General features: G+C 70.0%; 58 protein-coding genes and 4 pseudogenes (2 of these 62 running past the window's edge). 41 read left to right on the forward strand and 21 right to left on the reverse strand.

Features of this window, described 5'->3' with window-relative positions; all coding sequences use genetic code 11:
* On the forward strand, positions 1–134 hold the 3' end of the coding sequence (locus ACR9Y5_RS04205) for a S41 family peptidase (RefSeq protein ID WP_481296800.1). The gene continues 691 nt to the left of window position 1, outside the view; only the last 134 of its 825 coding nucleotides appear in the window; its start codon lies off the left edge, out of view; the stop codon is at positions 132–134.
* A 285-nt stretch (positions 135–419) separates the two neighbouring features.
* Positions 420–836 carry a hypothetical protein gene (locus ACR9Y5_RS04210; protein ID WP_481296801.1) on the forward strand — a complete coding sequence of 139 codons (417 nt, stop codon included), beginning with the start codon at positions 420–422 and terminating at the stop codon, positions 834–836.
* 8 nt (positions 837–844) lie between these two features.
* On the opposite strand, the gene ACR9Y5_RS04215 is transcribed toward ACR9Y5_RS04210, so the two are convergent.
* Entirely contained in the window at positions 845–1,066 is a 222-nt protein-coding gene (locus tag ACR9Y5_RS04215; RefSeq protein ID WP_481296802.1) for a CsbD family protein, read from the reverse strand.
* Between the two features lie 82 nt (positions 1,067–1,148).
* On the opposite strand from ACR9Y5_RS04215, the gene ACR9Y5_RS04220 reads away from it, so the two are divergent.
* A complete protein-coding gene (locus ACR9Y5_RS04220; protein WP_481296803.1) occupies positions 1,149–3,812 on the forward strand; it encodes a hypothetical protein in 2,664 nt (887 codons plus the stop codon).
* Between the two features lies 1 nt (position 3,813).
* Here ACR9Y5_RS04220 and ACR9Y5_RS04225 read toward each other — a convergent pair whose 3' ends face one another.
* A complete protein-coding gene (locus ACR9Y5_RS04225; RefSeq protein WP_481296804.1) occupies positions 3,814–5,493 on the reverse strand; it encodes a PucR family transcriptional regulator in 1,680 nt (559 codons plus the stop codon).
* A 169-nt stretch (positions 5,494–5,662) separates the two neighbouring features.
* Between ACR9Y5_RS04225 and ACR9Y5_RS04230 the strand changes: the two genes are divergently transcribed.
* From ACR9Y5_RS04230 to ACR9Y5_RS04245, 4 genes and pseudogenes are all read left to right on the forward strand, one after another.
* On the forward strand, positions 5,663–6,085 hold the full coding sequence (locus tag ACR9Y5_RS04230; protein WP_481296805.1) for an Hsp20/alpha crystallin family protein: 423 nt from the start codon (positions 5,663–5,665) through the stop codon (positions 6,083–6,085).
* 30 nt (positions 6,086–6,115) lie between these two features.
* Complete coding sequence (dnaK, locus tag ACR9Y5_RS04235) at positions 6,116–7,996, forward strand: molecular chaperone DnaK (protein ID WP_481296806.1); 1,881 nt, start codon at positions 6,116–6,118, stop codon at positions 7,994–7,996.
* A gap of 14 nt (positions 7,997–8,010) precedes the next feature.
* Positions 8,011–8,547: a nucleotide exchange factor GrpE gene (locus ACR9Y5_RS04240; RefSeq protein ID WP_481296807.1), complete on the forward strand. Its 537-nt coding sequence runs from the start codon at positions 8,011–8,013 to the stop codon at positions 8,545–8,547.
* 34 nt (positions 8,548–8,581) lie between these two features.
* A pseudogene (locus ACR9Y5_RS04245) lies at positions 8,582–8,686 on the forward strand (DnaJ domain-containing protein); the annotation flags it as partial.
* Between the two features lie 83 nt (positions 8,687–8,769).
* On the opposite strand, the gene ACR9Y5_RS04250 reads toward ACR9Y5_RS04245, so the two are convergent.
* The gene (locus ACR9Y5_RS04250) at positions 8,770–9,012 is read right to left on the reverse strand and encodes a hypothetical protein (protein WP_481299610.1); all 243 of its coding nucleotides are present in this window, start codon (positions 9,010–9,012) and stop codon (positions 8,770–8,772) included.
* Positions 9,013–9,025: 13 nt separating this feature from the next.
* Here ACR9Y5_RS04250 and ACR9Y5_RS04255 point away from each other — a divergent pair.
* The 6 genes and pseudogenes from ACR9Y5_RS04255 to ACR9Y5_RS04280 all read left to right on the forward strand — a co-directional run.
* Positions 9,026–9,307 (forward strand): annotated as a pseudogene (locus ACR9Y5_RS04255) (J domain-containing protein); the annotation flags it as partial.
* 178 nt (positions 9,308–9,485) lie between these two features.
* Positions 9,486–9,803, forward strand: coding sequence for a chaperone modulator CbpM (locus ACR9Y5_RS04260; RefSeq protein ID WP_481299514.1), 318 nt, complete (start codon positions 9,486–9,488; stop codon positions 9,801–9,803).
* Complete coding sequence (gene clpB, locus ACR9Y5_RS04265; RefSeq protein WP_481299515.1) at positions 9,794–12,445, forward strand: ATP-dependent chaperone ClpB; 2,652 nt, start codon at positions 9,794–9,796, stop codon at positions 12,443–12,445. Before ACR9Y5_RS04260 ends, clpB begins: the two co-directional genes overlap by 10 nt.
* Positions 12,442–12,942, forward strand: coding sequence for a thioredoxin (gene trxA, locus ACR9Y5_RS04270; RefSeq protein WP_481296808.1), 501 nt, complete (start codon positions 12,442–12,444; stop codon positions 12,940–12,942). The genes clpB and trxA overlap by 4 nt, the downstream gene beginning before the upstream one ends.
* Entirely contained in the window at positions 12,929–13,195 is a 267-nt protein-coding gene (locus tag ACR9Y5_RS04275; protein WP_481296809.1) for a UBP-type zinc finger domain-containing protein, read from the forward strand. Before trxA ends, ACR9Y5_RS04275 begins: the two co-directional genes overlap by 14 nt.
* On the forward strand, positions 13,192–14,856 hold the full coding sequence (locus ACR9Y5_RS04280) for an FAD-dependent oxidoreductase (protein ID WP_481296810.1): 1,665 nt from the start codon (positions 13,192–13,194) through the stop codon (positions 14,854–14,856). Before ACR9Y5_RS04275 ends, ACR9Y5_RS04280 begins: the two co-directional genes overlap by 4 nt.
* 70 nt (positions 14,857–14,926) lie before the next feature.
* Here the strand turns inward: ACR9Y5_RS04280 and ACR9Y5_RS04285 are convergent, their stop codons facing one another.
* The 3 genes from ACR9Y5_RS04285 to ACR9Y5_RS04295 form a co-directional block, all read right to left on the reverse strand.
* The gene (locus ACR9Y5_RS04285) at positions 14,927–15,940 is read right to left on the reverse strand and encodes a hypothetical protein (RefSeq protein WP_481296811.1); all 1,014 of its coding nucleotides are present in this window, start codon (positions 15,938–15,940) and stop codon (positions 14,927–14,929) included.
* A 180-nt stretch (positions 15,941–16,120) separates the two neighbouring features.
* Entirely contained in the window at positions 16,121–16,714 is a 594-nt protein-coding gene (locus ACR9Y5_RS04290) for a hypothetical protein (RefSeq protein WP_481296812.1), read from the reverse strand.
* A gap of 67 nt (positions 16,715–16,781) precedes the next feature.
* Positions 16,782–17,378 carry a dihydrofolate reductase family protein gene (locus ACR9Y5_RS04295; RefSeq protein ID WP_481296813.1) on the reverse strand — a complete coding sequence of 199 codons (597 nt, stop codon included), beginning with the start codon at positions 17,376–17,378 and terminating at the stop codon, positions 16,782–16,784.
* A 161-nt stretch (positions 17,379–17,539) separates the two neighbouring features.
* Between ACR9Y5_RS04295 and ACR9Y5_RS04300 the strand changes: the two genes are divergently transcribed.
* Both ACR9Y5_RS04300 and ACR9Y5_RS04305 read left to right on the forward strand, forming a co-directional pair.
* A complete protein-coding gene (locus ACR9Y5_RS04300) occupies positions 17,540–17,722 on the forward strand; it encodes a hypothetical protein (RefSeq protein WP_481296814.1) in 183 nt (60 codons plus the stop codon).
* A complete protein-coding gene (locus tag ACR9Y5_RS04305; protein ID WP_481296815.1) occupies positions 17,697–18,473 on the forward strand; it encodes a hypothetical protein in 777 nt (258 codons plus the stop codon). Before ACR9Y5_RS04300 ends, ACR9Y5_RS04305 begins: the two co-directional genes overlap by 26 nt.
* Before the next feature lie 85 nt (positions 18,474–18,558).
* Here the strand turns inward: ACR9Y5_RS04305 and ACR9Y5_RS04310 are convergent, their stop codons facing one another.
* Together ACR9Y5_RS04310 and ACR9Y5_RS04315 are read right to left on the reverse strand one after the other, a co-directional pair.
* Positions 18,559–19,635 carry a phosphotransferase gene (locus tag ACR9Y5_RS04310; protein ID WP_481296816.1) on the reverse strand — a complete coding sequence of 359 codons (1,077 nt, stop codon included), beginning with the start codon at positions 19,633–19,635 and terminating at the stop codon, positions 18,559–18,561.
* Positions 19,636–19,664: 29 nt separating this feature from the next.
* Positions 19,665–20,213, reverse strand: coding sequence for a hypothetical protein (locus ACR9Y5_RS04315; protein ID WP_481296817.1), 549 nt, complete (start codon positions 20,211–20,213; stop codon positions 19,665–19,667).
* 134 nt (positions 20,214–20,347) lie between these two features.
* Between ACR9Y5_RS04315 and ACR9Y5_RS04320 the strand changes: the two genes are divergently transcribed.
* Positions 20,348–20,533, forward strand: a complete 186-nt coding sequence (locus ACR9Y5_RS04320) for a hypothetical protein (RefSeq protein WP_481296818.1) — start codon at positions 20,348–20,350, stop codon at positions 20,531–20,533.
* Between the two features lie 12 nt (positions 20,534–20,545).
* Here ACR9Y5_RS04320 and ACR9Y5_RS04325 read toward each other — a convergent pair whose 3' ends face one another.
* Complete coding sequence (locus ACR9Y5_RS04325) at positions 20,546–21,109, reverse strand: dihydrofolate reductase family protein (protein ID WP_481296819.1); 564 nt, start codon at positions 21,107–21,109, stop codon at positions 20,546–20,548.
* A gap of 123 nt (positions 21,110–21,232) precedes the next feature.
* Here ACR9Y5_RS04325 and ACR9Y5_RS04330 point away from each other — a divergent pair, with 123 nt between their 5' ends.
* The gene (locus ACR9Y5_RS04330; protein ID WP_481296820.1) at positions 21,233–21,694 is read left to right on the forward strand and encodes an SRPBCC domain-containing protein; all 462 of its coding nucleotides are present in this window, start codon (positions 21,233–21,235) and stop codon (positions 21,692–21,694) included.
* A 4-nt stretch (positions 21,695–21,698) separates the two neighbouring features.
* On the opposite strand, the gene ACR9Y5_RS04335 is transcribed toward ACR9Y5_RS04330, so the two are convergent.
* On the reverse strand, positions 21,699–22,004 hold the full coding sequence (locus ACR9Y5_RS04335) for a hypothetical protein (RefSeq protein ID WP_481296821.1): 306 nt from the start codon (positions 22,002–22,004) through the stop codon (positions 21,699–21,701).
* 69 nt (positions 22,005–22,073) lie between these two features.
* Between ACR9Y5_RS04335 and ACR9Y5_RS04340 the strand changes: the two are divergent.
* From ACR9Y5_RS04340 to ACR9Y5_RS04350, 3 genes and pseudogenes are all read left to right on the forward strand, one after another.
* Positions 22,074–23,196 (forward strand): annotated as a pseudogene (locus ACR9Y5_RS04340) (SulP family inorganic anion transporter); the annotation flags it as partial.
* 159 nt (positions 23,197–23,355) lie between these two features.
* Positions 23,356–23,787: a sodium-independent anion transporter gene (locus ACR9Y5_RS04345; RefSeq protein ID WP_481299516.1), complete on the forward strand. Its 432-nt coding sequence runs from the start codon at positions 23,356–23,358 to the stop codon at positions 23,785–23,787.
* The gene (locus tag ACR9Y5_RS04350) at positions 23,787–24,581 is read left to right on the forward strand and encodes a patatin-like phospholipase family protein (RefSeq protein WP_481296822.1); all 795 of its coding nucleotides are present in this window, start codon (positions 23,787–23,789) and stop codon (positions 24,579–24,581) included. Before ACR9Y5_RS04345 ends, ACR9Y5_RS04350 begins: the two co-directional genes overlap by 1 nt.
* Before the next feature lie 378 nt (positions 24,582–24,959).
* On the opposite strand, the gene ACR9Y5_RS04355 is transcribed toward ACR9Y5_RS04350, so the two are convergent.
* Complete coding sequence (locus ACR9Y5_RS04355) at positions 24,960–25,403, reverse strand: ester cyclase (RefSeq protein WP_481296823.1); 444 nt, start codon at positions 25,401–25,403, stop codon at positions 24,960–24,962.
* A 59-nt stretch (positions 25,404–25,462) separates the two neighbouring features.
* On the opposite strand from ACR9Y5_RS04355, the gene ACR9Y5_RS04360 reads away from it, so the two are divergent.
* The 13 genes and pseudogenes from ACR9Y5_RS04360 (at position 25,463) to ACR9Y5_RS04420 (ending at position 38,294) form a co-directional block, all read left to right on the forward strand.
* Positions 25,463–26,089 carry a TetR/AcrR family transcriptional regulator gene (locus tag ACR9Y5_RS04360; protein WP_481296824.1) on the forward strand — a complete coding sequence of 209 codons (627 nt, stop codon included), beginning with the start codon at positions 25,463–25,465 and terminating at the stop codon, positions 26,087–26,089.
* Positions 26,090–26,169: 80 nt separating this feature from the next.
* Positions 26,170–26,736: a GNAT family N-acetyltransferase gene (locus ACR9Y5_RS04365; RefSeq protein ID WP_481296825.1), complete on the forward strand. Its 567-nt coding sequence runs from the start codon at positions 26,170–26,172 to the stop codon at positions 26,734–26,736.
* Positions 26,737–26,784: 48 nt separating this feature from the next.
* Positions 26,785–27,444, forward strand: coding sequence for a dihydrofolate reductase family protein (locus tag ACR9Y5_RS04370; protein ID WP_481296826.1), 660 nt, complete (start codon positions 26,785–26,787; stop codon positions 27,442–27,444).
* Positions 27,445–27,513: 69 nt separating this feature from the next.
* The gene (locus tag ACR9Y5_RS04375) at positions 27,514–29,703 is read left to right on the forward strand and encodes a cell wall-binding repeat-containing protein (RefSeq protein ID WP_481296827.1); all 2,190 of its coding nucleotides are present in this window, start codon (positions 27,514–27,516) and stop codon (positions 29,701–29,703) included.
* Positions 29,704–30,078: pseudogene (locus tag ACR9Y5_RS04380) on the forward strand (MarR family winged helix-turn-helix transcriptional regulator); the annotation flags it as partial. It lies immediately after the preceding gene.
* A gap of 33 nt (positions 30,079–30,111) precedes the next feature.
* Positions 30,112–30,921, forward strand: a complete 810-nt coding sequence (locus tag ACR9Y5_RS04385; protein WP_481296828.1) for a methyltransferase domain-containing protein — start codon at positions 30,112–30,114, stop codon at positions 30,919–30,921.
* 108 nt (positions 30,922–31,029) lie between these two features.
* Positions 31,030–31,416, forward strand: a complete 387-nt coding sequence (locus tag ACR9Y5_RS04390; RefSeq protein ID WP_481296829.1) for an SHOCT domain-containing protein — start codon at positions 31,030–31,032, stop codon at positions 31,414–31,416.
* Between the two features lie 134 nt (positions 31,417–31,550).
* Positions 31,551–32,750, forward strand: a complete 1,200-nt coding sequence (locus ACR9Y5_RS04395; protein WP_481296830.1) for a metallophosphoesterase family protein — start codon at positions 31,551–31,553, stop codon at positions 32,748–32,750.
* Positions 32,751–32,793: 43 nt separating this feature from the next.
* The gene (locus ACR9Y5_RS04400) at positions 32,794–33,309 is read left to right on the forward strand and encodes a GNAT family N-acetyltransferase (RefSeq protein WP_481296831.1); all 516 of its coding nucleotides are present in this window, start codon (positions 32,794–32,796) and stop codon (positions 33,307–33,309) included.
* 138 nt (positions 33,310–33,447) lie between these two features.
* On the forward strand, positions 33,448–33,981 hold the full coding sequence (locus ACR9Y5_RS04405; protein WP_481296832.1) for an acyltransferase: 534 nt from the start codon (positions 33,448–33,450) through the stop codon (positions 33,979–33,981).
* Between the two features lie 67 nt (positions 33,982–34,048).
* Positions 34,049–35,113, forward strand: coding sequence for a DegT/DnrJ/EryC1/StrS family aminotransferase (locus ACR9Y5_RS04410; protein ID WP_481299517.1), 1,065 nt, complete (start codon positions 34,049–34,051; stop codon positions 35,111–35,113).
* Positions 35,110–37,155 carry a glycosyltransferase family 2 protein gene (locus ACR9Y5_RS04415; RefSeq protein WP_481296833.1) on the forward strand — a complete coding sequence of 682 codons (2,046 nt, stop codon included), beginning with the start codon at positions 35,110–35,112 and terminating at the stop codon, positions 37,153–37,155. The genes ACR9Y5_RS04410 and ACR9Y5_RS04415 overlap by 4 nt, the downstream gene beginning before the upstream one ends.
* Entirely contained in the window at positions 37,152–38,294 is a 1,143-nt protein-coding gene (locus ACR9Y5_RS04420) for a glycosyltransferase (protein WP_481296834.1), read from the forward strand. Before ACR9Y5_RS04415 ends, ACR9Y5_RS04420 begins: the two co-directional genes overlap by 4 nt.
* Before the next feature lie 38 nt (positions 38,295–38,332).
* Here ACR9Y5_RS04420 and ACR9Y5_RS04425 read toward each other — a convergent pair whose 3' ends face one another.
* The 5 genes from ACR9Y5_RS04425 to ACR9Y5_RS04445 form a co-directional block, all read right to left on the reverse strand.
* Positions 38,333–39,073: an ABC transporter ATP-binding protein gene (locus tag ACR9Y5_RS04425; RefSeq protein ID WP_481296835.1), complete on the reverse strand. Its 741-nt coding sequence runs from the start codon at positions 39,071–39,073 to the stop codon at positions 38,333–38,335.
* On the reverse strand, positions 39,070–39,906 hold the full coding sequence (locus ACR9Y5_RS04430) for an ABC transporter permease (RefSeq protein ID WP_481296836.1): 837 nt from the start codon (positions 39,904–39,906) through the stop codon (positions 39,070–39,072). Before ACR9Y5_RS04430 ends, ACR9Y5_RS04425 begins: the two co-directional genes overlap by 4 nt.
* 154 nt (positions 39,907–40,060) lie before the next feature.
* On the reverse strand, positions 40,061–40,420 hold the full coding sequence (locus ACR9Y5_RS04435) for a cupin domain-containing protein (RefSeq protein ID WP_481296837.1): 360 nt from the start codon (positions 40,418–40,420) through the stop codon (positions 40,061–40,063).
* On the reverse strand, positions 40,417–41,151 hold the full coding sequence (locus tag ACR9Y5_RS04440; protein ID WP_481296838.1) for an alpha/beta fold hydrolase: 735 nt from the start codon (positions 41,149–41,151) through the stop codon (positions 40,417–40,419). Before ACR9Y5_RS04440 ends, ACR9Y5_RS04435 begins: the two co-directional genes overlap by 4 nt.
* 120 nt (positions 41,152–41,271) lie before the next feature.
* Positions 41,272–41,898, reverse strand: coding sequence for a TetR/AcrR family transcriptional regulator (locus ACR9Y5_RS04445; protein ID WP_481296839.1), 627 nt, complete (start codon positions 41,896–41,898; stop codon positions 41,272–41,274).
* Positions 41,899–42,004: 106 nt separating this feature from the next.
* Here ACR9Y5_RS04445 and ACR9Y5_RS04450 point away from each other — a divergent pair, with 106 nt between their 5' ends.
* Positions 42,005–43,105, forward strand: coding sequence for an ABC transporter permease (locus tag ACR9Y5_RS04450; RefSeq protein WP_481296840.1), 1,101 nt, complete (start codon positions 42,005–42,007; stop codon positions 43,103–43,105).
* A 25-nt stretch (positions 43,106–43,130) separates the two neighbouring features.
* Here the strand turns inward: ACR9Y5_RS04450 and ACR9Y5_RS04455 are convergent, their stop codons facing one another.
* Positions 43,131–43,340, reverse strand: coding sequence for a hypothetical protein (locus tag ACR9Y5_RS04455; protein ID WP_481296841.1), 210 nt, complete (start codon positions 43,338–43,340; stop codon positions 43,131–43,133).
* Positions 43,341–43,426: 86 nt separating this feature from the next.
* On the opposite strand from ACR9Y5_RS04455, the gene ACR9Y5_RS04460 reads away from it, so the two are divergent.
* From ACR9Y5_RS04460 to ACR9Y5_RS04470, 3 genes are all read left to right on the forward strand, one after another.
* Complete coding sequence (locus ACR9Y5_RS04460; RefSeq protein ID WP_481296842.1) at positions 43,427–44,509, forward strand: NAD(P)H-dependent flavin oxidoreductase; 1,083 nt, start codon at positions 43,427–43,429, stop codon at positions 44,507–44,509.
* A 37-nt stretch (positions 44,510–44,546) separates the two neighbouring features.
* A complete protein-coding gene (locus ACR9Y5_RS04465; RefSeq protein ID WP_481296843.1) occupies positions 44,547–45,557 on the forward strand; it encodes an alpha/beta fold hydrolase in 1,011 nt (336 codons plus the stop codon).
* A gap of 80 nt (positions 45,558–45,637) precedes the next feature.
* The gene (locus tag ACR9Y5_RS04470) at positions 45,638–46,303 is read left to right on the forward strand and encodes a class I SAM-dependent methyltransferase (protein WP_481296844.1); all 666 of its coding nucleotides are present in this window, start codon (positions 45,638–45,640) and stop codon (positions 46,301–46,303) included.
* A gap of 22 nt (positions 46,304–46,325) precedes the next feature.
* Here the strand turns inward: ACR9Y5_RS04470 and ACR9Y5_RS04475 are convergent, their stop codons facing one another.
* Positions 46,326–46,502, reverse strand: coding sequence for a hypothetical protein (locus tag ACR9Y5_RS04475; protein WP_481296845.1), 177 nt, complete (start codon positions 46,500–46,502; stop codon positions 46,326–46,328).
* Positions 46,503–46,511: 9 nt separating this feature from the next.
* Positions 46,512–47,696: a toxic anion resistance protein gene (locus ACR9Y5_RS04480; protein ID WP_481296846.1), complete on the reverse strand. Its 1,185-nt coding sequence runs from the start codon at positions 47,694–47,696 to the stop codon at positions 46,512–46,514.
* 146 nt (positions 47,697–47,842) lie between these two features.
* Here ACR9Y5_RS04480 and ACR9Y5_RS04485 point away from each other — a divergent pair, with 146 nt between their 5' ends.
* Positions 47,843–48,109: a hypothetical protein gene (locus ACR9Y5_RS04485; RefSeq protein ID WP_310131104.1), complete on the forward strand. Its 267-nt coding sequence runs from the start codon at positions 47,843–47,845 to the stop codon at positions 48,107–48,109.
* On the opposite strand, the gene ACR9Y5_RS04490 is transcribed toward ACR9Y5_RS04485, so the two are convergent.
* The gene (locus ACR9Y5_RS04490; RefSeq protein ID WP_481296847.1) at positions 48,093–48,464 is read right to left on the reverse strand and encodes a DUF2200 domain-containing protein; all 372 of its coding nucleotides are present in this window, start codon (positions 48,462–48,464) and stop codon (positions 48,093–48,095) included. The genes ACR9Y5_RS04485 and ACR9Y5_RS04490 overlap by 17 nt on opposite strands.
* A gap of 95 nt (positions 48,465–48,559) precedes the next feature.
* Here ACR9Y5_RS04490 and ACR9Y5_RS04495 point away from each other — a divergent pair, with 95 nt between their 5' ends.
* Both ACR9Y5_RS04495 and ACR9Y5_RS04500 read left to right on the forward strand, forming a co-directional pair.
* Positions 48,560–48,925, forward strand: a complete 366-nt coding sequence (locus ACR9Y5_RS04495; protein WP_481296848.1) for an META domain-containing protein — start codon at positions 48,560–48,562, stop codon at positions 48,923–48,925.
* 92 nt (positions 48,926–49,017) lie between these two features.
* Complete coding sequence (locus tag ACR9Y5_RS04500) at positions 49,018–49,497, forward strand: hypothetical protein (RefSeq protein ID WP_481296849.1); 480 nt, start codon at positions 49,018–49,020, stop codon at positions 49,495–49,497.
* Between the two features lie 56 nt (positions 49,498–49,553).
* Here ACR9Y5_RS04500 and ACR9Y5_RS04505 read toward each other — a convergent pair whose 3' ends face one another.
* Positions 49,554–50,444, reverse strand: coding sequence for a LysR family transcriptional regulator (locus tag ACR9Y5_RS04505; RefSeq protein ID WP_481296850.1), 891 nt, complete (start codon positions 50,442–50,444; stop codon positions 49,554–49,556).
* Between the two features lie 155 nt (positions 50,445–50,599).
* On the opposite strand from ACR9Y5_RS04505, the gene ACR9Y5_RS04510 reads away from it, so the two are divergent.
* Positions 50,600–54,877, forward strand: partial view of an ExeM/NucH family extracellular endonuclease gene (locus tag ACR9Y5_RS04510; protein WP_481296851.1) — the 5' portion only. 507 nt of this gene lie beyond the right edge of the window; the window shows 4,278 of its 4,785 coding nt (coding positions 1–4,278); the start codon lies at positions 50,600–50,602; the stop codon falls past the right edge of the window.

The following is a 54,877-nucleotide window of genomic DNA, read 5'->3' on the forward strand; positions in this document are numbered from 1 at the left end:
TGGAACTCGCGCTCCCGGTAGCGTGGCCGGCCCACGCGGTCTCAGGATCGAACTGGGAAGGCACCGGGGTCATCCCGGACATCGACGCCCGTTCGGAGGACGCGGTCGCCGTTGCGCTCGCCCACGTCAGCTGAGGGGAGAAGGCGTCCCTCGTCGTGATCGTGATCGTGATCGAGGCAGGCCATCAGTGCCTCCGGCCCGTGCGTCGGCGACGTTTCACGGTACGTGGCGACCACTGCCGGCGACTATCCGGAGCGCGCCTCGATGTGGCCGATTCGCGCGCCCGCCATCCCTGCCCCCGCCATCCCTGCCCCCGCAGGTGAAGTCGCGACCCGTCTTTGGGCCGGACAGGACGTAGTCCGGGTCCGGCCGGCCGCCTAGCGTGCAGCGGTATCAACCACTGCTACGAGGGAGTCATCATGGCCCGAGACATGGACGAAGAGGACAGGACACCCGCGCAGGACGACTTCGTCCTCGCGATCGAGGGCGGCCCGCTCGCCGAAGTCGACATCGTCGAGACGGACGACGGCCCGCATGTCGACATCTCGATCAGCGCGGTATCCGTCGACCCGGACACCGGGGAGGCCGTGCCGGTCGGCATCGCTCTGAACGGGGATGATTCCGCCTACGTCGTCACGGTCGCCGGCGAGGAGTTCCTCGTGCCGCTGGAGGAGACCAGCGAGGAGTCGAGCCACCGGCAGTCGGCGGCGATCCGAGCGTTGCGCAGGCTTCAGCAGCTGGCGCAACGCGTTGAAGATGAGACCAAGGGCATGGCCAAGCGGCTGGCGGAGAAGTTCAAGCGCGGGCGCGACGACAGTGCGGGGCGCCCGCGCTGAGGCGACGCCTAGAGGGCGTCCGCGTCGTCCCGACGGTCGTCGTGCGACTTCTCGGCGCTGTCCTTCAGGTGCGCCTTCACGTCGGCGACCGTGTCCTTGACGCTGCCCTCCGCCTGCTCCGCCTTGCCTTTCACCACGCGCGACTCGTCGTCGGTGACCTTGCCGATGACCTCGTCGACCTTGCCCTTCAGCTTGTCGCTCTTCGCGTCGACCTTGTCGTCGATGCCCATGATGTCCTCCTCGTCGATCCGTACTGCTCCGTGGATTGCCGGTCACCGTACGCGGATTTGGGCGAGTGAGTAGTGTCGCGTCATGTCCGATATGCATCGCAGATCGCAGGCACGGGCCGACGTCACGCGGCGCGAGGTCGTCATCGCGGTGTGCGGCGTCCTGGTCGCTGCCGCGCTCGTCGCCGTCGCGCACTATGCGGGTGACCCGCTCTGGGTTCGGCAGCGCCTTCGCCCGACTCCGGGATCGGACGTCGCGCTCTGGCAGGTGCAGACCACCTTCCTCTCGGTGGGGTTCGCGGGGCTGGCGATCGCGGCCCAATTGTTCGCGGAGGCCCCGCTCGCGATCGGCGCATCCCGCGGACGGGTGCTGTCCTATATCGGCGCCGGATGGTTCGTCAGCGTCGGCCTGGCGGCGAACGCCGTCATGGCGATCGAGGCCATCTGGCTCCCGAGCGCGACCGGCGTCGTGATCACCTTCGCGTGGTTCGTCGCCACCGCTGTGCTGCTGCTGGTCTCGACGTCGAGGCTCACGCGGCTCTTCGGCCAGCCCTCCCGGCTCGACGAGGTCGTCCGGTCGTCGCTCGTCGAGACGCTCTCGGATCGCCTCGACCGGATGTCGCTCCGGTATGCGGGCGCGACGAAAGGGCTGGACGAACTGGTGGCATCCGACGCGCTCTCGCGCACGACCACGGAATCCGTCTCGACGCTCGACGTACCGGTGCCCGATGTAGGGCGTGTCGTCAAGGGCGTGAAAGCCAAGCTCGTCCGTCAGGCGATCGCGTCCCTCGGCATCCCGGCCGGTCATCGCCGATCGGATGTTCGCCGTGCGGCCGAGGAGTACGTCCCGCCCCGGATCGTGCTGGACGTCAACCCGGGGGACCGCACGCGGCTCGGGGACACAGCGTTCCGGGTGATCACAGCGACGCCGGTCGACGCGCCGACGGCGGGCCGGGTCGTCCGGCTGCTGCAGTCGAGCATCGAGCTGGAGCCGCCGGGAGCGGTCACGCCCGATGAGGAGACCGAGCACGAGATCGCTACGCTCAAGGACGCGATCGGGACCAACCTGCGTTCGGGGGCGCTGGCAACAGCAGAGCGCGCGCTGGAGGTCCTCGGGCACGTGGTGCGGGGAGTGTGGGTGGCGCGCCCCGACGACACGGAGCTGTCTGCGAGGGGGATCTCGATCCGGGGGAGCGGGCTCAGCCGGAGCCTCAGCGAGGTCGAGCAGGACGTCGTGCTGTCGCCGCAGGTGGCGCTCGTCTTCATCGATGCGGCGACGGTGCGCGCGCTCGAAGCGCCGGCGACGGGATCGTCCGAGTATGTCGACGAGTGTCTCCGCAGTTTCACGAGGCAGTGGTCCGACATCCTCCGCCAGGGAGGGCCCGAATTCGATGCGACGCCTCGTCGTATCGTCGTCCGGATCCGCGATCTCGCGATGAAGACCTCCCCTGCGGCGACCGAGTCCGACGTCCTGCGCCCGCGCGGGATCTGGGCGATGGTCGAGCTGGTCAAGCTGGCGCTCGACGCCGAGCGGCCGGAGGTCGCCACGATCGCCGCGGAGGAGCTCCGGCGGCTCTTCGAGTCGGACGGGGACGGCTCCGCGCGCACCCAGGTCCGGGCAGGTCTCCTCGTCCTCTCCGCCTGGCTCGGGTACCTCGCAGGTACGAGCGACCATCGCTATCCGGCCGACTCCGGTCTCGACGCGATACTGCTCCCGGACGGATCCTGGCACGACATCTTCGCGGCCCGGGATGTGATCGACCGGGGCACACCCTTCAGCCGGTGGGACACGTGGGAGACCGAGCGCACGACGCACGGTCGCGGTGCGGGGACGCAACTGCCGGAATTCCTCGATCGCGCCCAATTGTCGGCGCTTCTCGGCGCGTCCGGGGTCCTGCCGGACGCGGCCGATGAGGAGACGGCGTCCGAGTACGAGCGACTGCTCCGCTTGATCCCCGACGCGACCCGCCGGACCGATGCGGCCCAGGGCTACCTCAAGCAGAGGCTCGAGGAGGAGATCGGGGAATGGGATGCCGGGGAGGACGATCGCCTTGCACGCCAGCCGTTGTCGCCGGCACGGATCGAATCGCTCACGGTGTCCCTGCGGCACGCCCTCGACGAGCGAGACCGCCTCTCGCAAGCGGTCTCCGATCGGACGGAGGGACAGGCGGGCGCCGACGAGGCCCCGCAGATCCTCGGCATGGACTTCCGCGTTCCCCGCCGGTACTTCATCGAGACCGCCGCGACCGACAGCGGCGCCGACATCCCGTCGCTGGCCCGGATGATCGCCAGTGCCTTCGCGGAAGCGGAGGATCGGCAGCTCGTCACCGTGCTGCGGGGCGCAGGGGTCCGGCTCGACCCCGCGGCGGCGGCGGTGCGCGACGTGGTGGAGATCCTTCGAGATCAGGCCGAGCATTTCGTCCTGCTCACTGCCTACGGTGGTCTCGGAGAGGCGGGTCGCGGGTACCCGGCCGACGTCACGGAGGCTCTCGACCGCATCACCGTCATTGAGACCGGCGCTCTCGAGGAGGGGGCGATCCTCTTCGATCGGCGGACGACGCTTCGCTGCCACCGTGAGCCCGAACAGCGGGAAGGGCTTTCGCCGGTGGAGGGGACGCCGCTGGCGCTCGGGGTGCACGACGATGTCCGTGACGTCGACGGCTCCCAGGTCCGCGTGGAGCTCGGTGAGCGTTTCGTGGCCCGGCCGGGGGAGGCTCCCCGCGCCTTCCGGCTCGGGGGCAGCCGCTGAGTCAGCGGAGCTGGTCCGTGAGTGCCGCCCGGGCACGGATGGCGATGTGCAGATTGAGGCGGGATTCGGGGTCGTTGAGATCGCGGCCGCACACGTCGCGGATCCTGCTGAGGCGATAGCGCAGCGTGCTCCGGTGGATGATGAGAGCCGCCGAGGCACGGTCGTAATTGCCGCCGGAATCCAGGTAGACCGCGAGGGTGCGGACGAGGTCGGAGCGGTGCTGCCGGTCGTGCGCGATGAGGGGGCCGAGCCACTCGTCGACATAGCGTTCGAGCCTGACCCCGTCATCCGAGGTGTCGAGAATGCGGAGCAGCCCGAGGTCGTCGTGGTTGGAGAGACCGAGCGGCTGCCGGGATCCGGTCCGGATGCGCACCGCCCGGGCCGCCTCGGCGAATGAGCGGGGGAGGTCGCGGGCCGAGCACCGTCCGCCGATGCCGATCGTGCCTCGTACGCTGGTCAACGCGGCGGACACCCTCTCGTAGAGACTCGAGAGGTCGTGGCCGTCTGCAACCACGGCGAGCGTGGCGTCCGGTCGCCGTGAGATCAGAGCAGGCACGTGCATGGCCGCCAGCTCGTAGCGGACCGCTGCGCTGACCTCGACCCCGTTGGGAGTGGGCGACTCCCAGGCGACGAGCACCACCCGCTGGAAGCCGCCGAGGTCGAAGTGGAGCGCTTCGGCTCTCGCGAGGGCGTCGCCGACCCGGGAGCCTGCGACGAGATCGTCCGCCAGGTCGCGACCGAGCCCGAGTTCGACTTCCGCGACGTTCCGGCGATGGGCGAGTTCGACCGCGATCGTCGCGCTCGCGTACTCGAGGGCGAAACGGTCGTCGTCGGTGCGGCTGTCTTCCGGATCGTAGATGCCGATGAAACCGAGTGTCTCCCCTCGCGAGCGGATCGGCGTCGATCGCCAGCCGCTGTTCGCGAGCCCGCCCGCTGAGAGGTTTCCGGCGGACACGATCATCGCGGAGTGCGCGGACGAGTCGGCGACGCCGACGGGCGCGAGCTGATTGCCGAAGGAGTCCTGCAGGACGACCGATCGCTGCGTGATGTCGCTCACCGTCTCGACGATCTGCGCCTCGCCCTTTCCGGACCCCGCCGCTGAGACGATCGCGTCGCGGATCTGCTGCTGCGCGTTCAGTTGCACGATCGTGGCGGCCATCGTGCGATTGAAGGCCACTTGCACCTTGCCGAGCCGGCGCAGCTCCCGGGCCTGGCGGCGCTCGCGGTCGATGAGCTCCGCCGCGGCCAGCGCGGCTCCGGTCGGCTCCGCCAGCGCGAGGAGGAGGAACATCTCCGCCGTCGACGGCTCCGCCGTCGCCTCGAGAACGAACGCGCCCTTCAGCTTTCCGGTCCCGCGGAAGAAGAGCGCGTAACGCCACGCCTCATCGTCGAGGCGCGCGAGAACCCCGTTGACCCCCGCTCGTGCCTCCACGAGGAGGTCGAGCTGGCCGTCCTCCGTGCCCGAATACCGGACCAGGCGTCCGTGCGAGGCGAGGTAGACGGCGCGAACGACGCATCCGGCGATCTTCCTGGCCGACGCCTCTGCGAGGCGAAGCGTTTCGCGAGCGGACGGATGCTCGAACATCCGGGAGCCCATCCGGAAGATGTCGTACAGCCCTGTCTGCGCCTCGGCGCCGGGCTCGAGGCGTGCGACATGGTCCGGATGATTGGATGCGCCCATTGTGTCAACTCCGCTGCGCTCACGCTAACCCTCATCGGTTCGACCCGACAGTGCAAAGTCCGACCTTTCTTTCGCTCCGGCGGGTCGAAGAGAACGTGACGACGGCGGCGCACACTCGCGATCGGGTGCGGCGCGATCGCCGGTGGGGAGGAAGAGCCTTGTGACTCTGATGGGATTCGACACGTTTCGCGATGCCGATCGTGTCGTGGCGCAGGCGGTCGGCGCGAACCGGCGGACCTATGCCGTGCCGCTGGAGGCCTATCGGCGAGGGGATCAGTACGTCGTCATCGCGGATGCGCCCGGCGCGGACATCCGCGACATCGACGTGCGCGTGGATCGCAATGTCGTCACCATCACCGTGCAGCGTCGCCCGAAGTTCGCGCCGGACGACGTCGTCCTCATCGACGAACGTCCCCGCGGCGAGTTCGTCCGCCAGCTCTTTCTCAGCGACAGTCTCGACGGCGCGAAGCTCGTGGCGCACTTCGGAAACGGTGTGCTGACCCTGCTCGTCCCGATCGACGAATCGAGCAGACCTCGCCAGGTGGGCATCTCCTCGGCGCCTGGCACCAGCGAAACGCCCTCGGGCGATTGATCCGGCGGCACCACGACGAAGGAGCGTTCCATGGCAAAGGCAGTCGGCATCGACCTCGGCACCACCAACTCGGTGATCGCGGTGTGGGAGGGAGGCGAGGCCAGAGTCATACCGAATGCCGAAGGGGCTCGCACGACCCCGTCGGTCGTCGCCTTCACCGACACCGGTGAACGGCTCGTCGGACAACTCGCCCGACGGCAGGCGATTCTGAACCCGAAGGGGACGATCTCGTCGGCCAAGCGCTTCATCGGGCGCTCCTTCGACGAGATCCAGGAAGAGGCCAAAGCGGTCGGATTCGACATCGCGGCCGGTCCGAACGGCGAAGCCAGGTTCGACGTGCGGGGCAAACTGTATGCGCCGGAGGAGATCAGCGCGCTCGTCCTGCGCAAACTGGCCGACGATGCCGGCAAGTTCCTCGGCGAGAAGGTGACCGAAGCCGTCATCACCGTCCCCGCATACTTCAACGATGCCCAGCGCACGGCGACGAAGGACGCCGGGCGGATCGCGGGTCTCGACGTGCTCCGCATCATCAACGAGCCGACGGCGGCGGCGCTCGCGTACGGGCTGGACAAGAAGGAGCACGAGACCGTCCTGGTCTTCGACCTCGGCGGCGGCACCTTCGACGTGAGCCTGCTGGATGTCGGCGACGGCGTCGTGGAGGTCCGCTCGACCGCGGGCGACACCCACCTCGGCGGCGACGACTTCGACCGCCGCATCGTCGACTATCTCGCGGACGAGTTCCAGAAGGAGAACGGCATCGATCTACGGCAGGACCCCCAGGCGCTCCAGCGACTGTTCGAGGCGGCGGAGAAGGCGAAGGTCGAGCTCAGCACCGTGAGCCAGACGCAGGTGAGCCTGCCGTTCATCACGGCGGACGCCGCCGGCCCGAAGCACCTGACGACGACGCTCAAGCGCGCCACGTTCGACAACATCACCGCCGACCTGGTCGAGCGTTGCCTCGGCCCGGTCCGTCAGGCGATGGAGGACGCCAAGGTCACGGAGAACGACATCGACGAAGTCATCCTCGTCGGCGGTTCGACGAGGATCCCCGCGGTGCAGAACCTGGTCAAGAGGCTCACCGGGGGCAAGGACCCGAATATGACCGTGAATCCGGACGAGGTCGTCGCCATCGGCGCGGCGATCCAGGCCGGAGTGCTGAAGGGGGAGGTCAGCGACGTCCTCCTGCTCGACGTGACGCCGCTCTCCCTCGGGGTCGAGACGCGTGGTGGGGTGATGACGACGATCATCGAACGCAACACCACCATCCCCGCGCGCCGGAGCGAAGTGTTCTCCACCGCTCAAGACGACCAGGACTCGGTCGAGATCGTGGTGCTGCAGGGCGAGCGGGAGCGCGCCGCCGACAACCGAGTCCTCGGTCGCTTCCAGCTGACCGGCATCCGGCCCGCCCCGCGCGGTGAGCCGCAGATCGAGGTCACGTTCGACATCGATGCCAACGGCATCCTCAACGTCACCGCCCGCGACAAGGACACCGGGGCCGAGCAGGGCATCACCATCAGCGGCACCACGACGCTCGACCAGGCCGAGATCGAGCGGATGGTCCGCGAGGCGGAGGAACACCGTACCGAGGATCAGCGATTGCGCGAGGACATCGACGCCCGGAACGAGCTGGATGCTGCCGCCTACCGGGTCGAACGGGCGCTCGCGGAGCGCGGCGATGCGGTCCCGGCGCACGAGCGGTCGCGCGCGGAGATGCTGATCGGTCAGGCGAGGGACGCCGTCGGACGCGAGGTCTCCGCCGCCGAGGCGCGCGAACTGACGAGCGAACTGCAGCAGGTGGATGCCGCCCTGTCCGTCGCGCGGCCGCCGCAGGGATCGTCCGCGCCCGGCGGCTCAGCCGCAGCAGACGACAGCGACGACGACGTCGTCGACGCCGACTTCGACCGGAACTGAAGGGGCCCGCGGAGATGGAGACCTCGGATGCGCGCAGCGCAGAGGGCGAGGAGGAGCTCGCGAGTGCGGACCCGGCCGGCGCTACCGACAGCCCGGCGCCGGAGCCTACGGACGAACGGGATGCGCGCCTCGCGGAGCTCGACGATCGCTGGCGTCGTGCGGCCGCGGACCTGGACAACACCCGCAAGCGGGCCGCTCGCGAACTCGCGGTGGCGCGTGACGCCGAGCGGGCCCGCGCCGCGTCCGTCTTCCTCCCCGTCGTGGACGGGCTGTCCGATGCGGTCACCTATGCCAAGCAGGTGAGCGACCCGCTCGCCGAAGGCGTCGAGTCGATCCGCGAGCAGGCGGTCGCCGCGCTCGAACGCCTCGGCTACCCGCGCATCGACCAGGTGGACGTGCCGTTCGACCCGCGCATCCACGAGGTCGTGTCGGTCATCGACAGCGAAGACCTCCCGCCGCGGACGGTGGTGGCGGTCACCCGGCTCGGGTTCGGCCTGCCCGAGCGGCTGCTGCGGCCCGCGGGCGTGGTCGTCACCGCAGCGCGGGAGTGACGCCGTGGCCGACGACTACTACCAGCTGCTCGGCGTGTCGCGGTCGGCCGACGCCAAGGAGATCCAGCGCGCCTACCGCAAGCTGGCGCGCGCCTACCATCCGGACGTCAACAAGCAGCCGGGCGCGGAGGACAAATTCAAGCAGATCAGCGAGGCGTACCACGTGCTCAGCGACCCCGAGTCGCGGGCCCAGTACGACCGCTTCGGACCGGACTTCCGCCACTACGCGGGCGCCGAGCGCGAGTACGCCTCGCAGGCTGCCGGAGGTGCGAGCGGCGGAGGTCGCACCCGGGCGAGGCCGGGATCGTCGGGGTTCAGCTGGTCGAGCGCGCAGGCGGGGGCCGGCCCCGGCAGCGCGTCGGTCGACTGGGAGGACCTCTTCGGCGACGTCTTCGGCTCGATGCGCGGGATGGACACCGAAGCCGAACTCGAGCTGAGCGTCGACGAGGCCTTCCGCGGTGGCACGCGCACGATCGTCCTGTCCGGGCCGGACGGCGACCGTCAGACGTTCGAGATCCAGATCCCGCCGGGCACCCTGGACGGTCAGCGCATCCGCGTCTCCGGCGGTGGACGAGCCGGACGGCAGGACGGTGGGGCCGGCGACCTGGTCATCACGGTGAGGGTCAGGTCCGACAAGCGCCTCCGCCTCGACGGCAAGGACATCGAGATGGACCTGCCGATCTCCCCCTGGGAGGCCGCGCTCGGGGCGAACGTCTCCACCCGCGCTCCTGGCGGACCCATCACCGTCCGCGTCCCGGCCGGGTCGTCGAGCGGCCGGCGGCTGCGGCTCAAAGGCCAGGGCATGCCGCAGGCCGGGGGAGGCCGGGCGACCTGTTCGCCCGGGTCAAGATCATGGTCCCGTCACAGTTGTCCGACCGCGAACGTGAGCTGTTCGGGCAGCTCAAGCGCGAATCCTCCTTCGATCCGAGGTCGTCATCATGAGTTCCCCCTTCCTCCCGGTGATCCCGCCCCGTCTGGACGTCGAGATGGTCGCGATCGCGTCCGGCGTCCATCCGGAGCTGGTGCGGCGGTTCTACGAGCTCGGGCTCGTCCCCGCCCGGGTGGACGCGTCGGGCCGGCTGTGGTTCGCCCCGGACGCGCCGGAACTGGTGCGGCGCGTCGTGCGGCTGCACGCCGACCTGTCGCTCAACTACGCCGCCATCGCGCTCGTCGTCGACCTCCTCGCCCGGATCGACGTGCTGGAGGGCCGGCGATCGGTGATCCGCTCCGGAAAGGGGACTCCGCCATGGAGATGAACAAGCTGACCCAGAAGTCGCAGGAGGCGCTGCAGGAGGCGCAGAGCATCGCGAGCCGCAATGGGCAGACGGAAACGGAGAACGAGCATCTCCTGCTGGCGTTGCTCACGCGGGAGGGGGGTCTCATCCCTCGACTGCTCGAAGCGGCCGGGGTCGATCTGACCGTCCTTCTGACGGAGGTCCAGCGGGCGATCGAGCGCAAGCCGAGCACCACCGGGCCCGGTGCGACGCCCGGCCAGGTGTTCCTCTCCCGCTCCCTCGCGGCGACCCTCGACCGGGCGGAGCGGGAGGCCAGCCGGCTGAAGGACTCCTACGTCTCGGTCGAGCACCTGCTGCTGGCGCTCGCCGATGATCCGAGCGGTAGCGCGGCCTCGCGCCTGCTGCAGAGCAACGGCGTGACGCGGGAGAGCTTCCTCAACGCGCTGACCGCCGTCCGCGGCAACCAGCACGTGAACTCCGCGACTCCCGAGCAGACCTACGAGGCCCTGGAGAAGTACGGCCGCGACCTGGTGGCGGACGCGCGCGCCGGCCGGCTCGACCCGGTCATCGGGCGCGACACCGAGATCCGCCGGGTCATCCAGATCCTGTCGCGGAAGTCGAAGAACAACCCGGTGCTGATCGGCGAGCCGGGCGTCGGCAAGACGGCCATCGTCGAGGGCCTCGCCCAGCGGATCGTCAACACGGACGTCCCCGAAGGTCTCCGCGACAAGACGGTTTTCCAGCTCGACCTCGCGGCACTCATCGCCGGCGCGAAATACCGCGGCGAGTTCGAAGAGCGGATGAAAGCGGTCCTGGCCGAGGTCGTGGCCGCCGAGGGCCGTATCCTGCTGTTCATCGATGAGCTCCACACCCTTGTCGGCGCCGGAGCGACCGAGGGCGCGATGGACGCGGGCAACATGCTGAAGCCGATGCTCGCCCGCGGGGAGCTGCATCTCATCGGCGCGACCACCCTGGATGAGTACCGGCAGCACATCGAGAAGGATGCGGCCCTCGAACGGCGCTTCCAGACGGTGCTGGTCGACGAGCCGAGCGTCGAAGACGCCATCTCGATCCTCCGTGGGCTGCGCGAACGCCTCGAGGTCTTCCATGGGGTGCGGATCCAGGACAATGCGCTCGTCGCCGCCGCGACCCTCTCTCACCGGTACATCACCGACCGGTTCCTGCCCGACAAGGCCATCGACCTCGTCGACGAGGCCTGCGCCCGGCTGCGGACGGAGATCGACTCGATGCCGGCCGACCTCGACGAGCTCACCCGGCGCGTGACCCGGCTCGAGATCGAGGAGGCGGCGCTGGAGAAGGAGGAGGACACGCGCAGCCGGGTCCGACTGGACGAGTTGCGACGCGAGCTGGCCGACCTGCAAGCGGAAGCGAACGCGAAACGTGCGCAGTGGGAGGCGGAACGCCAGGCGATCCGCAAGGTGCAGGAGCTCCGGAGCGAACTGGAGCAGGTGCGTCGTGAGGCCGAAGACGCCGAGCGCCGGTACGACCTGAACCGCGCCGCCGAGCTGCGCTACGGCAGGCTCGCCGAACTCGAGCGGCAGCTCTCCGCCGAAGAGCAGCGACTCCAGGCGAAACAGGGCAGGCAGCGGCTTCTGCGCGAAGTGGTGACCGATGAGGAGATCGCGGAGATCGTCGCCGCCTGGACGGGCATCCCCGTCGCGCGGCTCCAGGAGGGGGAGCGCGCGAAGGTGCTCAAGCTCGACGAGGTCCTGCATGAGCGCGTCGTCGGCCAGGAGGAGGCGGTGAGGCTGGTATCCGACGCGATCATCCGTGCGCGGTCCGGCATCCGAGACCCTCGGCGGCCGATCGGCTCGTTCATCTTCCTGGGGCCGACCGGGGTCGGCAAGACGGAGCTCGCGAAAGCCCTGGCCAGCGCTCTCTTCGACAGCGAGTCCGCGATGATCCGGCTCGACATGAGCGAATACCAGGAGCGGCACACCGTCAGCAGGCTGGTGGGCGCCCCTCCGGGATACGTGGGGTACGACGAGGGCGGTCAGCTCACGGAGGCCGTGCGCCGCCGGCCGTACTGCGTCGTCCTCTTCGACGAGATCGAGAAGGCGCACCCGGATGTGTTCAACACCCTCCTGCAGGTGCTCGACGACGGGCGCATCACCGACAGTCAGGGCCGGACGGTCGATTTCCGCAACACCATCGTGATCATGACCTCCAACATCGGGGCCGAGCACCTGCTGACGGGCGCCCGGGACAGCAGCGGCGGCATCCCGCAGGACGTCAAAGACCTGGTGCTGGCGGAGTTGCGCGGCCGGTTCCGGCCGGAGTTCCTCAACCGGGTCGACGACATCGTCATCTTCGCGCCGCTGGGACTCGACCAGATCGAGTCGATCGTCGACCTGCTGATGGGCGACCTGGGCCGCCGGCTCGCGGAACGCCAGATCATTCTCGAGGTCACACCGGAGGCGCGGCGCCTGATCGCGGAGCGCGGTTACGATCCGCTGTACGGCGCGAGACCGCTGCGCCGGTACATCTCGCACGACATCGAGACGCGCCTGGGGAGGGCGCTGCTCTCGGGTGCGGTTCAGGACGGCTCGACCGTGCGTATCGACGTCCGGGACGGCGACATCGTCGTCGACGTGGTCGGGACACCGGTGGACTCCGAGGCGGAAGCCGAGGCGGCGGTATGACCACCATCGAGGCGACCAGGATCATCCGCTGCCCGAACTGCGGGCGCAAGAACCGCGTCCCCGCCGCCGCGGGCGGGAGCCCCCGATGCGGGAACTGCCACAAGCCGCTCCCGTGGATCGCCGACGCTCTCGACGACACGTTCGCGGGCGTCGCCGAGGACGCGGACGTGCCGGTGATCGTCGACATGTGGGCGACCTGGTGCGGCCCGTGCCGGATGGTCAGTCCGGTGCTGGAGGAGCTGGCCGCCGAACGCGCGGGTGAGGTGAAGCTCGTGAAGGTCGATGTCGACCGGGCGCCCCGCCTGTCCTCGCGCTTCGCCGTGCAGGCCGTGCCGACCCTGATGATCCTGGATCACGGGAAGGTCGTCGCGCGCCAGGCCGGCGCGGCGCCGGTCGCCGTGCTGCGCCGCTGGTTCGACGACGCGATGGCGCAGCACCGGCGGACGGAGAAAGGCGCCGGCGGTGCGGAAAGAGAGGCGAGCCGTGACCGATCGTAGGGATCCCCATGTCGGGTACATCCGTCCCGTGGCTCCGCGCACCCCGGGAGCGTGCGAGGACTGCCTGGCGCTCGGAACGCCGTGGGTGCACCTCCGGCTGTGCCTGACCTGCGGCAAGGTCGGCTGCTGCGACTCCTCGCCGATGAAGCACGCGCGTGCTCACGCGCGGCACGACACGCATCCGATCGTGCGCTCGCTCGAACCGGGCGAGGACTGGCGATGGTGCTACATCGATGAGGACTACGTGTGGTGAGCGGCCCTCATCCGGACCGGTCGGAGGAGGAGACCCCGGACGCTTTCGGCGCGTACCCGCGGCTCACGCCGCCGCAGCTGCAGGCGCTGAGCGAACACGGCGTGACCGAGCACGTCTCGGCGGGCCAGGTGCTCGCGCGGGCCGGTGAGCCGCTCGGCTCGTTCTTCGCGGTGGTCGAGGGACGGGTCATCGCCGACCACGGCGGCCCGGAGATAGGGGATGCGCGAGCCGAGGTCCACGGGCCGGGGCGCTTCGTCGGTGACATCGGGCTGCTGGAGGGGCAGCCCTCGTTCGCGACGATCGCCGCACTCGAGGACGGGACGGTACTCGACGTGCCGATACCGGCCTTGGAGCGGATCGTCACCAGCGACCCCGTGCTCGGCGACCTCATCCTCCGCGCCTACCTCATCCGGCGGTCGATGGCGATCGGGTCCGGTACGGGGCTCCGCATCGTCGGCTCGCGTTTCTCGCCGGACACCCGCCGGTTGCTCGACTTCGCGGCGCTCAACCGGATACCGCACCGGCTGGTGGACCTGGAGGACGACCGGACGGCCGAGGTCATCGTGCAGCGGTTGCGGCTCGACATCGCCGATCTGCCCGTCGTCATCGTCGCGGGCTCGCGGATCCTGCGAAACCCGTCCATCGCGGACCTCTCGAAGGCGCTCGGCATCGGGAGCATCCGACCCCGCCCGACCTGCGACCTGCTCATCGTGGGCGCCGGTCCGGCCGGTCTGGCGGCGGCGGTGTACGCCGCCTCCGACGGGCTGTCGGTCGTTCTCTCCGACGCCATCGCAACGGGCGGGCAGGCCGCGCGGTCCGCGCGGATCGAGAACTATCTCGGGTTCCCTGCGGGGATCTCGGGCGCCGAGCTCGCCGAGCTCGCGCGTCTCCAGGCAGTGAAGTTCGGAGCGACCGTCTTCGCGCCGGCCGACGCGCGGGCCCTCGGCCTCGCCGGAGGTGCGCTCACCGTCCGGTTCTCCGACGGAACGACGGTGTCCCCTCGGGCCGTGGTGGTCGCGTCGGGGATGGAGTACCGCCGCCTGCGGGTGAAGAACCTCGATCGGTTCGAGTACACGAGTGTCTACTATGCGGCGACGATCAACGAGGCGCGCGAGTGCGGAACCGATCCCGCCGTCGTGGTGGGCGGCGGCAACTCGGCCGGACAGGCGGCCGTCTTCCTGGCCCGGACCGCCGCTCGCGTCCACCTCGTCGTGCGCGGGGCAGCCCTCGGGCAGGACATGTCGCGGTACCTGGTCGTCCAGGTCGAGGATCACCCGAGGATCACCGTGCACCTGCAGTCCGAACTCGTGGAAGCCGCCGGAGGGGCCCGGCTCGAATCCGTCACCGTGGAGGATCGGCGGTCCGGCGCACGCGAGGAACTCGCGACCGCGCACCTCTTCGTCTTCATCGGGGCGATTCCCGCTACGGGCTGGCTCGGTCCCGGCATCGACCGCGACGAACGCGGGTTCGTGCTCACCGGGATGCGGTCGGGCGCCATCGGCTCCCGTGGACAGTCCTTCGAGACCTCGGTGCCGGGCGTCTTCGCCATTGGCGACGTGCGCAGCGGATCGGTCAAACGGATGTCCGCGGCGGTGGGCGAAGGGGCCAGCGTCGTGAAGATGGTGCACGATCACCTCGCAACCGGAGGCGCACGGGGGTGATCGTCGGCGTCGGCGTGCACGAAAGGATGGGCGGCGGGCACGCGCCCGCCGCCCATCCCTCATGCCGTCATCAGCCGGTGATCCGCAAGGAATCGAACTGGTTGATCGCCGACTGGGTCGCGTCGTGCGACGTCGAGAAGATCCCGGCGTCCTGGGTCGCCGCCGCCGTGCCGAGCGTGACGGGGGACCCGATCGGCACGTAGTTCACACCGTCGTAGGAGTACGAGGCCGTGAAGGACGTGCCTGTGCGGGCGAGCTGCACCCAGATCGGCCGGAAGACGTCGACCGACGCCTTCGCCTCCGAGTCCAGGTAGCCGTCGCCGTTGGAGTCCCACTCGAACACCACGCCGTTGCGCGCCGTCACTGCGACGACGGCGTACCCGGCCGAGGAACCGGCCTTCGTGATGTCGTTGCGGACCGTCACCCCGGATTTGGCCGACGCGTTCGCGTCGTTCACCGACACGACCCGGGCCGACACCGCGGAGTCCGCCGTGAACGATCCGGCCTTGTAGATCGCCCCGAACTGGTCGGAGTGCTGACCGCCCGCGCCCCACACATCGGCTCCGGCCGCGGCGATTCCGTAGGCGTCACCGGCCTGTCCGAAGTACGAGCTGACCGCCGACGAGCCGGTCGTCGACAGGCCCGTGACGGGCGCATCCACCGGGCAGCCGGTGAACCCGAACTGGTTGGCGTTGAGCGACGTCCGGTACTGCGGCGCCACCCCGGCCGCGCAGATCACGTCGAGGGCGCCGGCGGGCCAGTTGGTCCCCGAGACCTTGACGTTGTTGATCAGCGTGTTGTTGTGGGCCGCGGCGTTCGGGGCCGAGATGCCGCCGGAGTTGTACCAGTTGTTCTGGATGGTGTTGTCGCTGGTGTTGTTCCGGAGGCTGTAGGCGTTGGTGAAGACGAACGACCCGCCCTGGACCACGTTGTTCTCGTAGGTCAGGGAACGCGAACCCTCGTCGAGGTAGAGCCCGACACCCGAGATGTTGAACAGGTAGTTCTTGTCGACGACCGATCCCGGGCTGGCCGACAGGTTGTACACGGAGCCGCCGTCGGCGAACCGCGCCTTGGTGTTGTGCACCAGGTTGCCCTCGACCGTGTTGTCCTTCAGCGTGGTGGGCGTCGTGTAGAGCGTGTTCCACTTGTAGTAGCCGCGGTCGACATAGTCGTTGGAGCCGCCCGCATCGCCAGCCGTTCGGCCGGGAGCCGCTGGGGGATGAGCCGGGCCGCGGCCGTGGAATCAGGCGCCATAGGTATGACCTTAGCGCCCAACGCTGTGTCGGTGCGGGAGCAGTGCCCACAGCGCCGCCGCGGTGCCGAGACCGTACGCGAGGTGTGCGGTCAGGTCCTTGCCGAGCGTCTCGGCGTCGTACTCGGTGATCGGCTTGTACAGGTGCATCGGGGGCAGGATCACGTAGCTGAAGGCCCACATCCCCGCTCCGAAGAGCAGCCCGTAACCGACGCGGGGCCGTCGGAGGGATGCCGCGAGCAGCCCGTACCCGACGGCCGCTGAGACCGAATAGCCCCAGTGCATGACGTTGTTCGTCTGGCGAGCTGCCGAGTCGGGCAGTTCGCGCTCGAAGAGCCCGTCGACGACGCGTCGTCCGACCTGCGCCGGTGCCGGCGCGTTGTCCCAGCCGGTGACGTCGGCGGAGAACTCCCACTCGCCGAAGCCCTCGGTGCCCTGATCCCGCCGGTAGCGCCGGTACATCACGAGATCCATGGCGAGGGTGCCGACGACTCCTGCCGCCGCGCCCCGGGCCACCGCGCCCAGCGGAGTGACGCGCCGACGTCGTGAGAACCTGGCCACGGTCGTCGGCGCGTTCCGCCGGCGATGGCTGTCCGCCTGCATCATGACCCGAGTCCTCCCGTCGCCCGATGACGGTCGCAGCTTACGCCGGTCGATGCCCACGCGGAACGTCTCAGGCGTACTGCGGCCGGCCGCCGACCCGGTAGCTGAGCGCCACGATGCCCGTCGGGAACACGCGGGTGCTGGTGAGGTCGAGGGCGAAGTCGAGGCCGTGCTGGGGCAGCCAGCGTTCGCCGTCTCCCACGATCACGGGGAACTGGACGAGGTTCAGCTCGTCGACCAGCTCGTTCTCGAGGAGCCATCGCGCGAGCGCCGCGCTCCCCACCACCAGCAGCTCGCCGCCGGCCCGGTCCTTCAGTTCGCGGACGTGAGCCGCGACATCTCCCGAGAGGACGGTCGTGCCCGGCCAGGTCGGTGCCGTCAGGGTGTTGGAGACCACATACTTCGGCCGCGAGCTGATCGCCTCGCCGAACCCGCCGTCGTCGCTGCGGGCGCCCCAGTAGGTCTCGAACAGGCCGTAGGTCTTGCGGCCCAGCAGGAAGGCGTCCGGGCGCCGCCACGTGTCGAGGATGTACTGGACCGCCTCGCCGTCGTTGAGCGGAAGCGCCCAACCGCCCCGGGTGAATCCGGGATCCATCTCCTCGTTGTTGCCGCCGTTCGCCTGCGCGACGCCGTCGAGGGTGACCTGGAGGCTGATCGTGAGCTTCATGTCGTGTTCCTCTCTCTCGCCCGTTCTACGAACGGTACCTGCGGATTTCGACAGCATGGGGAGAAGAGGAAATGAGGATTTGTCAGATAGTGCTTCTCGCTCCGCTCCCCCCGTTCTAGCCTGCTGGTAGGGCGGCGCTCCGCCGCCGACGGAGGTGCGAGATGGCGAACGACGGCGGTAAGGAGAGCCGCGAGGCGGCAGCAGGATTCGGCGACGCCACCGAGAGGGGACTGGGCGCGATCGGGGACGCCCTCGACGCCCTGAACGGGAAGAAGGGCGCCGACGGACCGCGCAACGACGATGCCGGTGGCGACGGCGATGTCAACATCACGATCAATCGGTGAGCGCGCGATCGCCGTCGTGGCGGCGGCGGTCGCCGTCGCACTCCTCGCGGCCGGCTGCAGCGGCGGCTCCAAGCTCAGCGCCCTCCTGGCGAGAGGCGCGTCCGAGGCGTCGACCGAGCTGCGCCCGCTCAGCGACGACCTCCTGCGCGCGGCGCAGAGCGGCCCCGTCAAGACACCGAGTGCATTGAAGGAGGCCGCCGACAGCATCCCCGCCTCGGGCCTCTCCGACGCCGAGCGCGCCGCAGCGGCACGGGTCGAGAAGTGGGTCACGGTCATCTCGTTCTGGAATGGCGCGGTGAAGTGGTCGACCGGCTGGGAGAGCGGTCTCGGTGACGAGGCCACCGGGCTGGTCGGCGCCGCCCTGATCGCCGAGGCGAAACCGGCGTTCAGGCAGCAGGTGGACGAGCTCACGGAGCGGCTCCTCCGCAACCTCACGTGCCAGACGGCGCGGAAGTACATCGATGCCGCCGCACAGGAGGCGGAGGCGAAGTCGGACCTCCTCTACGACCCGTCCGAGCCGTCCGACGCCTCGGACCAGCCGGCCATCGAGCACTTCGCCCGCGGCGTTCTCTACGGCGACTGGGACGATCAGAGCGTGGAGGCGACGATCGATCTGGCGGCCCTTGCCTCCTCGATCGTGGGCACGGTGCAGACGTGGGAGAAGACCGTGCGCAGGATCATCGATTCGCCCGACGGCACCATCCGGCAGGCGAACATCTTCTATCTGCGCAGCTGCGTCGCGAAAACGTGACGGACCGGTTGAATCGCGAGACGGCGATTGCGGTCACCCATCGGCTGGAATCGGCGGCCGACTGTGCCCCGACGGACGGGCCCGGTCAGCCGAGCGTGCGGTCCGCGGCAGCGAGGAGCACGCCCACGAGCTCGATCAGTTCCTCGCGGGCCGTCTCCGGTGGCTCGTCGGGCAGGCTGCCCCGGCGCGGCGGATCGCCGGACTCGAGGCCGGCCACGACGTCGACCGCGAGCTTCCAGCGGAGGGCGATCGCCGCATCCACCCCTCGGCGGATCTCGGCGGGGGAGACGGCGGGGACCTGCTCGCGGAAGCCCTCGATGTAGGCCTCGATCGCGTCATCGAGGACAGAGGTGATGACGTGGACCGACGCGTCGCCGCGTCGCGGAGAGAACAGCAGCGAGGCGAGGTCGGCGCCCACGGTGCCGGGCCCGACGGACTCCCAGTCGATGAGTACGGTCGCCGTGGGGGTGCGGAACACGTTCGCGCCGACGGCGTCGTGGTGGCAGAGGGTCTCTGGGAGGGATTCGAGCACCGCCCGCACCTGCGACTGGGCCAGGATCAGACGCTCGACGTCCGCGAGCCGGTCTCCGAAACCCGCCACGGCATCGGGATGCGCCCGGCGCACCGTCGAGAGCCCGCGCTCGACCGCCTCCGGCTGTCCGTGCCGGTCGATCCAGCCCCGGAAGAACCAGGGCTCGTCGGCGGGGCGGCCGAACCAGTGGCCGTTCATGCTGCCCAGGTCGTGCGCGGCGGTGAGGATCGCCTGCCCGTCCAGGGGCCGTGTCCCGTCGTGTCGCACGTCCTCGATCCAGAGCGTGATGGCGCCATCGTCCTCGAGCAGTGCGGCGTGGGCGCGTGGGGCGTGGATGTGGTCCGGCATGTCGTCGAACAGGCCGGAGCGGTAGGCATCCAGCTCGCGGATGCCGTTGCCGTACAGGTAGGGCGCGGCCAGGTGCGGCCCCTCGGTGCGCTTCTCGATGAGCGACCAGGTGCTGCGTTCCCCATTCACGAGGGCCTCGCCCTGCAGCCTGCTCAGCTCGCGGTGCGCGAAGAAGGCGTCGTAGTCGAGCAGGGTCTCCCGGATGGGACCGAGTGCGACGACGTCGCCACCGAGCATCGCGCGGACGGCGGTCTCCCGGCTGCCTGGCTGCGCGCGATCCATCCCTCCATCCTGCCGCACCGGCTCGGCGGTCAGCGCCAGCGGACGACGGCGCGATCGCCCGACAGCCTCCCGGCCTCGGCGAAGCCGAGAGCGACGAACGCCGGCAGCACGCCCGAGAAGCGGTTCGTCGTCGCGCCCGGGACAGCGGGATCGATCGGGTACGCCTCGAGGGAGGCGTCGACCCGCCTGGCCTCGCGCATCGCGCCTTCGATCAACGCCGTCATGACGCCCTCGCTGCGTGCGCGCTGCGGTACGTAGAAGCAGGGGAGGGACAGCGGCTCGTCCTCCGAGAACGTGGAGGCGCGGAATCGGCCGGTGAGGTAGGCCAGCTCCGATCTCCTCGTGAGTCGTGCCCATCCCACCGGTTCGTCCTCGCGGAAGGCCAGGAGGCCGGCGGAGCCGGCCGCGACCTGAGCCTGCAGAGCGGCGCGATTGGTGTCGCGGTCGCGGCGGTGGTAGCCGGGCCCGAGGAGCCAGTACTGGCACCAGCATCCATTGGAGGCGCCCGCCCGCCCGAAGAGCGTGCGCACCTCCGGCCACCGCCCGGCGGCCGGGACGACCTCGACGGTGCTGCCCACGGCGGCCATTCTCCGCCGGTCGCCGGTCGAAGGCGAGTGGGGCGTCGGCCGCCGCTCGCTCTTGCCGCAGCGGCGGCGGCGCGCGTAGGGTGCCGCGTGTTCGGCTCGCACCCGGGCCGGGAAGGCAGGCACCCATGTCCACGAACGCCGACGCGACCTCTTTCAAGAGTTTCGATGACGCGCTCACGCGCGTCATGGAAGAGAACCCTCCGCCCAGCCCGGCGCCCCGGGACTACGCGATCAAGCGGGCATGGATCGAGGTGGGCGGCGCCGTCGGGCGCACCCAGTATCACGTCGAAGTCGAGATCACCGATCGCTGACGCCGGGCCCGCTCACACCGCCCGGGGGCGATAGCGGAGCAGGACGACGCCGCCTCCGATCCGGCGCTCGCCGATCAGGTCGAGGTCGACCCGCATCCCGGTGGGGAGCCCCGGCTTGCCGCCGCCGACCGCGACCGGGTGCACGTACAGCTGGACTTCATCCACCAGGCCGGCGTTCAACGCCTGAGCGGCGAGGTCGGCGCCCCCGATGATCAGATCCCGGTCGGTGGCCGCTTTGAGCTCCCGCACCTCTGCGGGGTCGAACTCGCGCGCGATCCGGGTGTCGGCAGTGGGCACCGTCGTGAGCGTCCGGGAATACACCACCTTCGCCGGCGCCCGCCACGCGGCGGCGAAGCCGGTGAACTCCGGCGAGAGGTCCGCGAGCGCGGGGTCGGTCTCCCAAACGGACATGGCCTCGTACAGGCGCCGGCCGTAGAGGAGTGTGCCCGCGGACCGCATCAGCTCGGTGTGCGTCGCGAACACGTCGTCGTCGACAGGCATCCAGTCGAACCCCCCGTGCTCGTCCTCGATGTAGCCGTCGACGCTGACGTTGGTCGGATAGATGAGTGCGCCCATGCGATTCCCCCGGATGTCGAACGTGGCGGCGTCCGCCTTCGGATCCGGACGCCGCATCGCGTTCGTCGAAATGTATTCACCGCGGACCGGCCGGGTCAAGCGCGTCGCGCGTATCCTGTTCCCGTGACCCGCACCGACCGCGCCAGTCTTCTCGTCCACGCCCCACGGTCGCGGGTGTTCGCGGCGCTGACCGATCCGGATGCGCTGACCGTGTGGCTGCCGCCGCGAGGGATGCACGGCCGGTTCGAGACGTTCGACATGCGGTCCGGTGGCTCGTACCGGCTGGTGCTGACCTATGACGACGCCGGCGGGGCGCCGGGGAAGACGTCGGAGGACTCCGACGCCTCCGACGTGCGCATCGTCGAGGTGGTGCCGGACGAGCGCGTCCTGCAGGCGGTCGAATTCGAATCCTCGGACCCCGCTTTCACAGGCACGATGCTGATGGAGTGGAGCCTCCGGGATGCGGCCGAAGGGACCGAGGTGCGGATCGAGGCGCGCGACGTGCCGCCGGGCATCCACGCCCGCGACCATGCGCAGGGGATCACGTCGTCGCTGAGCAACCTGGCCGCGTACTTGGAGCCGTGAACGGTCAGACGGCGGACGTCCGTCGCCGGGCGACGACGAGTGCGGCCACGAGCGCCAGCACGCCGACGGCGGCGACCAGCAGACCGGACCAGAGTCCGGTGTAGTCCGGCACGAAGCCCCGCTGGGTGTACTGCGTGTACACACCGACCGGCAGCGTGACCATCGTGCTCGAACCGATCGTCGCCTGCTCGGCCGACGCCTTCGCGACGAAGCCGAGGACTACCCCGAGCACCGTCGCCATCGAGCCGATCACGACCAGCGCGACGACGAGGATGCGGCGGCTGTCGCGTCCGGGCTGCGTCACAGGCATGGGGAGACTGTAGCGGCAGACGGCCTCGCTCTCTATGCGCGCACCCCCGCGGCGCGGTATGACGGGCGCATGCCCAGGACGCGGAACGCAGGTCCGGGGCGGGTGCCCATCGTCGGTCAGCTCCGCTCCTACCAGCGCGCGTGGCTGCGGGGTGACCTGATCGCCGGGGTCACCGTGGCGGCGCTCATCGTGCCGAAGAACCTCGGGTACGCGGGGATCGCCGGGGTCCCGCTGCAGAACGGCCTGTACGCCGCGGCGGCCGGCGCGATCGTCTACGCGATCTTCGGAACCAGCCGCCAGATCTCGATGGGACCGAGTTCGGGGCTGGCGGCGGTCGCCGCGAGCGCCGTGCTCGCGGCGTCCATCAGCGGGGTGCAGGAGGTCGCGTCGTTCGTCGCCGGGATCACCGTCGCCTCCGGCATCCTGTTCCTGCTGCTCGCGATCTTCCGGCTGGGGTGGATCGCCCAGTTCCTCTCGGGCCGTCGTCACCGGGTTCCTGTTCGGCGCTGCCATCGACGTCGTCATCGGGGAGCTGCCCCGCCTGACCGGCACGAAGGCGGAGGGCGCGAACCCGATCCAGGAGTTCTTCTCGTGGCTGGGCACGCTGGGCGATGCGGACCGCACCACGGTCCTCGTCGCCATCGTCTCGCTCGTCGTCGTCTTCGGGCTGCGCGCCGTCGCCCCGCGGGTGCCTGGCGCGCTCGTTCTCGTCGTGGGCGGCCTGGTCGCCGCTGCCGTCTTCGACCTGGGGGCCAAGGGCGTCGCCCTCGTCGGCGACGTGCCGCGCGGGCTGCCCGTTCCGAAGGTCCCGGACCTCGCGCAGCTGTGGGACCACGCCGGGACGGTCGCGCTCGCCGCGGTGGCGCTGGTGCTGATCGGCTTCTCGCAGACCGCGGGCGACGCTCGCACCTTCGCCGCGAAGCACCGCTACCAGATCGACATCAACCAGGAGTCGGTGGCCCAGTCGCTCGCGAACATCACCGCTGGTCTGTTCCAGGGGATGCCCGTCTCGACCAGCCTGTCGGCGAGCTCCCTGAACGACCGGTCCGGGGCGCGCAGCGGCCTCGCCTCCCTCACCTCGGGCGTCACGGTCCTGCTGACACTGCTGTTCCTCGCCCCGCTCTTCTCGAACCTGCCGAAGGCCGTGCTCGGCGCGCTGATCATCGAGGCCGTGGTCATGGGGATGATGGACTTCCCCGAGATGCGCCGGCTCTTCCGGGTGAAGAAGACCGACTTCTGGATCGCCATCGTGGCGCTTCTCGGCACTCTCGTGTTCGGGGTGCTCGCGGGCGTCGTCATCGGCATCGGGCTCTCGCTGCTCTGGCTGGTGGCCGTCGCCACCCACCCCGACATGCCGATTCTGGGGCGCGAGCGGGGGACGCAGGTGTTTCGCGAGGCCGACGAGCATCCCGACGACGAGATCGTGCCGGATGTGGCGGTGCTCCGGTTCGACGGCGGGCTCTTCTTCGCCACCGCGGACGCGCTCGAGGACCGCCTTCGCGAGGTCATCCTCGCCCATCCCGACCTCACCGGGATCGTGCTGGACTGCGAGGGCATCGACTTCATCGACTCCCAGGGCGCATCGACGCTCGATGACATCGTCACCCTGGTTCAGGATGCGGGACTCGAGCTCCGACTCACCCGCGTGAAGCCCGGGCCGCGAGCGGTGCTCGAACGGGACGGGGTGCTCGCACGGATCGGCGCCGACCACATCCACGGCAACATCCACCGGGCGGTGGTGGCCGAGCAGGAGGACGCGCGCCGGCGCGACGCGGGAGGCTGATGGACCCCACACTTGGCCTGGTGCTCAGCGGCGGAGGGGCCTTCGGCGCCGCGCACGTGGGCGTGCTGCAGGTGCTCGCCGAGCGCGGACTGCACCCCGGGATCGTGACCGGCACGAGCTCCGGCGCACTGGTCGGCGCCGCCTACGCCGCCGGGTTCGAACCCGAGGCGATCGAGCGTGGCGCCCTGGCGTTCCGCTGGAACGCGATCGCGCGATGGTCGCTGGCGCCGCGCTGGGGGATGCTCGACACGCACGCCGTCTCGGACAGCGTCCGCCGCGTCCTCGGAACCGACCCCGCGATCGAGACCCTCCCGCGCACCTTCGGCGCGGTCGCCACCGACCTCCGCACACGCCGCGCGGTGACGATCGACCGCGGGCCGCTGAGCGTCGCCCTCCGGTCGACGATCGCGATCCCGGGGCTCCTGCCGCCCGTGATCCTCGACGGCATGCGGCTCGCCGACGGCGGCATGATCGACAACGTCCCCGTCAGCGCCGCCCGTGCGCTCGGCGCCTCGCGCGTGATCGTGGTCCGGCTCCACGCCAAGTGGGAGAACGTGCGGATGATGCGGACCGTGAACCGGACGGCGGACCTCCTCGCCGACCCGTCCGTGGTCCTCATCCAGCCGGAGATGCGGGGCATGGCGCAGTGGATGATGACGGACGTCGCGCCCCTCATCGCGGAGGGCCGCCGCGTGGCCGAGCTCGCGCTGGATGCGGCCGCGTCCCGACCCTATTGCCGTGGATCTCACGTCCGAATCCGAACACGTCGGTCTGGGGATCAATGCTGGCCTTGAAGATGAACGTGTCTACAGCGAAAACGCCATCTCCCCGTCGCCACGGACCACTTCCAGCACACGCTGGCGGCGCGGACGGCTTCCCAGCGGGAGGACCTTTGTGACTCTATTTGCCCGCAAGCGAAAATCCGAATCCGAACACCTTGGTCTGAGGATCAATGCTGGCCTTGAAGACGAACGTGTCATAGAGCGAAAACGCCATCTCGCCCTCGCTACGGACCACTTCTAGCACTCGAAGAGCACTCCTCGACTGAGGGTGAATCAGTCCAAGCTCTGCAAGTGATCATTCGCACCTCGGCGCAGAAGAGTCGCGAGTCGACTGGACACGACCGTCGACGGCTGCTGAGGGCGTCTGCGCCGCGTCTCCGAGGCGCCGCCCTACGCGGGTCGCGCGACGTCGATCCGCCCCAGCTGCAACAGGATCGCGAACCGGTCGGGCACGCCCCAGTGCTCGACGATGAGCCCGTCCCGGATGCGCGCGACGTCGATGACCGTGAAGCGGACGGTGCGCCCGGTCGGCGGCCCGAAGAACGGCCCCGTGTTGGTCGCCGTCCCTTCGGCGCGCACCCAGATCGTGTCGTCGCGCTCGGCCCAGTCGCCGACCGTGAAGTGCAGGTCGGGGAAGGCGGTGTGCACCTCCGTCATCGCCTTCTTCACCTTGGCGATGGCCTCCCCTCCGTAGCCGGCCAGTCCGAGCTGGTGCTCGACGACGTCGGGCGAGCAGAGTTCGTCGACGACCTCCGTCCGTCCGAGTGCGAAACCCTCGTGGAGCATCCGCTCGAGGATGCGGAGCGATGTGTGCTCCTGATGTGTGGACAGCATGATGGGACTCCTTAATTGCACTGCTACTGCGGTGACTGCAGTGTTACTGCAGTGAGTGCATGACTAGTATCGATCTCGTGAACGCCGACGTCAAGACCGCATCCTCGTACCGCCAGGAGCTGGCGCTCCAGACGCGGGTGAGGATCGCCTCGGCCGCCCAGACCCTGTTCGCCCGCGACGGCTACTCGGTGACGAGCATGGAGGCCATCGCCACGGAGGCCGGGGTCGGGACGCGCACCGTCTACGCCTCGTTCGGCGCCAAGCGCGAGATCCTCAACGCGATCTGCGAGCGCTGGCTGGAGCGCGCGCGTGCGCGGGAGCTCGCCGAGGAGATCCTCGAGCTGCCGGATGCGGGGCAGCGCGTCGCCGGGGCGGCCCGCTGGCTGACGGTGCTCTACTCCACCGACTTCGACGTGGTGCGCATCCTGGACGCCGCCATGGACGAGGATGCGGAGACGCAGACGCTGCTCCGCTCGAAGCTCCGCGGCCGCAACCGGGTGATGGACCGCCTGATCGCGTCCGCGGAGGACGCGCTGATCCTGCCGCTCGCCGAGGCGCAGGCGGTGTACCGGGCGTTCGCCGCCACCGGGGTCTACCTGGAACTCGTCATCAATGCCGGATGGACGCCGCAGCGTTTCCAGGCCTGGCTCACCGGGACTCTGGTCGGCCAACTGCTCGGGCACTGAGTCCCCTTGCCGTCGAGCGGCGCCGACGCTGAGAATGGCCGGGGGAGGGCCGTGTGACTGCGATCTACGCGAGTGGTCCCGTGCCATCGAGGCTCGTGACGGACGAGTTCGTCCTCCGGCCGATCGGCCCGGACGACGCGGAGTCGGACCATGCCGCCGTGATGGCGTCCCGCGAGTCCCTCCGGCTGTGGGAGCAGTCGGCGTGGCCGGAGGACGACTTCACGGTGGACGCCGATCGGCGGGATCTCGCCGACCTCGGGCAGCGTCATGCCGACCGGCGCGCCTTCACCTTCACCGTTCTGGATGCCGACGAGCGCGAGTGCCTGGGCTGCGTGTACCTGTTCCCGCCCGGGGCCACCTTCCTGGCCAGGTCCGCCGTGACGCCTCTCGGCGCCGCCCGGTGGGATGACCTGCAGCTGGTCGCCTACTTCTGGACGCGTCCCGACCGGATGGAGAACCGGATGGATGCGCGGCTGCTCGGTGCGCTCCGAGTCTGGTTCGCACAGGAGTGGTCGGTGCAGCGGGTCGTCTTCGTCGCGAGCGAGCTGTTCTCACAGCAGGTGGACCTTCTCACGAACGCGGGCCTGAGCAGGATGTTCGAGCTCCACGAGCCGGGGAAGCCCGCTGCCTACCTCGCCTTCGGCTGACGCGACGCCCCTTGCCGCCTGCAGGCTGCGTGTGGTCGGGTGGGCTCCATGGGACGCGTGATCTGCGACATGTCCGTCTCGCTCGACGGCTACGTGACGGGCCCGAACGACAGCCGGGCAAATCCTTTCGGCGACGGCGCGGAGGATCTGCACGCGTGGCTGCGTCCGGAGGCGGACGACGACGACCGAGCGGTGCTGCAGTCGGCCATCGAGAAAGCCGGGGCGGTGGTCATGGGCCGGCGGTCGTTCGAGAAGAACGAGGGCGACGGCGGATGGGGCGACGGCGGTCCGCTGGGCGACATCCCGTGCTTCGTGGTCACGCATGAGCCGCCCACGCGGCCGTACCCTCCCGTCTTCACGTTCGTCGCGGACGGCGTGCCCGCCACGATCGCCCGGGCGCAGCAGGAGGCCGGCGACAAGGATGTGCACCTGTTCGGCGCGACCGTCATGCAGCAGGCGCTTCCGCTCAGGCTGGTCGACGAGCTGCACCTCCACGTGATGCCGCTCCTCATCGGCGGCGGCACCCGCCTCTTCGGCGCCCTCCCGTCGGCGATCGCGCTCGAGCTGCACCGGCGCGACGATCACGCCGCTCGCCACGCACCTGAACTACCGCGTGCTGAACGCGGCGCGCTGACTCCGGCGGGCGGGATCTGGGCCGGCGCTGCACCCCGAATGGGGCGCTACGAAGCGAGATGCGCTGGCGCATAGACTCAATCGCCCGCAGAGATCCCGCCGGGTTGCCCGCGTAGCAGGTGCGCACCCGGAGGAGGCCCCGTCGTGGCGGGTCATGCTGTCAAGCGCTTCGTGTCGGTCCTCGCGGTGCTCGGCACCGCCTCCGTTGCGGGACTCACCGCAGCGCATCCGGCGCAGGCGACTCCAGCCTCGCCGACCGTGCCCACTGCCGCCGTGCGGAGGGTGCCGCTCTCGCATCCCGCACAAGCCGGCTCGCTCATCTCAGACGCGCTCGGCGACGTCTGGAGTCTTGAGGACGAAGGCCTCACCGAGGTCCATCCCGACGCGACGACGACCTTCTTCCCCACCACGGCAGGGCGGAGGGCTCTCAACTTCGCGGTCGCTCCGAATGGTGATGTCTGGTACGTATCCGAAGCGCTAGATTCCGCCGTCAACTTCGTGAGTCGACTGAACGCCGCCGGAACCCTCTCGGACTTCGCGGACGGATCTCTCGGAGCTCTCGACATCGGCCCGGACGGGACGGTGTGGCAACTGGTATATCCCAACGGCATCGCCCGGATCGGCGCCGACGGAACGATCACCCGCTTCGCCACCCAAGGGGACGTGAGCGAACACACCTTCGGTGCCGATGGCACCCTCTGGTACGGGGCCGGAAGGAACATCGGATGGATCTCACCGACGCAGTCGTCCACGACCCCCGCGACGGTGACGATCGCCCGGTCCGAGGTTGCAGGTTCGAGCATGCTGGCGGGGGCCGGCGGCTCCATCTGGCTCTCCATCGGGGGCGAGATCGGAAACATCAGCGCCTCCGGAGTATTGACGCAGTATCCCCTCCCCGGCTTTACGACGCCGGCCGATCTGACGGCCACCGCGAGCGGTGACGTCTGGTTCACTGCGAGCGGCCCCAACGGGGCGCCGTACGTCGGCAAGATCACCCCAGCGGGGCAGCTGTCGCAGTTCGATATCGGGGCCGATCCGACGACGACGCTCGGCAACATGGTGAAGGGCCCTGGCGAGACCATGTGGCTGTCGAGCCAGACGCAGTACCCGCCGCGGGGCCTCGGCTATCACGACGACGTCATCCGCGTGACGCCGGACGGGACCGTCACGTCGTACCTCGAGGAAGAGTACGACGACCGCATCTCCTTGACCGCGGGTCCGGACGGGACGATCTGGTACCAGACGGAGTACGACGGTGGTCTGTCCGCGCCCGACGAGTGGCGCAACCGCTACACGGCGACGCTTTCGCCTGACGGGGTCGTCCAGAACCGGGCGTTGACGGGGGTGTACGCCGAGGGTCTCGCATTCGACGGCTCCGGCCATGCGTGGACACTCGAGCCGATGGCCCTCACCCTCGACGAAATCCAGCCGACCACGACGACGCGCGTCTCGTCGTACGACCGCTTCGCGACGTCGGTGGCGATCGCGCAGGCCAACTATCCCTCGACCGCTCCGATCGTCTTCGTGGCGTCTGGCACCAACTATCCGGATGCGTTGTCCGCCGGGCCGGCCGCCGCCGTATCCGGCGGCCCGCTGCTGCTGACCGCGCCAGGTTTCCTCCCTCAGGAGGTGGCGGACGAGATCACGAGCCTCTCGCCGGCGAAGATCGTGGTCGTGGGCGGCCCGAACGCCGTCTCTGACGACGTGGTCGGCCAGCTCGGCCGGATCGCTCCGACCACACGAGTCTTCGGCGTCGACCGGTACGACACCTCTCGCACGATCGTCAAAGACTTCTTCCCCGCGGGCGCTGCAGATGTCTACATCGCGACTGCCTCCAACTTCCCCGACGCGCTCGCCGCCGGGGCGGCCGCCGGCTCCCAGGGCTTTCCCCTCCTGCTGGTCAACGGCTCGGCCACCACCCTGGACAACCCGACCGCCGCGCTCATGGGCACGCTGAGACCCGCTCGGATCCTCGTCGCCGGAGGGCCGAATGTCGTCTCTCAATCGCTCGCACAACAACTCAGCAGCATCACCCTGACCACCCGGCTGTCCGGCGCGGACCGCTTCGAGACGGCAGCCGCTATCGACGAGTTCGCATACCCGAGCACGTCGACCATTCCGAACGCGATGATCGCTACCGGTTTGAACTTCCCCGACGCGCTGGCGGCTTCCGCATGGGCAGCCTCCACCCGGTCTCCGTTGTTCGTCGCTCTGCCGGGATGCGTCCCGCCCCGAACGCTGGGCGACATCGTCGACCGGAAATCGCCGCAGGTGACGGTGGTCGGCGGGACCGGGGTGCTCGCGCCCGCGGTCGACGTGCTCACCAGTTGCTGAATCCGGCGGGCGGGTCGCACCGCGATCACCCACTACTCGTGCCTCGAGCTGCTGGCCCAGCGTCCCGGGCTGTCCAACTCGGAACTGGCGCGCGGCGCGTTCGTGACCCGGCAGTCGATGAACGTGCTGCTACGGGCGCTGGAGCGCGACGGCTCCGTGGTGCGGGCGACCGAGGCGCCGGTCGGCAAGGCGCTCCCGACGCGGCTCAGCCCGCGCGGCCGGCGCGCCCTCGCGGTGGCGACGGCCGCCGTACGGGACGTGGAGATGCGGATGCTCAGCGGACTGAGCGACGAGGAGCAGGCGGTCGCGACCACGATCCTGCGCCGGATGGTCGCGTCGCTGCGGTCCGGGCGGGAGGACGTGGCGGGCGCCTGACGCCGCCGGTGCCGTCCCTGGCAGGATGCAGGTATGGAAGACGCCGCATTCGAGGAGCTCATCGCCATCGGCGAGCGGGCCGACGTCACAGGCTGGGACTTCTCGTGGCTCGACGGTCGCGCCACCGAGGAGCGCCCGCCGTGGGGATACGCGCGGCAGCTGACCGCACGCCTCCGCCACGCTCACTCCTGGCTCGACGTCCAGACCGGAGGCGGGGAGGTGGTGGCCCGCGCGGAGGTCTTCCCGCCCACCGCTGTGGTGACCGAGTCGTGGCCGCCCAACGTCGTGAAGGCGACCCGGCTGCTCCACCCGCGCGGCGTCGTCGTGGTGCGCGACCCGGACGAGCCTCCGCTTCCGTTCGCGGACGGGGCGTTCGACCTCGTCACCAGCCGCCATCCTGCGACGATCTGGTGGGACGAGCTCGCCCGTGTGCTGTCGCCGGGCGGAACGTACTTCGCGCAGCACGTCGGACCGTCCAGCGCGTTCGAGCTGATCGAGTTCTTCCTCGGTCCGTTGCCGGAGGCGCGTCGTGGGCGCCACCACGACGACGAGGCCGCAGCCGCCCGGCGGGCGGGCCTCGATGTGGTCGACCTCCGCACGGCCAGGACCCGGATCGAGATCTACGACATCGCCGCCGTGGTCTACCTCCTGCGCAAGGTGATCTGGTGGGTGCCGGGCTTCACGGTCGACGCCTATCGGGACCGGTTGCGCGACCTGGATGCGCTGATCCGGCGGGACGGGAAGTTCGTCACCTACTCGTCACGCCACCTGATCGAGGCGCGCAAGCCGTCGTCCCCTGAGGAGGCCGAGCCGCACCGCCGTCCGGACCGCATCGATGCGTGAGGTGGGCTGAGCTCGGCGTTGATCGCTGCCTAGCCGCGCTCGACCCGGCCGTCGTACCGTCAGGCCACGCGGGGCGAACAACCGTTCCGTGGAGCGATCGGAGCCGTCATGAGTTTCTGGGATTTCCTCGTCTGGTCCTTCTGGTTCTACCTGGTTGTCGTGTGCATCTCGATCTTCATCCGGGTGATCATCGACATCTTCCGGGACCCTGAGCTGAACGGCTGGGCGAAGGCACTGTGGGTGCTGTTCATCGTGATCGTGCCGTTCCTGGGCGCCTTCGTCTACCTGATCGCACGCGGCGGGCGCATGGCCCAGCGCAGCGCGGCCGGGGCGATGGAGGCGCAGGTCGAGTCGGCGAACTACATCCGGAACGTGGCGGGCAGCAGCTCGCCGGCCTCCGAGATCGAGTCGGCGAAACGGCTGCTCGACAGCGGCGCCATCACCGCGACGGAGTTCGACACCCTGAAGACGAAGGCGCTCGCCGGCACAGCGTGATCCGGCGCGCATCCTGAGAGCCTCCGCAGGCGTCATTCACCCGGATGACGCCTGCGGTTCATCCGGGCGTCGCCGGGCACCGGAAACCTGCTGTGGCACGCGGCCGTCGACGACCGCCACTCCAGGAGGCTCCCATGCGCACGCGCACCCGTACCGGCACCCGCAAGACGTCGCTCATTGCGGCCGGGGTCATCGCCGCGACCCTGTTCGGCACTGCGGCGGCCGTCGCCGTCCCTGTGATCCAGGGGGACTGGCCGTACGCCGCCCAGAGCACAGGAGCGGATGCGAAGACCTACACCCTCGCGGCGGTCGGCGACATCGCGTGCGAGCCGGACGACGACGACAACGATGCCAACCCGGCAGCCCTCAAGTGCGGCAGCCCGAGCCTCGGCGGCTACGACGCCGAGTTCGCGACCGCGAAGCAGACCGACGCGATGAAGCCGGATGCGGTGGCGCTGCTCGGGGACGAGCAGTACCAGGTCGGCAAGCTGAGCGACTTCGAGGGGTCGTTCGAGCAGGCGTGGGGCGGGCTCAAGTTCCTGGAGCGCCCGGCGCCCGGAAACCACGAGTACTACTCGTACACGAAGAAGGGCGACAACGAGGCCGGCCAGAACGGAAACGGCTACTTCGCCTACTTCAACGGGCACGACCAGTCCGGCGCGCCGAACACGGCGGGCCAGGCGGGCGACGACACCAGCACGAACCAGGGCTGGTACTCGTACGACCTCGGCAACTGGCACATCGTCTCGCTCAACGTCGAGTGCAACTCGCCGGCCTTCGGCAACGACTGCTCGACGACCGATCAGGGCCTGCTCGCCCAGGAGACCCGCTGGCTCGCGGACGACCTCGCGCACAACCAGAAGCAGTGCACGATCGCCTACTGGCACCAGCCCACGTTCTCGGCGACCACCGCCTCCACCGCGACCGTCCCGGCCTCGGCGCCCGGCGCCGGCGGACAGGAGGGCCAGGTGGCGGACGCCTGGTGGAAGCTGCTCTACGCGAACCACGCGACCCTCATCCTGAACGGCCACGAGCACGCATACGCCCGCTTCCAGCCGATGGACCCGGCCGGCCAGGTCGACACCAAGCACGGCATCCCGGAGTTCATCGTCGGGACGGGCGGCGAGGCGCTCGACACGCTGGCGAAGAACGCGGACGGCACCTTCGCCAACCCGAACGTGGTCACCGGCTACGACCAGGGGTTCGGGACGATGAAGCTGACGCTCGGGCAGCACGGCTACTCGTTCTCGTACGCACCGGCCCTGCAGGGCCCGGGCCTCGGTGCGTCGGCGCTGAACTACTCGGACTCCGGTTCGGGCACCTGCAACCGCTGACCCCCCGGACCAGCTCGCCGGCCGCGCGGGCGATACTGGACAGGTGACCACCACCTTCGTCATCCGCCCCGCATCCGCCGACGAGTACCCCGCGATCGGCGAGCTCACCCACTCGGCCTACACGCACGACTACGACGACCTGCCCTCGAAGTACCGCGAAGAGCTGAAGCACCCCGAAACGCTCGCCGGCGAGTACGAGTTCTTCGTCGCCGAGGACGTGCGCACCGGTGAGCTGCTCGGCACGATCGCCCTGCTCAAGCAGGGACTCGACGACGGAGGCCGGATCGGCGCGGACGAGCTGTACTTCCGTCTGCTCGCCACCCACCCGGACGCGCGCGGCCGCGGGATCGGGATCGCGCTCACCGAGTTCGCGATGGAGCAGGCGGCCGCTCGCGGCCAGAATGCGGTCGTCATGAACAGCGGACCGGACATGGTGGGCGCCCATGCCCTCTACCGCAAGCTGGGCTTCAGCCGCCGTTCCGAGCGGGAGGGCACCATCGTGCTCCCCGACGGCCGTACCTTCCAGCTGCTCACCTTCGTGCGCGAACTGACGGCGTGACCGAGATCGGTGACCCTCATTCACGCCCCTGCTCCGTCGTCTGGGAAACCGGTCGATTTCAGATAGCTCGCGTTTCTATATACCCTGCATTCGTGCCGGAAACCTGGACCGTCTACCACGGGTTCACCGATACCACGAGTGCCGACGACTGAGCCCGGGGGGAATGTGCAGACCATCTACGAAAGCGCCCGCATCATTGGGCGTGAGAACATCCACTTCGGCGACCCGGTGCTGATCGACGACTTCGTGCTCGTCGTGGCCCGGGAACCGATCACGCTCGGCGACTACGTGCACCTGGCGTGCTTCTCGTCCATCACGGGAGGGCAGGAGGTCCGGCTCGGCGACTTCGTCGCGCTGTCCCAGGGCGCGCGCATCCTGACCGGCACCGACGACTTCACCGGCCCCGGCTTCGGCAACTCGACGCTCGACGAGGCGTACCGCAACACCACGCGCGCACCCGTCACCGTCGGGCGCTTCTGCGTCATCGGGGCGAACGCCGTCGTCCTCCCCGGCGTCACCATCGGGGAGGGCGCCACCGTCGGCGCAAACACCGTCGTGACGCGCGACCTGGAGCCGTGGGGCGTCTACCTCGGGAACAGAAGGCTGCGCGACCGCGACCGCGAGGGAGTCCTCGCGGGCCACCGCGCCTTCGAGGAGGGCCGGAAGCCGTGAACACCCCCCTGCCGTTCGAGCGGCCGGTCTACGTGAGCCGGCCCGCCCTCCCCCGCTGACCGACTACATCCGCAGACTCGAGACCATCTGGGCCTCGAACATCCTCACCAACATGGGCCCGATGCACGAGATGCTCGAGCTCGCGGTGGGGGAGCGCACCGGATCCGGCCGGGTCTCCCTCTGGAACAACGGGATGAGCGCGCTGATCGCGGCCGTCAGCTCCCTGCAGCTCGAGCGTCGCTCGATCGCGGTGACGCCGTTCACCTTCCCCGCGACGGTGCACGCGATCTCGCTGCTCGGCCTGGAGCCGGTCTTCGTGGACATCGACGACACGCTCACGCTCGACCCGGCGAAGCTCGAGGAAGCGATCGACTCCGAGGTGGGCGCCGTGATGGGCACCCACGTCTACGGGCGGTTCTGCGACACCGCGGCGATCGACGCGATCGCCCGCCGGAACGACCTCCGGGTCATCTACGACGGCGCGCACATCTTCGGCCGCTCCGCGCCCGTGATCGGCGGCGAGCCGCACCGCCTCGGCGACATCACGATGCTCAGCTTCCACGCCACCAAGCTGTTCCACTCGGTGGAGGGCGGCGCCCTGATCACGGCGGACCAGGACGTGGACCGGCGGCTCCGGCTCATCCGCAACTTCGGCATCGTCAACGAGAACGACGTCAAGGGCCTCGGCCTCAACGGCAAGATGTCCGAGGTCCACGCCGCGATGGGCCTCTCCATGCTCGACCTCATCGACGCGGAGATCGACCAGCGGCAGGCCGTCGCGAACCGGTACCTGGAGGCGCTCGCCGGCATTCCCGGCATCCGCGTCGTCTCCGGAGGCGACGGCATCGTGCAGTACTTCGTTCTCCGCGTCGATGCCGAGGAGTTCGGCAGCACGCGCGACGACTTGCACACCACGCTCCGTTCCCTCAACGTGATCAGCCGCAAGTACTTCTCGCCGCTGTGCAGCGACTTCGAGCCGTACAACGAGCTCCCGAGCGCGAAGCACCTGCCGGTCGCACGGAAGGCGGCCCAGGAGGTCATCGCCCTGCCGCTCTACGGCGGGCTGAGCCTGGAGGACGCGGATCGGATCGCGGACATCGTCCGCTGGCACCAGAAAGGCGGAGTGCTGTGACGGCTCCCGTGGCGACCGTTCTCCTGGTCACCCATAATCACCTGCAGTTCATCGACCGGGCCATCGCCTCCATCGAGTCGCAGGACTGCGCGTACCCGTTCGAGGTCGTCGTCGCCGACGACGACTCGAGCGACGGCACCCGGGAGCGGCTGCTCGCCTGGGCGGAGAGCAGCGACCTCGACATCACGGTGCTGGAGGAGGCGCCCCGTCTCGGCATCACGTTGAACTATGCGCGCGGCTTCTCGTCGGCGCGTGGTGAGTTCATCGCGGTGCTGGAGGGCGACGACGAGTGGATCTCGGTCGACAAGCTGCGCCTCCAGATCGACCACCTGCTCGACCACCCGGAGCACTCGATGGTCGCCTGCCGCGTGCTGCTGCACGACGAGTCGACGGGCGCAGCCAGCATCGCCCCCGCCATCGGGTTCTCGCGGATGTCCACCTCGGTGAACGCGCGCCGGCTCGCGGAGGTCAACTGGTTCGCGACCTTCTCGGCGTGCATGTACCGGGCCGACGCCCTCGAGCGGCTCTCACCGGAGGTGTTCGAGATCACCTCGTACGACTGGATGGTGAACCTCTCGCTGCTCGCGTTCGGCGACGCCGGGTTCATCCCCCAGGTGCTCACCCTCTACCGCCAGCATTCGGGCGGGGAGTGGTCGAAGACCTCGCGCCGGGAGCGCGACGAGCGCATCCGCCGCCTGCTCCCGCGCTACATCGAGCTGTCGACGCCCGAGGTGCAGGTCGAGCTCACCCGGCTGCTGCACGACCTGGAGGCGCGGGCCGTGCAGCTCGCGGACGTGCTCGACGGTCCGGCCGGCCCGCTGCCCTCCGAGGTCGCCCTGCCCATCCCGCGCATGATCGGCCCGGCGCCGCGCGTCTCCGTGGTGATGACCTCCTACAACCACGAGCGGTGGATCGAGGAAGCGATCTCGAGCGTGCTGGACCAGACGGTCACCGACCTGGAGCTGATCGTCGTCGACGACGCGTCCAAGGACCGCTCGATGGAGGTCGTCGCTCGCTTCGCGGACCCGCGGATGCGCGTCTACCGCTTCGACACCAACCAGGGCGCCGCGTCGGCGCTGAACTTCGCGATCCAGCAGGCGCGCGCCGAATTCGTCGCGGTGATCAACTCCGACGACGCGTGGGAGCTGCACAAGCTGCAGCGCCAGCTGGACGCCTTCGAGGCCAACCCCGACGTCGGCGCGGTGTTCACGAGCGCCCGCTTCGTCGGCGAGGACGGCGAGCTCCTGGCGCCGGAGCGCATCCCGCACTGGCACAACGTCTTCCGGCAGCGCAACCGGTCGCAGGCGCAGTGGCTGCGCTATTTCTTCGAGAACGGGAACGCGCTCTGCCACCCCAGCGTGCTGATCCGCCGGCAGTTCTACATCGAGCACGGGCTCTACGACAACCGGATGCGCCAGCTGCCGGACTTCGACCGCTGGATCGCCCTGGTCAAGCACTGGCCCATCCATGTGCTCGGCGACGAGGACCTCGTGCGCTTCCGCCTGCTCGAGGCGGAGCAGAACGCGAGCGCGAACAGCCGGGCGAACGTCATCCGCGGCTTCAACGAGCACATCGCGGTGGACGAGCGCTTCTTCGACGGCTGCAGCGACCAGCTCCTGATCGAGGCGTTCGGCGACGTGATGGTGAACCCGCACTTCACCTTCCCCGACGAGCGGGCCTGCGAGATCGCGCTGCTCTGGTGCAACCTGCCCTGCGCCATGTCCGAGCCGAACCGGGTGCACGGACTGCGCTGCCTGCGGATGCTCCTGGGCGACGAGAACACGGAGCTGCTGATGCGCTCCCGCTACGGGTTCACCGAGCTGAGCCTCCACGCGCTGGCGGGCACCGAGATCCATGAGATGTCCGACGCGACCCGGCAGTGGCTCTCGCAGCTGGAACAGGGCGAGACGTGGCGCGGAGCGGTCATGACCACCCCGAGCGGGGAGCTGGCGCGCCACGTCTGGGCGCGGATGCGCGAGGTCCCGGTCCGCTCGTGGCCCCAGCGCGCGGTGCGGCAGTTCCGGCAGGTGGTGGGCCGGTGACGTCGCCGAAGGGGGTCGTCGTCCTCGACGACATCTTCCCCGATCTGGCCACCGGCTTCCGCGTCGCGGAGTTCAATTGGCTGCTGCGGCGGCACGCCGTGTCCCGCGTGCTGACGACCCAGCCGCTGCTGCACCAGCTTCCGCCCTACGCGGCGCGGTACCCGGAGTTCGTGGACCGGATCGGCCACTACTCGAAGGGCGAACTCGCGGGCGCCTCGCTAGCCTGGATGACCTTCCTCAACAACGCCGCCTACTACCTCGACGACCTGGAGGAGACGGGGACACCCTTCGTCGTCACGCTCTACCCGGGCGGCGGGCTGTACCTCGGCGACCCGGACGCGGAGCGCAAGCTGGAGCGGGTGCTCGCCTCCCCGCTGCTGCGGCACGTCATCACGACGCAGTCGCTGGTGACCGAGCACGTGCGAGAACGGGCTCCGGAGGTGCCGCTCACGGAGATCCTGGGCGTCGTCGTCAGCCCGCTCTACCTCGGCCCCGGGGCGGGCTTCCGCACCGACTACTACGCGCCCGGTTCGGCGAACGGGACGCCGGCCCTGCGGCTGGCGTTCGCCGCGCACAAGTACACCGAGGGCGGTCGGGACAAGGGCTACGACGTGTTCCTCGACACGGTCCGCGGTCTTCGGAACGCCGGAGTCCCGCTGGACGTCCACGTGATCGGCGGTTTCACGGAGAGCGACCTCGACGTGTCCGACCTGCAGGGCGTCCTCACCTTCCACGGCCTCCTCGAGACCAAGGAGCTGCGCACCGCGTACAGCACCATGGACCTGATCGTCTCGCCGAATCGCCCCGGCGTCCTGTCGTCGCACGCCTTCGACGGCTTCCCGCTCGGCTCGGTGGTGGAGGCCGCACTGTGCGGGGCCGGGATCGTCGCGACCGACGCACTCGACCAGAACCGGATGTTCATGGACGGGCGGAACATCCTCATCGTCCAGCCGGACGCCGACAACATCGTGCACCGCATCCTGGAGCTGATGGAGGCGCCGGGCGGCATCGCACGGCTCGCGCAGGCAGGCCTCTCGGTGGCACGCCGTCACTACGGCGTCGACAGCCAGCTCTGGGGTCGCCTCCGGGTGATGGAGGCTGCGCTGGCGGCCGAGCCGGTAGCCGAGCCGGTCGCCTGAGCGGCCGGCCCTGCGGCCGCCCGGCGTCCACTCGGGCGTCAGCCCTCCAGCGAGTGGGGTCCGAGGTACGCCTCGACGGTGGACTCCGCGTCCCCCACCGCGAGCAGTTCGCCGTGGTTGAGCCACGCGACGGAGTCGCACATGTCGCGCACCTGGTCCATCGAGTGGCTGACCAGGATGACCGTCTTGCCCGCCTCCTTGAACTCGGCGAACTTCTGGCGGCACTTGTCCTGGAACTCGGCGTCGCCGACGGCCAGCACCTCATCCACCACCAGGATGTCCGGGTCGACGTTGATCGCGATGGCGAAGCCCAGTCGCACGTACATGCCGGTGGAGTAGTTCTTCACGGGCTGGTCGATGAACTCGGAGACACCGGAGAACTCGACGATCTCGTCGAACTTCCGGGTGATCTCCTTCTTCGACATCCCGAGGATGGAGCCGTTCAGGAAGACGTTCTCCCGGCCGGAGAGCTCCTGGTGGAACCCGCTCCCCACCTCCAGCAGCGCGGCCATCCGGCCGTTCATGGCGATCCGGCCCTGCTCGGGGTAGTAGATCTTGGCGAGGCATTTGAGCAGCGTCGACTTGCCCGATCCGTTGCTCCCGATCAGGCCGAACGTGGAACCCGCAGGAACCTCGAACGACACGTCCTTCAGCGCCTGGAAGTCCTCGTGCAGCGAGATGCGGCCGCGCATGATGGCCGATTTGATGGACTGATTCCGCTCGTGGTACAGACGGAACTTCTTGCTCACGTGCTCGACGGAGACGGCGATGTCGCTCATACGGCCTCGGCCAGTCCCTTCTCGTTGCGGCGGAACACCCAGAGCCCGATGGCGAAGGCGATCGCGGCGGAGATCACGCAGTACCAGACGTCGTCGGCCCGGGGCCAGCGGTTGTCGTACAGGAGGTTGCGGAACACCTCGACGAACCGCTCCAGCGGGTTGAGCCGGTACAGGTCGAGCACCGTGATGTCCGTGCCGAGCAGGCCGCCGATCTCCTTCGACTGGGCGACGATCAGCGAGATCGGGTAGATGATCGGGGTCAGGTACAGCCAGAGCTGCAGGATGATGCCCATGAAGTACTGGGTGTCGCGGAAGTAGACGTTGGCGACGGAGAGCATCAGGGCCAGCCCGGTGGCGAACACCGCGAGCACCACCATGATGAAGAGCACGAACGGCAGCCACGGGAGCACCCACGCGCCGCAGAGCATCAGCACGACGACCAGCACGCCCATCTCGAACAGCCAGTTGAAGCCAACGGAGCCGACCATCGACAGCGGGAGCACGATCCGGGTGAAGTAGACCTTCTGGATGAGGCCCGCGTTGGCGATCAGCGTCCCCATGCCGCCCTGCACGACGGCCGCGAAGAACGTCCACGGCAGCAGTCCGCACAGCAACCACACGGGGAAGACGTCGAGCCCCGAGGGGTCGCCCGGTGCCGGAGTGACGCGCAGGATGAACGCGAACACGATCGTGTAGACGAGCATCGTCGCCAGCGGGTTGACCAGCGACCAGAGCTGCCCGATGATCGTGCGCTTGTACTGGCCGCGCACCTCGCGCAGCGTGAGATTGTAGAGGAGCTCGCGCGACGAGACGACCTCTTGCAAATACGACATTGATCCCCAACGGTTCACCGGTTCGTGCGGAGCACGACCGGAGCCGACCCCAACCGGATCAATTTACACGGTCGCCCTGAACTCCGTGCGCCGTGACCGCCTGCACGCGCGAGTCGTCGAGGTCGGAGACCGCGATTCCGCCGAACCGGGTGACCTAGCCCGGAGGGTCGACGAAGCTCGCGAGCGGCGCGTCCGGATCGACGAGGTACGTGGAGAGCATCCGGCCGGTGCCTGGTCCCACATCCTTCGCGTTGTGCGGCGTCCCGGGCGGGATGAGGAACCCGGAGCCCGCGTCGAGGTGCAGGGTGTCCCCGCCGCTGATCCGCATCTCGACGGATCCGGCGACGATGTAGCCGACCTCCTCGCCGGGATGCGTGTGCCAGCCGGACTCGACGCCGTCCGGGATCTCTGTGAGCACCTGCACGATGATGCGCCCGGGGATCGACGATGTCCGTCGCTGCACCTCGGTGCGTTCGAGGCGCCCGCTGAGCGCGTCGTGCGGGTCGCCGCTCATCGGCTCACCGACCGGATGGCCGCGAGGATCACGTCGGCCACGGCGCGCGGCTGGGAGATCATGATCAGGTGCGAGCCCTCGAGCGTGGTGAGCTGCGCGCCGGCCTGTTTCGCCATGCCGAGCAGCACATCCGACCCGGCGGCCTTGTCCCCGGTCGCGACGACGGCCCACGACGGGAGGCTCTTCCAGGCGGGCGCCCCGTTCTTCTCGTCGAAGGCGGCGGCGGCGACGGGACGCTGCGCGGAGCCGAGCACCGCGCCCTGCTCCGGCGTCAGGTCGCCCGCGAAGACCTGCGGGAAGTCGGCCTCGTTGACGTACAGCTCCACCGCCGTGGCGTCGCCGTCGCCGGTCGGATAGGTGCGCTGGACCAGCGCGGGGGCCAGCGCGCTGTCGCGCGACGTGCCTTCCACCTCGCCGAGCGTCTGCCCCTCCTCCGGGGCGAAGCCGGAGACGAACACGAGACCTTTCACGTCGTCCACCCCAGTCGCCGCGTTCGTGATGACCGCGCCGCCGTAGGAGTGGCCCACCAGCAGGAACGGTCCGTCCAGCTGCGTGAGCATGTGCCGCAGATATGCGGCGTCGGAGAGGAGCCCCCGCAGGGGGACGGCCGGGGCGAGCACGTGCACGCCCTCCGCCTGGAGGAGCTGCGTCACCGCGGCCCAGCTGCCGGCGTCGGCGAATGCGCCGTGCACCAGGACCACCGTCGTACCAGTGGATCGTTCGTCTGTCATCGTCGCCCTTTCGCGCGTGGCGTCAGCGGAGGATGCTCGCTGACAGGTCGCCGCTGAACGCCCGCCGGTGCCGGGTGCCCGGACGATGGCGTCAGTGTAGGGGCGCGTTCTCTCGCCTGGCTAGGGAGCGGGCGGGATCGGGTCCGCGACCCGCACCGTGTCCGCCACGCGCGCCACGGCTTCCAGATAACCGCGCCGATCGAAGTCCTCGAAGAGCACGCTCTGGACCACGTACCCCTGCACCAGCCCGACGTAGAGCGGGGCGTCGGCCTCCGAGGCGGGCTGCGCCTCCTCGGGCGGCAGCCCCAGGACCCGCGTGTAGTACTCGCCGAGGTAGCCGGCGAACATGCCGCGGATGCGGCCGCCGATCGTGCCGGCGAGGGCCCGCAGCTTGGCGTTGATGGGGACCTGGCCCCAGACCTGCAGGAGGAGCTGGAGGTCGCCGATCTGGGCCGTCAGGCCTTCGACGAGGATGCGCACGAGTTCCGCGGGGGAGACCAGCGGATCGCGCCGCCGGGCCTGCGCGAGATCGAGGAAGCGCGCGTCGAGGATCTCGGAGACGGCCAGCTCGACGAGCTCCTCCTTGCTCTTGTAGTGCCCGTAGATGGCGCCGGCCGAGAGCCCGGACTCGGCGATGATGTCGGCCATCGAGGTCTGCTGGAAGCCGGAGCGGGCGAAGCAGCGGAGCGCGGCGGTGACGATCTGGTGGCGCCGCGCGGCGCGGTGCTCATCGGTGACCTTCGGCATCGGCGGTGGGCTCCCTCCCGGAGCGACAAAAAGAATGATCGTTCTTGACAATACTGCGTGCGGGTTCCACTATAAAGAACGAGTATTCGTTTTTTTGGAGGTCGCCGTGCTCACCACCGCCCCCGCCGTGTCCGAATCGGACCGGCCCATTGCCGCTTCACAGGGCGCGCCTGCTCCGCACACACCGTGGCTGCGCGCGGTGCTGCTCGCCGTCGGCGCCGCCGCGATCGTCGTCGTCGTGCTTCTCGCCTTCCTCTGGCCGACCGTCACGTCGACGGTCAAGGATCTGCCGATCGCCGTCGCCGGTCAGCCGGCCGCCGTGGCTCAGGTCGAGAAGCAGCTCGATGCCGCTGCGGAGGGCGCGTTCGCCGTGACCACCGTCTCGAACCGCAGCGACGCCGTCGAGCTCATCAAGACGCGCGACGTCTACGGCGCGATCGTCATCGGACCGAAGCCGGAGGTGCTCACGGCGTCCGCGAACGGCGCTGCGGTGACGCAGATCCTCACGCAGCTCGCCGGCAAGCTTCAGGCGTCGGCCCAGCAGCAGGCGGATGCGGCCGCCGCGGCCGCGGTCGCCGCCGGCCGGGCGCCGGCCGGCACGCGCGCACCCACGGTGACGGTCCCCGTCACCGACGTCGTCCCGCTCGCGTCGACGGACGCTCGTGGCCTCGGCCTCACCGCGGCCGCGTTCCCGCTGGTGCTCGGCGGGATGCTGGGCGGCATCCTGATCTCGATCCTGGTCGTCGGAAGCTGGCGCCGGCTCACGGCGGTCGTGCTCTACGCCGCGGTGGGCGGACTCGGCGTGACGGCGATCCTGCAGGGCTGGTTCGGCATCCTGCAGGGCGGCTTCTGGCTCAATGCGCTGGCGGTGGGCCTGTCGATGCTGGCGACCGCCGCCTTCATCGTCGGCATGAACGCGCTGCTCGGCCGGGTGGGCATCGCCGTCGGCGCGGTGCTGACCGTGCTGGTCGGCAACCCGCTGTCCGCGGCGGCCCAGCCGCTGCAGTTCATCGTCGGCCCGTGGGGCGCCGTCGGCCAGTGGTTCGTCCCCGGAGCCTCGGTGACGTTGTTGCGCGACCTGTCCTACTTCCCGGAGGCGAGCGCCGCCTTCCCGTGGCTGGTGCTCACCGGCTGGGCGCTGGTCGGGATCGTCGGGATGCTGTTCGGCCACTTCCGCAACCAGGAGGTCACGCAGGCGGCCGTCTGAGTGCCGACCATGCGGGTCGTCCCCGTTACGGGCAGTGGATACGCGTCGACGTGCGCGAGTCCTGGAACCGCTCGATGCGGTGCTGGTCCAGCGGCTTGCCGCAGAGGGGGCAGGCCGCGTCGGCGCGCCGGACATCCGGCTCCTCCGGGTGCCCGGCACCGAGCTGGGCTGGACCGGTGAACGTGCGCACGACATCGTTGGCCTTCTCGTAGAAGCGCCAGAAGCGGCCGGCCATCGTGTCCCCGTTCGTCCTAATTAGTTAGTACACGAACAATTATCGCACATCCGCATGCTCCCGGCTCCGGCTCGTATATTTGCACCGTGAACACGCAGCTTCGTGAACTGCTCGGCATCGAGACCCCGATCGTGCTCGGGCCCTTCGGCGGACTGTCCTCGGTCGAGCTGACCGCGACGGTGAGCCGCGCGGGCGGCCTCGGATCGTTCGGCCTGTACGGTCTGGGCGCCGACCGGATCGCCGCCGTGGCGGAGGAGGTCCGGCAGCGGACCGACCGTCCCTTCGCCCTCAACCTGTGGCTGCCGTTCCGGGCGCCCGGCGAGCGGGAGCCGGCCGACCAGTTCGGCCGTGCCGAGTTCGGCCGTGCCGAGTTCGACCGTGCCGTCGCGGGCCTGAGCGGTCTGTTCGAGGAGGCGGGCGTCGAGCCCCCGACGTGGCCCGTGACGGGTCTCCCGCCGTTCGAGGAGCAGCTGGAGGCGGTGCTCGCCGCGCGGCCGGCCGTGCTCAGCGTGATCTTCGGGGTGCCGACGCCCGAGACCGTCGACCGTGCGCACCGGGAGGGCATCCGGGTCGTCGGCGCCGCGACCACCGTCCCGGAGGCCCAGGCGCTCGAAGCGGGCGGGGTGGATGCGATCGTCGCGTCCGGCTCGGAGGGCGCCGGGCACCGGCCGTCGTTCCTGGCTGCTCCCGAGGCCGGTCTGGTCGGCAGCATGGCGCTCATCCCGCAGGTTGTGGACGCGGTCTCGCTGCCGGTCATCGCCGCGGGCGGCATCGCCGACCGGCGCGGCGTCGCGGCGGCGTTCGCGCTCGGCGCCGCCGGCGTCCAGGTCGGATCCGCGTTCCTCGCGACCCGTCAGTCGGTCGCGCCGCCGGTGCACCGCGAGCGGATCCGCAGCGCGCTCGCCCACGAGACCGTGCTCACCCGCTCGATGAGCGGCCGGCCCGCTCGCGGCCTGCCGAACCGCGCCGTCCGCACGATCGAGGAGAGCGGGACGGCGGCCTCCTTCCCGCTGCAGAGCATCCTCACCGGAGTCTTCCGCCGGCGGGCCGCCGAGCTGGGCGACCCCGAGCTGCTCTCGCTGTGGATGGGCCAGGCTGCGGGGCTGTCGCGGCACGACGACGCCGCCGACGTGTTCGCCGAGCTCGCGGCGGGGGTGCCCGCGGTCTAGCGTCGCGGCCGCCTGCGCCGACGGCCACAATGGACGCGTGCAGCAGCGCCTCTCCCGGGTCACGACGGCCGACGGCTCCGTGCTCGCCGTGGCGACCGTCGGCGAGGGGCGGCCGGTGGTCTACGTCTCCGGCTGGCTGAGCCACCTGGAGCGCGGGTGGGCGCTGCCGGAGGAGCGCGCGTTCCTGGAGGGACTGGCGGCGGGATGCCGGCTGGTCCGGTACGACCGTGCCGGATGCGGTCTCTCCGCCCCGACCTCCCGTGAGCCGTCGCTGGACTACGAGGTCGAGCAGCTGGCGGCCGTGGCCGCCGGGCTCGACTCCGAGCCGTTCGACCTGGTCGGCGCCTCGCTGGGCGCGCCGGTCGCCGTCGCCTGGGCGGCGGCTCATCCCGAGACGGTGCGTCGCCTGGTGCTGTACGGCGGATGGACGTCGGGGTCGCGCATCTCGCCGCCGAGCGCGCGGGAGCACATCCTGGGCCTCGTCGCGTCGCACTGGGGCCTCGGATCGGACGTGCTCACCGACGTCTTCGCGCCGGACGCGCCCGCGTCCGCCCGTGCGGCCTTCGGGCGGTACCAGCGGGAGTCGTCCAGCGCCGCGACGGCCCGCGCGCTCCTGGAGCTGAGCTACGCGCTCGACGTGACGCCGCTGCTGGCCGTGGTCGCGGCGCCGACGCTCGTCGTGCACCGTTCCGGCGATCGCGCCGCGCCCCTCGCGCAAGCGGAAGCGCTCCGTGACGGGATCCCCGGCGCACGGCTCGCCGTGCTGCCCGGACGGTCGCACCTCCCGTGGGCCGGCGACGCGCCCGCGCTGGTCGCGACCATCCGCCGCTTCCTCGGCCTCCGCGTCGCGCGGACGGCGGCCGGGACGCTCACTCCGCGGCAGCAGGAGGTCGCCGCGCTGGTGGGGGAGGGATGCACGAACCGGGAGATCGCCGCACGCCTCGGCATCGACGAGCGATCGGCAGAGGGCCATGTGGAGCGCATCCGACTGCGGCTCGGCTTCCGCTCCCGGGCGCAGATCGCGGCGTGGTACGCGGAACGGCGCTGACTGGGGTAGTTCCCCGCCTGCACGCGAGACGTGCGACGAGCACGCTGGCCTCATCGATCCCGCGACGACAGGAGCAACCGATGACCGAGACGCCGACACGCACCGAGACGCTCCAGGAATTCCCGCAGCACCGCCTCCGCGGACGCTTCAACTCCGTGTTCTTCCACGCGATGGGCCCGTACCTGGAGTCGTCCCTGCACCCGCACAAGGAGCGCGTGTTCGCGGACCTGCCGGGCGAGGTGGTCGAGCTCGGACCCGGGGTCGGCGCGAACCTGCGCTACCTCCGGCCCGGCGCGACGCTGATCGCACTGGAGCCCAACCGCGCCATGCACGGGCGCTTGCGGGCGGCGGCCTCCCGGCACGGCGTCCGTCTCGACCTGCGGGAGCGGATGGCGGAGCGCACCGGTCTGGCCGACGCCGGTGTCGACACCGTCATCTCGTCGCTCGTCCTCTGCTCCGTGGCCGACCCGGATGCGGCTCTCGCCGAGGTCCGTCGCATCCTCCGCCCGGGCGGAACCTTCCGCTTCGTGGAGCATGTCGCCGCGCCGCAGGGCACGCCGACGCACGCGGCCCAGCGGGCGCTCCGCAGGCCGTGGGCGTGGACCTTCGAAGGATGCTCGTGCGAGCGCGACCTGGAGGGAGCCGTGCGCAGGGCGGGCTTCTCCGACGTGCGGGTCGAGCACTACCGGCTGCACACCCCGTTCCTGCCGTTCAACACGCAGATCGCGGGGATCGCCCGCGCCTGACCGCGGTCGGCGGCCTGGCGGGTCAGTAGTCCTCGCGCCGGTCCTGCTCGGCATCGACGACGGGCTCGGCCTCGGCGAGCTCCTGGAGCGTTGTGCGCAGCTGGTGCATCAGCCACTCCTTCGAGACCTCCTCGTCGCCGCCAGAGATCGTGTCGAGTTGTGCGAGCCGTTCGGCGGCCGAGCCGTGCAGGTGGTCCATGGTTTCCTCCTAGGGGGCGCGGGTTCCTTCCGGGCGCGACTTGCGCAGGTATTCACGGGAGCGCGCGACCTGCTGCTCGAGCGCATCCACTGTCCTCGCCATGTTCTTCACGGCGCCATCGCGGTACGTGTCGATGCTGTCCATCGTCGCGAACACGTTGTCGAACGCCCGCTGCAGAACCTCGACGTCCACAGCCGTGGAGGTCTGCTCCTTCTGGATCTGCTCGGTCTGGCGGCGCAGCACGTCGCCCGTCCGGTCGATCAGGGAGTTCGTGCTGTCGTGGAGCGCGCCGAGCTGGTCGATGACCATGCGCTGATTCTCCAGCGCCTGCGCGACCACGACCGCCGTCCGCAAAGCGGAGACCGTCGTCGTCTTGGCGCGCTCGACGCCCTTCACCAGCTCGACGTTGTTCTTCTTGATGACGTCGAGCGCCAGGTACGCCTGCACCGACACCGCGATCTGGGCGGTCAGGTCCTGGCGGCGCTGGCGGATGGGGAACAGCGCCTCCTTCTCCAGCCGGGTGGCGCGTTCCGGGTCGGTCACCCGCAACTCCGACGCCTTGTCGACGGTCGCGCGGTCGAGCGCGCCGGCGAGCACGACGTACTCGTTCAGCCGCTCGGTGGTCTTCCACAGCGCGGCGCGCTCCTCCTCGATCTCGACATTGTCGCGACGCAGCCACTCCTGGCCGTGGTCGAGCGAGGCGACGATGCCGTCGAGCTGCTTCTGGGCCGACTCGAACCGCTGCACGTACTGACGGAGCCGCCGGCCGCCCGGAACCCGGGACAGCACCCGGTAGCGTCCGGTCAGATACTCCGGGTCGAAGTCGCTCACCGTCGCGCGCAGCTCCTGCAGGGTGCGCAGCACGCCGTACTGCGGGTCGGTGCGGATCGCCTTGCCGCGCGCAGCGGCGAGGGAGGCGGCAGGGCGGCTCAGCATCCGGCGGGAGGCATCCCCCGACTCCCGCATCTCGGCGACGCCCAGGCTCGAGAACCCGGTGATCTTGCGCCGGAACGCGTCGCTGTCGGGGTCGGCCGCGGCGAGCTCGTCGATCCACTCCTTCGCGCGCGACCGAAGCTCGGCCTCGCGCTCGGACGACAGGTGGACCATGGTCACGGCCTGCTCCTCCGGAATCTCGGGTACGGCGTCCGGCGGGCGGAGGCCCTCGTCGGACGCGCTGGTGGCAGCGCTGCTCATGCCGGGATTGTGCTCCCTCGGGCTGGGATTTGTAAGGGAGAACTTCGCCTCGGCGGCGAGGGGCGCCCAGATGCTGTGTTGCCGGGCCGTCGCCCCCGGGTGCATCATGCGGGCGACAGCGCTGCAACGAGGGGGTTGGGGGAACGATGGCCGAGCCGACGTTCCTCGCGCTGTTCCTCTTCCCCGAGGAGGACCGTGATCCGTTCAGCATCCGGCTGCCGGTGATCTCGGACCGGCCTGCGGAGATGCTGCGCGCATCCACCACGTTCGAGGGCGTGCGGGCGGTCGACGTCTTCCGTCTGGCCGACGCGAGCTCCTGGCCGGAGGCCGCCGCCTACCTCTACCAGGAGACGGTTCCCGGGACCGTGCGCGACGACGCGTCGGTCGAGCAGGTGCTCACGCCGGACGACTGACCGGCTGCTCGCGGAGGATCGAGGACATCTTCTTGCCGCGCGCCACCTCGTCGACGAGCTTGTCGAGGTAACGGATCCTCTGCATCAGCGGATCCTCGATGTCCTCCACGCGCACGCCGCAGATCACGCCGGTGATGAGGGAGGCGTCCGGGTTCATGCGCGGAGCCTCGGCGAAGAAGGTCTCCAGGTCGACCCCGCGTTCGATGGCGGCGTCGAGGCCGGCGCGGTCGTAGCCGGTCAGCCAGGTGATGACCGTGTCGAGATCGTCGGTGCTGCGGCCTTTGCGCTCCACCTTCGCCACATACAGCGGGTAGATGACGGCGAAGCTCATGCCGAAGAGGCGCTCCTGTGCCATGTCCCCACGGTAGCGCCCGGACGGCTCCGGCGCACCCGTCCACTGCCTTCTACTGCCTTTCGCGTCCCGGCGCCCGGAGCGTAGCGTCCGGCGCCATGGAGAGCACACGGAGAGCGGGAGCGGCGGCCGTCGTGGTCGCGCTGCTGATGCTGACGGGATGCACGCCGCAGCCGAGCAGCGACGTGCCGGGCAAGTGGGGGAGCACCGACCCGGGGAAGCCCAACCTGATCATCGACTCCGACGGCTCCTACACCGGCTCGGACGGGTGCAACACGATGACGGGGAAGGGCACGATCTCGGGCGCCACGATCGAGCTGGGCACGGTCGCGATCACCCAGAAGGCCTGCTCCGACGTGGACACCTGGATGTCGGCGGCCGAGAGCGGCAAGGCCGACGGGAACACGATGGTCGTCTACGACTCCTCGGGGAAGAAGATCGGGACGCTCGAGCGCAACGACTGAAGCGGGGCCGTGCGGGTGCCGGCCGGGTGGAGGTGCCGGAATGCGCAGCGGGCGCGTAACGTTCCCACCAGCGCACGGCCGGAAGGAGTACGATGACCGACACGCAGCCCGGGACCGCCCAGCGGGAGTTCTTCGCGGAGGTGGCGGCGGAGTTCCTGCAGCACTACCGGCGCGGTCCGCGGTTCCTCGCGGTGACCGGGGTGCCCGCGAGCGACCCCGGCCGGGTCGCCGACGCCGTGGCCGCGGCGCTGCGCGACGCCGGCCAGCAGGCCGAGCGCGCCGACGTGGCCGAGGGGACCACCGCGGACGCGTTCCGCGCGGACGTCGTCGCCCCCTTCCGTGATCGCGACGCTGTGCTCGTCGTCGCCGGGCCAGGACTGCTCGGCCGCGCGTTCCGCGGCTTCTGGAACTTCTCGGTGTGGGTCGAGCACGACCCCGAGAGAAGTCCCGACTGGTCGTTCGTCACGACCGGCCAGAAGGACCCGCTCGGCGCTCCGCGCGAAGTGGCGTCCGTCCTGCTCGACGACACCGACCCCGAGCGGCCGCGCCGGCTCTGGGCCGACTCCTGCTGAGACCCGGCCGGGGCCGACGTCCCACCGGCCCGGCCCTGATCCCGCGGCCGCGCTGATCACTCGCCGAGCGAGTCGAGCTCCTCGTGCACGAACCGCGCGAACTGCTCGGCAGCGGCCGACTGCGAGCGGCTGCGGTTGCGGGCCAGTCCGATGATGCGCTGCGCCTCGTCGCGCAGCGGCACGGCGACGATGCCGGGTTCCGTCGGAGTGTCCGGGATGAGCGCGACGCCCACCGCATCCCGGACGAGCCCGCGCAGCGTCGACAGCTCGGTGACCTCGATCACGGGGTTCATGACCACGCCGTGCGCAGAGAAGTAGGCGTCCGCGATGTGACGCAGGCCCGACCCGGTGCGGAGCGCAACGAGGTCGAAGGGCTCGAGGTCGGGCACGCTCACGGCGTCCCGCCCGGCGAGTGGATGGCCCTCCGGCACCCCGAGCACGAGACGTTCGGCGGTGAGCGGCTTCCACTCGATCTCAGGATCGCGCGGGTCGGGGCTGAGGAAGGCGAGATCCGCCGCGCCGTCGCGGAGCGCATCCAGCACCGTGTCCGCCGTGCCGCCGCGCAGCACGAACCGGATGTCCGGGAACAGCCCGCGGTACTCGCTGATGACGCGGGGGATGAGCCACCCGCCGAACGACGACACGTACGCCAGGGAGACGGTGCCGCCGGACGGGTCGCGGAGGGCCTCGATCCGGGCGCGCGCGTTCTCGAGCTCGGACTCGGCGCGGACCGCGTGCGCGAGCAGGATCTCCCCGTACTGGTTGAGCTCCAGGTGGCCGCGCCGGCGGTCGAAGAGCTCGACGCCCATCTCCTGCTCCAGCCGGGCCAGCGATCGCGTCAGCGTGGACTGCGAGACGCCGAGGGTCTCGGCGGCGAGGGCGGGATGCCCCTCCGCGGCCAGGGCCCGGAAGTGGGCGATCTCGTCGATCCGCATGTCTCTCATCATGGCGCATCCGCGCTCTCCGCCGAGCGTTGCTCAAATGAGCGGTCTACCCCTGAACGAGTTTTCTGTACGTTCACACAGGAGAAACTGTCCCGTTCGACGACCTCTCTACGTTGGCCGCGGACTCATCCCACGCACCTCACCGACCGAGGAGAACAATGTCAACCAGATTCGGCAGGCTGGCGCGCGCCACCGCCGCCGCGATCGCGGGAGCCGGCCTCGCCGCCGGCGTGCTCGTCGCCACCCCCGCCTTCGCCAGCCCGGACGGCACGGGTGTCGTCATCAACGAGGCCTACTTGTCCGGCGGGAGCGCCGGCGCGGCCTACACGAACAAGTTCGTCGAGCTCTACAACCCGGGTGCCGGCGCGGTCAGCCTGTCGGGCTGGAGCCTGCAGTACCGCCCGGCCACGGGCACCGGCGCGTCGACGGGCGTCGTGCCGCTCACCGGTTCCATCGCCGCCAAGGGCTACTACCTGGTCGGCGGCGGCTCCAACGGCGCCGGCGGCCAGGCGCTGCCGACGCCCGACGCCGCCGGGAACGCCCTCAACCCGAGCGGCACCACCGGCACGCTCATCCTCGCCAAGTCGGCGTCCGCCCTGACGCTGCCGGCCGGCTCGGTGACCGCCGACCCGAACGTCGCCGACCTCCTGGGGTACGGCAGCTCGAACACGTTCGAGAAGGCGAAGGCCGCCGCCCCGTCGGGCAACACCGACGTGAAGTCGCTGGTGCGCACGAACGCCGCCGACACCGACGACAACAGCGCCGACTTCACGCTGAGCGCGACCATCACGCCGCAGAACTCGGCGTCCACGCCCGGCGACCCGGGCACCGGCGACCCCGGCACGGGAGATCCGGGAACCGGTGGCCCCGGAACCCCGGCCGACACCATCCCGATCGCCGACATCCAGGGAACCGGGGACACCAGCCCGAAGGCCGGGACGACGGTCACCACGACCGGTGTCGTCACCGCGCAGTACGCCACCGGCGGGTTCAACGGGTTCTACCTCCAGACCCCGGGCACCGGCGGCGCCATCGACCTGGCGACCCACACCGCCTCCGACGCCGTCTTCGTCTACGGCTCGTCCGCCGCGGCGGCTGTCGCGCAGGGCGACTACGTGAAGGTCACCGGCGCGGTCAGCGAGTTCAACGGCCTCACGGAGATCACCGCGAGTACCGTCACCGAGCTGGACGCCTCCACGGTCACCGCCCCCGTCCCCGCGACGGTCGGCCTGCCCGCGACGGCCGCCCAGCGCGAGAGCCTGGAGGGCATGCTGCTCGTCCCGCAGGGCGCCTTCACGGTCACCGACGTCTACTCGGCGAACCAGTACGGCGAGATCGGTCTGGCCGCCGGCTCCACGACGCTCGTGCAGCCGACCGAGGCCGCCCGCCCCGGCACGGCGGAGTACGCCGCCGCCGTGGCCGACAACGCCGCCCGCGCGGTGACGCTGGACGACGGCGCGTCGACAAACTTCCTCAGCGCGGCCAACAAGTCCAAGCCGCTGCCGTACCTGTCGCTCAGCGACCCGGTCCGTGTCGGTGAGGCCGTCACGTTCACCAAGCCGGTCGTGCTCGACTATCGCAACAACGCCTGGAAGTTCCAGCCGACCTCCGAGCTCACGCCCGCCGACGCGGCGACCGTGCAGCCGGTGACGTTCGCGAACACCCGCACCCCGGCTCCTGAGAACGTCGGAGGCGACCTGCGGCTCGCCACCTTCAACGTGCTCAACTATTTCACCACCACCGGTGACCAGCTGAGCGGCTGCACGTTCTACACCGACCGCGACGGCAACCCGATCACGGTCAACAGCGGATGCGACGCCCGTGGCGCCGCGGACGCCGTCAACCTCAACCGCCAGCAGGACAAGATCGTCGCGGCGATCAACGGCCTCGGCGCCGACGTGGTGTCCCTGGAGGAGATCGAGAACTCGGCCCGCTTCGGCGAGGACCGCGATTCCGCTCTAGCCACCCTCGTGGGCGCGCTGAACGCGGCCGCCGGGTCGGAGGTGTGGGCGTACGTGAAGTCGCCGTCGCGGCTGCCGGCGACCGAGGATGTGATCCGCACCGCGTTCATCTACAAGAAGGCGAACGCCGTACCGGTCGGCGCGTCGAAGATCCTCGACGACCCGGCGTTCTCGAACGCACGCCAGCCGCTCGCGCAGGCCTTCAAGAAGGTCGGCACGAAGGACTCGTCGGCGTTCCTCGCGATCGTGAACCACTTCAAGTCGAAGGGTTCCGGCACGGGCGCCGACGCCGACCAGGGCGACGGCCAGGGTGCGTCGAACGCCTCGCGCGTGAACCAGGCGAACGCTCTGGTCGCCTTCGCCGACGAGCGCAAGGCGGCGCTGAAGACCGACAAGGTGCTCCTCATCGGCGACTTCAACGCCTACCTGAAGGAGGACCCGATCACGGTCCTCACCGACGCGGGTTATGTCGACCAGGTCAGCACCCGCACCTCGAAGGCGACCTACTCCTTCGGCGGGACGACCGGCTCCCTGGACCACGTCCTCGCGTCGCCTGCGGCGAACGCGGCGATCACCGGCGCGGATGTCTGGAACATCAACTCGGGCGAGTCCGTGGCGCTGGAGTACAGCCGCTACAACTACAACGTCACGAACTTCTACGCCGCCGACCCGTACCGGTCGAGCGACCACGACCCGATCGTGGTGGGCCTCGGTCTCGCCGCGAAGCCCGTGACGCTGAACCTGCTGAACATCAACGACTTCCACGGCCGGATCGACGCCAACACCGTGAAGTTCGCCGGCACGATCGAGAAGCTGAAGGCGGAGGGCGGCGAGGCGAACTCGCTCTTCCTCTCCAGCGGCGACAACATCGGCGCCTCCCTGTTCGCCTCCGCCTCGGCGGGCGACATCCCCACGCTCGACGTGCTCAACACCCTCGGGCTGAAGACCAGCGCGGTCGGCAACCACGAGTTCGACAAGGGCTACGCGGACCTCACCGGACGGGTGAAGGATGCGGCGGACTTCTCCTACCTCGGCGCGAACGTGTACGAGAAGGGCACGAAGACACCCGCTCTCCCCGAGTACGCCGCGTTCGACGTCGACGGGCTGACCGTGGGCGTGATCGGCGCCGTGACACAGGAGACGCCGACCCTCGTGTCGCCGGGCGGTGTCTCGTCGCTCGACTTCGGCGACCCGGTCGAGGCGGTCAACCGCGTCGCCGGCGAGTTGACCGACGGCGACCCCGCCAACGGCGAGGCCGACGTGCTGGTCGCGGACTACCACGAGGGCGCCGGCTTCGGCACGCCCGACGGCGCCACGCTCGAGCAGGAGGTCGCGGCCGGCGGAGCGTTCGCCGACATCGTCACCAAGACGAGCGCGAAGGTCGCGGCGATCTTCACGGGCCACACGCACAAGCAGTACGCGTGGGACGCGCCGGTCCCCGGAGTGGACGGCAAGACCCGTCCGATCCTGCAGACCGGCAGCTACGGCGAGAACATCGGCCAGGTCACCCTGACCGTCGACCCGGAGTCGGATGCGGTCACCGCCTACACTGCGCGCAACGTCGCACGGACGACGGACGCCGACGACACTCTCGTCGCCGCCTACCCGCGGGTCGCGGCGGTGAAGACGATCGTGGACAAGGCGCTCGCCGACGCGGCCGTGATCGGCGACCAGAAGGTCGGCTCGGTGACCAAGGACATCACCACCGCTTACCTGAACGGGGCCCGCGACGACCGCATGAGCGAGTCCACGCTCGGCAACCTGGTCGCCGACTCGCTGCTGTCCAGCCTCTCCTCGCAGGAGCTCGGCGGCGCCGAGATCGGCGTGGTGAACCCGGGCGGTCTGCGGGCGGAGCTGCTCTACGGCACCGACGGGAGCATCACGTACGCCCAGGCCAACGCAGTGCTGCCGTTCGTCAACAACCTCTGGACCACGTCCCTCACCGGGGCGCAGTTCAAGCAGGCGCTGGAGCAGCAGTGGCAGCGCAACGCCGACGGCACCGTGCCGAGCCGTCCGTTCCTCAACCTGGGACTGTCGAAGAACGTCAGCTACACCTACGACGCGACCCGACCGGAGGGCGACCGGATCACGAGCATCCTCGTGAACGGGAAGCCGATCGACCCGGCGACGTCGTACCGGATCGGCTCGTTCTCGTTCCTGATCCAGGGCGGCGACAACTTCCGCGCCTTCGCGGCGGGGTCGAACACGAAGGACTCCGGACTGATCGACCGCGACGCGTGGATCAGCTACATCCAGAAGAACAGCCCGCTGTCGCCCAGCTTCGAGAAGCGCGGCGTCGGCGTGAGCGGTGTGCCCACCGGGACGCTGCAGCGCGGTCAGCAGGTCACCCTCCAGGTGTCCAAGCTGAACCTCACCTCGCTCGGCAGCCCGGCCAACACGAAGCTCGACCTGTCGTGGAACGGTTCCATCGCCCTCGGCAGCGCGCCGGTGGGTGCGGCGGGCAACGCGACGGTC

The sequence above is a fragment of the Leifsonia sp. KNZ13-11D genome, from assembly GCF_056754895.1.

Bases quoted from the DNA above. Each gene is read 5' to 3' on its own strand.
- ACR9Y5_RS04210 (WP_481296801.1), top strand. From the start codon at position 420: ATGGCCCGAGACATGGACGAAGAGGACAGGACACCCGCGCAGGACGAC.
- ACR9Y5_RS04215 (WP_481296802.1), bottom strand. From the start codon at position 1,066: ATGGGCATCGACGACAAGGTCGACGCGAAGAGCGACAAGCTGAAGGGC.
- ACR9Y5_RS04220 (WP_481296803.1), top strand. From the start codon at position 1,149: ATGTCCGATATGCATCGCAGATCGCAGGCACGGGCCGACGTCACGCGG.
- ACR9Y5_RS04225 (WP_481296804.1), bottom strand. From the start codon at position 5,493: ATGGGCGCATCCAATCATCCGGACCATGTCGCACGCCTCGAGCCCGGC.
- ACR9Y5_RS04230 (WP_481296805.1), top strand. From the start codon at position 5,663: ATGGGATTCGACACGTTTCGCGATGCCGATCGTGTCGTGGCGCAGGCG.
- dnaK (WP_481296806.1), top strand. From the start codon at position 6,116: ATGGCAAAGGCAGTCGGCATCGACCTCGGCACCACCAACTCGGTGATC.
- ACR9Y5_RS04240 (WP_481296807.1), top strand. From the start codon at position 8,011: ATGGAGACCTCGGATGCGCGCAGCGCAGAGGGCGAGGAGGAGCTCGCG.
- ACR9Y5_RS04260 (WP_481299514.1), top strand. From the start codon at position 9,486: ATGAGTTCCCCCTTCCTCCCGGTGATCCCGCCCCGTCTGGACGTCGAG.
- clpB (WP_481299515.1), top strand. From the start codon at position 9,794: ATGGAGATGAACAAGCTGACCCAGAAGTCGCAGGAGGCGCTGCAGGAG.
- trxA (WP_481296808.1), top strand. From the start codon at position 12,442: ATGACCACCATCGAGGCGACCAGGATCATCCGCTGCCCGAACTGCGGG.
- ACR9Y5_RS04290 (WP_481296812.1), bottom strand. From the start codon at position 16,714: ATGATGCAGGCGGACAGCCATCGCCGGCGGAACGCGCCGACGACCGTG.
- ACR9Y5_RS04295 (WP_481296813.1), bottom strand. From the start codon at position 17,378: ATGAAGCTCACGATCAGCCTCCAGGTCACCCTCGACGGCGTCGCGCAG.
- ACR9Y5_RS04300 (WP_481296814.1), top strand. From the start codon at position 17,540: ATGGCGAACGACGGCGGTAAGGAGAGCCGCGAGGCGGCAGCAGGATTC.
- ACR9Y5_RS04305 (WP_481296815.1), top strand. From the start codon at position 17,697: ATGTCAACATCACGATCAATCGGTGAGCGCGCGATCGCCGTCGTGGCG.
- ACR9Y5_RS04310 (WP_481296816.1), bottom strand. From the start codon at position 19,635: ATGGATCGCGCGCAGCCAGGCAGCCGGGAGACCGCCGTCCGCGCGATG.
- ACR9Y5_RS04320 (WP_481296818.1), top strand. From the start codon at position 20,348: ATGTCCACGAACGCCGACGCGACCTCTTTCAAGAGTTTCGATGACGCG.
- ACR9Y5_RS04325 (WP_481296819.1), bottom strand. From the start codon at position 21,109: ATGGGCGCACTCATCTATCCGACCAACGTCAGCGTCGACGGCTACATC.
- ACR9Y5_RS04335 (WP_481296821.1), bottom strand. From the start codon at position 22,004: ATGCCTGTGACGCAGCCCGGACGCGACAGCCGCCGCATCCTCGTCGTC.
- ACR9Y5_RS04345 (WP_481299516.1), top strand. From the start codon at position 23,356: ATGCCGATTCTGGGGCGCGAGCGGGGGACGCAGGTGTTTCGCGAGGCC.
- ACR9Y5_RS04350 (WP_481296822.1), top strand. From the start codon at position 23,787: ATGGACCCCACACTTGGCCTGGTGCTCAGCGGCGGAGGGGCCTTCGGC.
- ACR9Y5_RS04355 (WP_481296823.1), bottom strand. From the start codon at position 25,403: ATGCTGTCCACACATCAGGAGCACACATCGCTCCGCATCCTCGAGCGG.
- ACR9Y5_RS04360 (WP_481296824.1), top strand. From the start codon at position 25,463: ATGACTAGTATCGATCTCGTGAACGCCGACGTCAAGACCGCATCCTCG.
- ACR9Y5_RS04370 (WP_481296826.1), top strand. From the start codon at position 26,785: ATGGGACGCGTGATCTGCGACATGTCCGTCTCGCTCGACGGCTACGTG.
- ACR9Y5_RS04385 (WP_481296828.1), top strand. From the start codon at position 30,112: ATGGAAGACGCCGCATTCGAGGAGCTCATCGCCATCGGCGAGCGGGCC.
- ACR9Y5_RS04390 (WP_481296829.1), top strand. From the start codon at position 31,030: ATGAGTTTCTGGGATTTCCTCGTCTGGTCCTTCTGGTTCTACCTGGTT.
- ACR9Y5_RS04395 (WP_481296830.1), top strand. From the start codon at position 31,551: ATGCGCACGCGCACCCGTACCGGCACCCGCAAGACGTCGCTCATTGCG.
- ACR9Y5_RS04425 (WP_481296835.1), bottom strand. From the start codon at position 39,073: ATGAGCGACATCGCCGTCTCCGTCGAGCACGTGAGCAAGAAGTTCCGT.
- ACR9Y5_RS04430 (WP_481296836.1), bottom strand. From the start codon at position 39,906: ATGTCGTATTTGCAAGAGGTCGTCTCGTCGCGCGAGCTCCTCTACAAT.
- ACR9Y5_RS04435 (WP_481296837.1), bottom strand. From the start codon at position 40,420: ATGAGCGGCGACCCGCACGACGCGCTCAGCGGGCGCCTCGAACGCACC.
- ACR9Y5_RS04440 (WP_481296838.1), bottom strand. From the start codon at position 41,151: ATGACAGACGAACGATCCACTGGTACGACGGTGGTCCTGGTGCACGGC.
- ACR9Y5_RS04445 (WP_481296839.1), bottom strand. From the start codon at position 41,898: ATGCCGAAGGTCACCGATGAGCACCGCGCCGCGCGGCGCCACCAGATC.
- ACR9Y5_RS04455 (WP_481296841.1), bottom strand. From the start codon at position 43,340: ATGGCCGGCCGCTTCTGGCGCTTCTACGAGAAGGCCAACGATGTCGTG.
- ACR9Y5_RS04470 (WP_481296844.1), top strand. From the start codon at position 45,638: ATGACCGAGACGCCGACACGCACCGAGACGCTCCAGGAATTCCCGCAG.
- ACR9Y5_RS04475 (WP_481296845.1), bottom strand. From the start codon at position 46,502: ATGGACCACCTGCACGGCTCGGCCGCCGAACGGCTCGCACAACTCGAC.
- ACR9Y5_RS04480 (WP_481296846.1), bottom strand. From the start codon at position 47,696: ATGAGCAGCGCTGCCACCAGCGCGTCCGACGAGGGCCTCCGCCCGCCG.
- ACR9Y5_RS04485 (WP_310131104.1), top strand. From the start codon at position 47,843: ATGGCCGAGCCGACGTTCCTCGCGCTGTTCCTCTTCCCCGAGGAGGAC.
- ACR9Y5_RS04490 (WP_481296847.1), bottom strand. From the start codon at position 48,464: ATGGCACAGGAGCGCCTCTTCGGCATGAGCTTCGCCGTCATCTACCCG.
- ACR9Y5_RS04495 (WP_481296848.1), top strand. From the start codon at position 48,560: ATGGAGAGCACACGGAGAGCGGGAGCGGCGGCCGTCGTGGTCGCGCTG.
- ACR9Y5_RS04500 (WP_481296849.1), top strand. From the start codon at position 49,018: ATGACCGACACGCAGCCCGGGACCGCCCAGCGGGAGTTCTTCGCGGAG.
- ACR9Y5_RS04505 (WP_481296850.1), bottom strand. From the start codon at position 50,444: ATGATGAGAGACATGCGGATCGACGAGATCGCCCACTTCCGGGCCCTG.